The sequence below is a fragment of the Acinetobacter sp. Tr-809 genome, from assembly GCF_011753255.1.
In the GTDB taxonomy this organism is placed as follows: domain Bacteria; phylum Pseudomonadota; class Gammaproteobacteria; order Pseudomonadales; family Moraxellaceae; genus Acinetobacter.
Genome location: NZ_VWVZ01000011.1, coordinates 1 through 57671, shown reverse-complemented (window position 1 = coordinate 57671; position 57671 = coordinate 1). Strand labels below are relative to the sequence as shown.

55 protein-coding genes (1 of these 55 running past the window's edge) are annotated in these 57671 nt (G+C 40.6%); 28 read left to right on the top strand and 27 right to left on the bottom strand.

All coding sequences use genetic code 11. The features are described from left to right. On the top strand, positions 1 to 690 hold the 3' portion of the coding sequence (locus F3J02_RS18300) for an anhydro-N-acetylmuramic acid kinase (protein ID WP_167251604.1). It extends 444 nt beyond the left edge of the window; the window shows 690 of its 1134 coding nt (coding positions 445-1134); its start codon lies beyond the left edge, outside the window; its stop codon occupies positions 688 to 690. 58 nt (positions 691 to 748) lie between these two features. On the opposite strand, the gene erpA is transcribed toward F3J02_RS18300, so the two are convergent. The 5 genes from erpA to F3J02_RS18275 all read right to left on the bottom strand — a co-directional run bounded on the left by erpA (position 749) and on the right by F3J02_RS18275 (position 5921). Beyond that, complete coding sequence (erpA, locus tag F3J02_RS18295) at positions 749 to 1084, bottom strand: iron-sulfur cluster insertion protein ErpA (protein WP_130163104.1); 336 nt, start codon at positions 1082 to 1084, stop codon at positions 749 to 751. A 121-nt stretch (positions 1085 to 1205) separates the two neighbouring features. Continuing rightward, entirely contained in the window at positions 1206 to 2210 is a 1005-nt protein-coding gene (locus F3J02_RS18290; protein ID WP_167251602.1) for a putative solute-binding protein, read from the bottom strand. Positions 2211 to 2499: 289 nt separating this feature from the next. Next, entirely contained in the window at positions 2500 to 3507 is a 1008-nt protein-coding gene (locus tag F3J02_RS18285) for a putative solute-binding protein (RefSeq protein ID WP_167251600.1), read from the bottom strand. A gap of 216 nt (positions 3508 to 3723) precedes the next feature. Further along, entirely contained in the window at positions 3724 to 4725 is a 1002-nt protein-coding gene (locus F3J02_RS18280) for a putative solute-binding protein (RefSeq protein ID WP_167251599.1), read from the bottom strand. Between the two features lie 188 nt (positions 4726 to 4913). After that, complete coding sequence (locus tag F3J02_RS18275; RefSeq protein WP_167251597.1) at positions 4914 to 5921, bottom strand: putative solute-binding protein; 1008 nt, start codon at positions 5919 to 5921, stop codon at positions 4914 to 4916. Positions 5922 to 6134: 213 nt separating this feature from the next. Here F3J02_RS18275 and F3J02_RS18270 point away from each other — a divergent pair, with 213 nt between their 5' ends. From F3J02_RS18270 to F3J02_RS18255, 4 genes are all read left to right on the top strand, one after another. Then, on the top strand, positions 6135 to 8063 hold the full coding sequence (locus F3J02_RS18270) for an ATP-binding cassette domain-containing protein (RefSeq protein WP_167251610.1): 1929 nt from the start codon (positions 6135 to 6137) through the stop codon (positions 8061 to 8063). A 326-nt stretch (positions 8064 to 8389) separates the two neighbouring features. After that, the gene (locus tag F3J02_RS18265; RefSeq protein WP_167251595.1) at positions 8390 to 8947 is read left to right on the top strand and encodes a VTT domain-containing protein; all 558 of its coding nucleotides are present in this window, start codon (positions 8390 to 8392) and stop codon (positions 8945 to 8947) included. A 205-nt stretch (positions 8948 to 9152) separates the two neighbouring features. Next, entirely contained in the window at positions 9153 to 10310 is a 1158-nt protein-coding gene (locus tag F3J02_RS18260; protein ID WP_167251593.1) for a PepSY-associated TM helix domain-containing protein, read from the top strand. Then, entirely contained in the window at positions 10294 to 10470 is a 177-nt protein-coding gene (locus F3J02_RS18255) for a hypothetical protein (protein ID WP_167251591.1), read from the top strand. Before F3J02_RS18260 ends, F3J02_RS18255 begins: the two co-directional genes overlap by 17 nt. Positions 10471 to 10505: 35 nt before the next feature. Here F3J02_RS18255 and gyrB read toward each other — a convergent pair whose 3' ends face one another. The 4 genes from gyrB to dnaA form a co-directional block, all read right to left on the bottom strand. Further along, on the bottom strand, positions 10506 to 12974 hold the full coding sequence (gene gyrB, locus F3J02_RS18250; protein WP_167251589.1) for a DNA topoisomerase (ATP-hydrolyzing) subunit B: 2469 nt from the start codon (positions 12972 to 12974) through the stop codon (positions 10506 to 10508). Positions 12975 to 13022: 48 nt separating this feature from the next. Next, positions 13023 to 14105 carry a DNA replication/repair protein RecF gene (recF, locus tag F3J02_RS18245; protein WP_167251587.1) on the bottom strand — a complete coding sequence of 361 codons (1083 nt, stop codon included), beginning with the start codon at positions 14103 to 14105 and terminating at the stop codon, positions 13023 to 13025. 28 nt (positions 14106 to 14133) lie between these two features. Beyond that, entirely contained in the window at positions 14134 to 15282 is a 1149-nt protein-coding gene (gene dnaN, locus F3J02_RS18240; protein WP_167251585.1) for a DNA polymerase III subunit beta, read from the bottom strand. Positions 15283 to 15372: 90 nt separating this feature from the next. Then, positions 15373 to 16779 carry a chromosomal replication initiator protein DnaA gene (gene dnaA / locus F3J02_RS18235; protein ID WP_167251583.1) on the bottom strand — a complete coding sequence of 469 codons (1407 nt, stop codon included), beginning with the start codon at positions 16777 to 16779 and terminating at the stop codon, positions 15373 to 15375. 669 nt (positions 16780 to 17448) lie between these two features. Here dnaA and rpmH point away from each other — a divergent pair. The 5 genes from rpmH to mnmE all read left to right on the top strand — a co-directional run bounded on the left by rpmH (position 17449) and on the right by mnmE (position 21571). Next, complete coding sequence (rpmH, locus tag F3J02_RS18230; RefSeq protein WP_000831329.1) at positions 17449 to 17583, top strand: 50S ribosomal protein L34; 135 nt, start codon at positions 17449 to 17451, stop codon at positions 17581 to 17583. A 27-nt stretch (positions 17584 to 17610) separates the two neighbouring features. Then, on the top strand, positions 17611 to 18006 hold the full coding sequence (gene rnpA, locus F3J02_RS18225; protein ID WP_004656857.1) for a ribonuclease P protein component: 396 nt from the start codon (positions 17611 to 17613) through the stop codon (positions 18004 to 18006). 9 nt (positions 18007 to 18015) lie between these two features. Next, positions 18016 to 18339, top strand: a complete 324-nt coding sequence (yidD, locus tag F3J02_RS18220; RefSeq protein WP_004803336.1) for a membrane protein insertion efficiency factor YidD — start codon at positions 18016 to 18018, stop codon at positions 18337 to 18339. 2 nt (positions 18340 to 18341) lie between these two features. Beyond that, positions 18342 to 20102, top strand: coding sequence for a membrane protein insertase YidC (gene yidC / locus F3J02_RS18215; RefSeq protein WP_167251581.1), 1761 nt, complete (start codon positions 18342 to 18344; stop codon positions 20100 to 20102). 113 nt (positions 20103 to 20215) lie between these two features. Next, positions 20216 to 21571 carry a tRNA uridine-5-carboxymethylaminomethyl(34) synthesis GTPase MnmE gene (mnmE, locus tag F3J02_RS18210; RefSeq protein WP_167251579.1) on the top strand — a complete coding sequence of 452 codons (1356 nt, stop codon included), beginning with the start codon at positions 20216 to 20218 and terminating at the stop codon, positions 21569 to 21571. A 58-nt stretch (positions 21572 to 21629) separates the two neighbouring features. Here mnmE and F3J02_RS18205 read toward each other — a convergent pair whose 3' ends face one another. Beyond that, a complete protein-coding gene (locus tag F3J02_RS18205; protein WP_167251577.1) occupies positions 21630 to 22817 on the bottom strand; it encodes a PilT/PilU family type 4a pilus ATPase in 1188 nt (395 codons plus the stop codon). Positions 22818 to 23234: 417 nt separating this feature from the next. On the opposite strand from F3J02_RS18205, the gene F3J02_RS18200 reads away from it, so the two are divergent. Continuing rightward, entirely contained in the window at positions 23235 to 23933 is a 699-nt protein-coding gene (locus tag F3J02_RS18200) for a DsbC family protein (RefSeq protein ID WP_167251575.1), read from the top strand. Between the two features lie 58 nt (positions 23934 to 23991). Here the strand turns inward: F3J02_RS18200 and F3J02_RS18195 are convergent, their stop codons facing one another. From F3J02_RS18195 to guaD, 3 genes are all read right to left on the bottom strand, one after another. Further along, a complete protein-coding gene (locus F3J02_RS18195; protein WP_167251573.1) occupies positions 23992 to 24243 on the bottom strand; it encodes a GlsB/YeaQ/YmgE family stress response membrane protein in 252 nt (83 codons plus the stop codon). Positions 24244 to 24475: 232 nt separating this feature from the next. Further along, entirely contained in the window at positions 24476 to 25006 is a 531-nt protein-coding gene (gene hpt, locus F3J02_RS18190; RefSeq protein ID WP_005146279.1) for a hypoxanthine phosphoribosyltransferase, read from the bottom strand. 226 nt (positions 25007 to 25232) lie between these two features. Further along, positions 25233 to 26549, bottom strand: a complete 1317-nt coding sequence (guaD, locus tag F3J02_RS18185; RefSeq protein WP_167251571.1) for a guanine deaminase — start codon at positions 26547 to 26549, stop codon at positions 25233 to 25235. Positions 26550 to 26736: 187 nt separating this feature from the next. On the opposite strand from guaD, the gene F3J02_RS18180 reads away from it, so the two are divergent. Further along, complete coding sequence (locus F3J02_RS18180; RefSeq protein WP_167251569.1) at positions 26737 to 27210, top strand: hypothetical protein; 474 nt, start codon at positions 26737 to 26739, stop codon at positions 27208 to 27210. A 93-nt stretch (positions 27211 to 27303) separates the two neighbouring features. Beyond that, on the top strand, positions 27304 to 27852 hold the full coding sequence (locus F3J02_RS18175) for a hypothetical protein (protein WP_167251567.1): 549 nt from the start codon (positions 27304 to 27306) through the stop codon (positions 27850 to 27852). A gap of 56 nt (positions 27853 to 27908) precedes the next feature. On the opposite strand, the gene F3J02_RS18170 is transcribed toward F3J02_RS18175, so the two are convergent. The 3 genes from F3J02_RS18170 to F3J02_RS18160 are packed head-to-tail and all read right to left on the bottom strand — an operon-like array spanning position 27909 to position 29733. Beyond that, a complete protein-coding gene (locus tag F3J02_RS18170) occupies positions 27909 to 28115 on the bottom strand; it encodes a hypothetical protein (protein WP_167251565.1) in 207 nt (68 codons plus the stop codon). A 46-nt stretch (positions 28116 to 28161) separates the two neighbouring features. After that, positions 28162 to 29322 carry a glutathionylspermidine synthase family protein gene (locus F3J02_RS18165; protein ID WP_167251563.1) on the bottom strand — a complete coding sequence of 387 codons (1161 nt, stop codon included), beginning with the start codon at positions 29320 to 29322 and terminating at the stop codon, positions 28162 to 28164. A 21-nt stretch (positions 29323 to 29343) separates the two neighbouring features. Further along, positions 29344 to 29733, bottom strand: coding sequence for a hypothetical protein (locus tag F3J02_RS18160; RefSeq protein WP_167251561.1), 390 nt, complete (start codon positions 29731 to 29733; stop codon positions 29344 to 29346). Between the two features lie 173 nt (positions 29734 to 29906). Here F3J02_RS18160 and F3J02_RS18155 point away from each other — a divergent pair, with 173 nt between their 5' ends. Then, positions 29907 to 30506, top strand: coding sequence for a nucleotidyltransferase family protein (locus F3J02_RS18155; RefSeq protein WP_167251559.1), 600 nt, complete (start codon positions 29907 to 29909; stop codon positions 30504 to 30506). A 55-nt stretch (positions 30507 to 30561) separates the two neighbouring features. On the opposite strand, the gene F3J02_RS18150 is transcribed toward F3J02_RS18155, so the two are convergent. Continuing rightward, positions 30562 to 31518 (bottom strand): TerC family protein, encoded by a 957-nt coding sequence (locus tag F3J02_RS18150; protein ID WP_167251557.1) that lies wholly within the window; start codon positions 31516 to 31518, stop codon positions 30562 to 30564. A gap of 376 nt (positions 31519 to 31894) precedes the next feature. Here F3J02_RS18150 and F3J02_RS18145 point away from each other — a divergent pair, with 376 nt between their 5' ends. After that, the gene (locus tag F3J02_RS18145; RefSeq protein WP_167251555.1) at positions 31895 to 33091 is read left to right on the top strand and encodes a low temperature requirement protein A; all 1197 of its coding nucleotides are present in this window, start codon (positions 31895 to 31897) and stop codon (positions 33089 to 33091) included. A 52-nt stretch (positions 33092 to 33143) separates the two neighbouring features. Here the strand turns inward: F3J02_RS18145 and F3J02_RS18140 are convergent, their stop codons facing one another. Next, on the bottom strand, positions 33144 to 34061 hold the full coding sequence (locus F3J02_RS18140) for a LysR family transcriptional regulator (RefSeq protein WP_167251553.1): 918 nt from the start codon (positions 34059 to 34061) through the stop codon (positions 33144 to 33146). Between the two features lie 105 nt (positions 34062 to 34166). On the opposite strand from F3J02_RS18140, the gene F3J02_RS18135 reads away from it, so the two are divergent. From F3J02_RS18135 to F3J02_RS18120, 4 genes are read left to right on the top strand one after another with little or no spacing between them, the layout of a single operon-like run. After that, positions 34167 to 35396 carry an acyl-CoA dehydrogenase family protein gene (locus tag F3J02_RS18135; protein WP_167251551.1) on the top strand — a complete coding sequence of 410 codons (1230 nt, stop codon included), beginning with the start codon at positions 34167 to 34169 and terminating at the stop codon, positions 35394 to 35396. A 15-nt stretch (positions 35397 to 35411) separates the two neighbouring features. Next, complete coding sequence (locus F3J02_RS18130) at positions 35412 to 36533, top strand: phosphotransferase family protein (RefSeq protein ID WP_167251549.1); 1122 nt, start codon at positions 35412 to 35414, stop codon at positions 36531 to 36533. Next, complete coding sequence (locus tag F3J02_RS18125) at positions 36530 to 37228, top strand: histidine phosphatase family protein (protein WP_167251547.1); 699 nt, start codon at positions 36530 to 36532, stop codon at positions 37226 to 37228. The genes F3J02_RS18130 and F3J02_RS18125 overlap by 4 nt, the downstream gene beginning before the upstream one ends. A 19-nt stretch (positions 37229 to 37247) precedes the next feature. Beyond that, positions 37248 to 37991, top strand: coding sequence for an SDR family oxidoreductase (locus F3J02_RS18120; RefSeq protein ID WP_167251545.1), 744 nt, complete (start codon positions 37248 to 37250; stop codon positions 37989 to 37991). Positions 37992 to 38501: 510 nt separating this feature from the next. Here F3J02_RS18120 and mpl read toward each other — a convergent pair. Beyond that, a complete protein-coding gene (gene mpl, locus F3J02_RS18115; protein WP_167251543.1) occupies positions 38502 to 39863 on the bottom strand; it encodes a UDP-N-acetylmuramate:L-alanyl-gamma-D-glutamyl-meso-diaminopimelate ligase in 1362 nt (453 codons plus the stop codon). A gap of 223 nt (positions 39864 to 40086) precedes the next feature. Here mpl and F3J02_RS18110 point away from each other — a divergent pair, with 223 nt between their 5' ends. From F3J02_RS18110 to F3J02_RS18095, 4 genes are all read left to right on the top strand, one after another. After that, complete coding sequence (locus tag F3J02_RS18110; protein ID WP_005186310.1) at positions 40087 to 40440, top strand: DMT family protein; 354 nt, start codon at positions 40087 to 40089, stop codon at positions 40438 to 40440. A 135-nt stretch (positions 40441 to 40575) separates the two neighbouring features. Next, positions 40576 to 41088 carry a 5-(carboxyamino)imidazole ribonucleotide mutase gene (gene purE, locus F3J02_RS18105; RefSeq protein ID WP_167251541.1) on the top strand — a complete coding sequence of 171 codons (513 nt, stop codon included), beginning with the start codon at positions 40576 to 40578 and terminating at the stop codon, positions 41086 to 41088. 172 nt (positions 41089 to 41260) lie between these two features. Beyond that, the gene (locus tag F3J02_RS18100) at positions 41261 to 42382 is read left to right on the top strand and encodes a 5-(carboxyamino)imidazole ribonucleotide synthase (RefSeq protein WP_167251539.1); all 1122 of its coding nucleotides are present in this window, start codon (positions 41261 to 41263) and stop codon (positions 42380 to 42382) included. Positions 42383 to 42979: 597 nt separating this feature from the next. After that, positions 42980 to 44278, top strand: a complete 1299-nt coding sequence (locus F3J02_RS18095; protein WP_167251537.1) for a lytic murein transglycosylase — start codon at positions 42980 to 42982, stop codon at positions 44276 to 44278. A 49-nt stretch (positions 44279 to 44327) separates the two neighbouring features. On the opposite strand, the gene F3J02_RS18090 is transcribed toward F3J02_RS18095, so the two are convergent. From F3J02_RS18090 to F3J02_RS18070, 5 genes are all read right to left on the bottom strand, one after another. Next, the gene (locus tag F3J02_RS18090; RefSeq protein WP_167251535.1) at positions 44328 to 44711 is read right to left on the bottom strand and encodes a hypothetical protein; all 384 of its coding nucleotides are present in this window, start codon (positions 44709 to 44711) and stop codon (positions 44328 to 44330) included. 120 nt (positions 44712 to 44831) lie between these two features. Beyond that, positions 44832 to 45740 carry a matrixin family metalloprotease gene (locus tag F3J02_RS18085; RefSeq protein WP_167251533.1) on the bottom strand — a complete coding sequence of 303 codons (909 nt, stop codon included), beginning with the start codon at positions 45738 to 45740 and terminating at the stop codon, positions 44832 to 44834. 387 nt (positions 45741 to 46127) lie between these two features. After that, positions 46128 to 47039 (bottom strand): matrixin family metalloprotease, encoded by a 912-nt coding sequence (locus F3J02_RS18080; protein WP_167251531.1) that lies wholly within the window; start codon positions 47037 to 47039, stop codon positions 46128 to 46130. A gap of 379 nt (positions 47040 to 47418) precedes the next feature. Next, positions 47419 to 48327 (bottom strand): matrixin family metalloprotease, encoded by a 909-nt coding sequence (locus F3J02_RS18075; RefSeq protein ID WP_167251529.1) that lies wholly within the window; start codon positions 48325 to 48327, stop codon positions 47419 to 47421. Beyond that, positions 48324 to 48740, bottom strand: coding sequence for a hypothetical protein (locus F3J02_RS18070; protein WP_167251527.1), 417 nt, complete (start codon positions 48738 to 48740; stop codon positions 48324 to 48326). Before F3J02_RS18070 ends, F3J02_RS18075 begins: the two co-directional genes overlap by 4 nt. 183 nt (positions 48741 to 48923) lie before the next feature. On the opposite strand from F3J02_RS18070, the gene F3J02_RS18065 reads away from it, so the two are divergent. Beyond that, positions 48924 to 49808 (top strand): MBL fold metallo-hydrolase, encoded by an 885-nt coding sequence (locus F3J02_RS18065; protein ID WP_167251525.1) that lies wholly within the window; start codon positions 48924 to 48926, stop codon positions 49806 to 49808. Positions 49809 to 49855: 47 nt separating this feature from the next. Here F3J02_RS18065 and dnaK read toward each other — a convergent pair whose 3' ends face one another. The 3 genes from dnaK to F3J02_RS18050 form a co-directional block, all read right to left on the bottom strand. After that, complete coding sequence (gene dnaK, locus F3J02_RS18060) at positions 49856 to 51799, bottom strand: molecular chaperone DnaK (RefSeq protein ID WP_167251523.1); 1944 nt, start codon at positions 51797 to 51799, stop codon at positions 49856 to 49858. Between the two features lie 188 nt (positions 51800 to 51987). After that, positions 51988 to 52533, bottom strand: a complete 546-nt coding sequence (grpE, locus tag F3J02_RS18055; protein WP_167251521.1) for a nucleotide exchange factor GrpE — start codon at positions 52531 to 52533, stop codon at positions 51988 to 51990. 159 nt (positions 52534 to 52692) lie between these two features. Next, entirely contained in the window at positions 52693 to 53586 is an 894-nt protein-coding gene (locus F3J02_RS18050; RefSeq protein WP_167251519.1) for a LysR family transcriptional regulator, read from the bottom strand. 107 nt (positions 53587 to 53693) lie between these two features. Here F3J02_RS18050 and F3J02_RS18045 point away from each other — a divergent pair, with 107 nt between their 5' ends. From F3J02_RS18045 to F3J02_RS18030, 4 genes are all read left to right on the top strand, one after another. After that, positions 53694 to 54548: an MBL fold metallo-hydrolase gene (locus F3J02_RS18045; RefSeq protein ID WP_167251517.1), complete on the top strand. Its 855-nt coding sequence runs from the start codon at positions 53694 to 53696 to the stop codon at positions 54546 to 54548. A gap of 381 nt (positions 54549 to 54929) precedes the next feature. Beyond that, the gene (locus F3J02_RS18040) at positions 54930 to 55166 is read left to right on the top strand and encodes a hypothetical protein (protein ID WP_167251515.1); all 237 of its coding nucleotides are present in this window, start codon (positions 54930 to 54932) and stop codon (positions 55164 to 55166) included. 360 nt (positions 55167 to 55526) lie between these two features. After that, positions 55527 to 56597, top strand: a complete 1071-nt coding sequence (locus F3J02_RS18035) for an alpha/beta hydrolase (protein ID WP_323127330.1) — start codon at positions 55527 to 55529, stop codon at positions 56595 to 56597. A 133-nt stretch (positions 56598 to 56730) separates the two neighbouring features. Beyond that, a complete protein-coding gene (locus F3J02_RS18030; RefSeq protein WP_216076290.1) occupies positions 56731 to 57288 on the top strand; it encodes a peptidylprolyl isomerase in 558 nt (185 codons plus the stop codon). Positions 57289 to 57671 lie beyond the last annotated feature (383 nt).

Genomic DNA, 57671 nt, shown 5'->3' with positions numbered 1-57671 from the left:
GCACTGTTTCAACATGACAGCATTCACCGCGTGATTTTAAATTTAGGTGGCATTGCCAATGTCAGTATGCTACCTGCAAATAATTTAGACGGCGTATATGGTTTTGATACCGGCCCTGCCAATATCTTGATGGATGCGTGGTGTCATCGCCACACAGGACATCCTTATGATGAGAATGGCGATTGGGCAGCATATGGCAATCCAATTCGTTCTTTATTGGATCGTTTGCAGAATCATGAATTTTTCGCTAAAGAGCCACCGAAGAGCACAGGTCGTGAAGACTTTAATTTAGAATGGCTCGATGAGCAGCTCAGCGATTGGCGCAATGATCTGGAATATGATGAACTGGAAGATACGCCAGAAAATATTCAATCCACGTTGATGAAGCTCACCACACGCGCCATCAAAAAAGCGATTTACCGTAGCAAAGAAACTATGCCGACTGGTGAAATCTATGTTTGTGGTGGGGGTGCCTATAATTCACATTTACTTGAGCAACTCCGTTGGCGCTTACGTAAGCATAATTGGTCGGTACAAACCACGGATGCACTTGATTTAGCTCCAACATGGGTAGAAGCGACCGCTTTTGCGTGGTTAGCCATGCGTTTTGTACAGCAACTCAGTGGCAACTTACCTGCGGTGACTGGTGCAGCTGGAGATCGTATTCTCGGCACCATCACCATGGTATAAAGCACGCAAAACAAAAAAGCTTCTCAATTGGAGAAGCTTTTTTTACATCAAAAATCGATTAAATCGAAAAAGATGATCCACAGCCACAAGTTGTGGTCGCATTCGGGTTTTGGATCACAAAACGTGAGCCTTCCAGTCCTTCAAGATAGTCTACAACTGAACCTACGAGATATTGATAACTGAGCGAGTCAACCAAGACTTTCACATCACCATTGCTGAATTCAGCATCATCTTCATTGACACTTTCAGCGAAGTTAAAGCCGTAAGAAAATCCTGAACAACCACCACCCGTTACATAAACACGTAACATAAGATCGTTATTGCCTTCACTTTCGCGTAGTTGGCGAACTTTTTTGGCAGCATTATCTGACAATTCTAGAGCTTGGGCGTTCATGATGGACTTTCCTCAACTTCACTTCGTCTTTAATAAATAAAAGACCCGATATTCAGTATAGCATACTCAATATCGGGTCTGTATTTGAAGTTTAAAGTGTGGTTAAAGACTTTTTATACGATTATTTGTAGTTCTCGTCTTGTAAGCCACATTCAAAATTCTTCGCGTCTTCACGGCAACGGAATTGCCATAACAATTTCATCATGCGCTTGTCATAGATTCCTTTAGCGGTCAGATTAATGCGTGCTTCACGCATTAACTTTTGGTAGCCAGGTTTATCCGCAGCTGGCACTTCCATCCAGTATTTTTGTGGAATATCGGCTTTCATTTTCCCCAAAATACCAAAGGCACGTGGTAACTGTGCTTTTACCCATTCTCGTGATTTTTGACCAAAACCAGCTGGAAATTTATCAGGATGGATAATTAAATTACCCGTGACTTGCAGAATTGGATAATTGACAATTGCCCCTTTGGTTCCCAAACCTTTATGTAGTTCTAAAGGCTTAAATGCTGCAGCTGGTGCACCAATAATATCGACCTGACCATTATTGAACTTAGCGCCAAAGTTCGTAATATCTGAGCTTACCGCTTGTGCACCAACTTGTGATGCCATAATTTTTTGTGCTTCATCGTAATCTAAAACAGCGATTTTCTTACCTGCAGCTTTGGCCACCGTATTAATATTACGGTCATTCACAAGTAAGTAAGCATCCCCCACTGGTATTACACCTACGACTTCATACTTGCCATTGACCATCGCTTTGGCAAAAGCTGGACTGGCTAAGCCCTGCATAACTTTCACAGCAAGCTTGAGATCAGTAATTGCACCAATCGCATCTAACGAGCCGGTAAATTGATTAAACTGACGACCACGCATTCCCGTGATACTCACACCATCACATTTTCCTGCTTTAAAATCTTCTGCAATCACCGCTTCATTCGTTCCAACTTTAAGCTCAATATCAGCACCCCAAGTTTTTGCAGCAAGCTGATAATCCTTCATCAATGCATAGACATCGCCACTTTTACCCACGATATCGAATACACAAATTGTCTGTTTTGCCTGAGCACCTGCAGATACGGCTGCAACCCCTGTGGCAAGTAATAGTGTTTTAAACCATTGCATTTTATTCTTCCTTTGCATCTATGCTGATTGTTGTTAAATCCCAATCAAAATCAAAAGACTGGCACATATCTTGTGATACGGATTAACCAATAAATATATGTTTTTATACAGCCATGTTTAATCATCCTGATTCAAACATATTTTTAAATCTCACGATTTCATTTAATTTTTTATATCTTTGTATGATTACGGTCTTTGCAAATCAAGACAATGGCTGAAATGACATCTTATAAAAAACAAAAAGCCTAGATTAATCTAGGCTTTAAGTCTTGGTTATGGCGATTATGGATTATTCACCTGGTAATGCACATTCAAAGTTCGCTTTATCTACTGAACAGCGCGCTTTCTTCAATACAGACATCATACTTGCATCGTAAATACCACGTTTGGTTAAGTCTAGACGACCGTCACGCAATAACTTTTGGTATTTCAAGTTATCTTCAGCACTTAAATTCATTTTGTACTTCGCTGGAATCTCAGCTTCATAACGCTTGATCATAGCGAATGCTTTTGGAAGTTGCTTCACAAAGTAATCACGAGATTTTTGACCAAAGCCAGCTGGGAATTTCTCTGGACGAAGAACAAGATCCGCAGTCACTTGTAGTACAGGGAAGTTAAACATTGCACCATTTGAACCTAAGCCTTTGCTTAACTCTAATGGTTTGTAAGCATACGCAGGCGCACCCACCATATCTACTTGGCCGTTATTAAATTTAGCAGCAAAGTTAGAAATATCAGAAAGTACCGCTTGCGCGCCTACACGTTGAACCATGATTTTTTGCGCATCGTCATAACCCAATACAGCGAATTTTTTACCCGCTGCTTTTTCAATTGAGTTAATGCTCTTGTCACGTACAAAAATGTAAGCAGCACCTAATGGTGCAATACCACCGATTTCATACTTGTTACCACCCAAATTGGTGGTCATTTTCGCTGCATTACGAGCATCCAATACATAAGTAATTGCACGTTGTGCAACTTCATTGCTTGGTGCACCGCCCAATGAATCGACTGAACCTGCAAATTTGTTATATGGACGAGCACGCATTGCTGTCATCGCAACAGCCGCACATTTACCCGCTTTGAAGTTATTGTCTGCAACCTGTTCATCCGTGATTGCAAGTAGGTTGACATCAGCGCCCCAGCCTTTCGCTGCGAGTGCCCAGTCTTGCATCATTTTGTATGATTCACCTGACTTTCCTAATAAGTCGAATACACACACATCTATTGCTGCTTGAGTAGAAGCAGATACACCAAAGATCGAAGTTGCTGCAAGAGCAAGTGCAATTTTTTTCATATTTTTCATCCTTTCACAAACTTTATGTTTGTCTCCTTGTTCGAAGCAAATATTAATCATGTTTTTTGAAAAAAAATAGAGCTTATACTCTATTTTTATGACTAGATTGTTTACTTTTTACCCTCTTTTATCTATTTCTATTATTTTCATAGGCAATTTTGTTATATATACCTAATTTTATGTATAGATTTAGATCTACGCAGTTATTCTCCTTTTTTATTCACCACTCAAAGTACACTCAAAGTTGGTCCGTTCAACCGTACAACGGGCACGCTTCAGCACATTCATCATACTCGCATCGTACACGCCTTGCTTGGTTAAATTCATACGCCCATCCCGTAACATTTTCTGGTAACGAGTTTTATCTTCATTGGTCAAAGTAATCTTTTTGGCATTCATGCCTGCTTCTAAACGTTGCACCATGGCAAAGTTGCTCGGCAGTTTATTCACAAACCATTGACGTGACTGAGTACCAAAACCATTTGGAAATTGTGTAGGGCGAATAATTAAGTCACCCGTGATATTCACCACTGGGAAATTAAACAATGCACCATTGACCAGACCTTTACTGATTTCTAAAGGTTTATACGCATAAGCAGGTGCGGCAATCACATCCACTTGCCCACTATTAAATTTTTTCACAAAATCAGAAATATCCGAGGGCACAGCGACCAGATCGATACTTTCAACAATGGCCTTTTGCGCTTGATCATAATGCAGATAGGCAAATTTTTTGCCTTTGGCTTTTTCAATGGTGTCGATCTTTTTGTCTCGAACGAAAATATAAGCCAGCCCAACTTGGATAATTCCTGCAACTTCAAATTTATCACCATTCACCGTTGCAGTTAAACGATGCTGATTACGTTTATCTAGCACGTAGGTAATCGCCTTTTGCGCAATCGCATTACTGGTGACTGCTCCAACGGCATCAACCGAGCCTGCAAATTTATTATATTTACGCGCTCGCATCGAGGTCATATAGACCCCATCACATTTACCTGCATCAAAATCTTTTTCTGCTTTTTCTTCATCTTGATAAGGAATAAGCTCAACATCCCCCTGCCAAGTTTTAGAAGCCAGCTTCCATTCTTCAATCAGTTTATAAGACTCCCCAGCCTTACCCAATAAATCAAAAACACAAATTTGTTGTTTTGCCTGTACAGGAGTGGTCATGACAAATAGAGCTGCAGTGCTCAATGCCCAAAGTCCTTTTTTCATCTTGTTTTCCCTTTATTGCTTTATTGCACAATTTTCCATCAGCGCTCACCCAATATAGTCAGATTTCGACCAAAAGAATAGCGCTTTTATATACATGCGTCGGGTTTCCATCAGTTTTAACAATCTCGATCACAGTATTCACAACTAAGACCTAGACCGACTAATTAAAAGAAGAATAAACCCGCCCACTATTCCCCACCTAAGGTGCATTCAAAATTGGTGCGATCTACAGTACAGCGGGCACGTTTAAGCACACTCATCATACTGGCATCGTAAATACCGCGTTTGGTCAATCCCATTCGCGCTTCACGCAAGATTTGCTGATAACGGGTTTTATCTTCAGTACTCAGATTCATTTTGTATTTGGCTGGTAATTCTGATTCAAGACGTTGGATCAGAGCAAAATTGGTATTGAGACGACCTAAAAACCATGCTCGGGAGCTTTGCCCAAAATTACTGGAGAATTTTTCAGGACGAATGATTAAATCCATGGTCATATTCACCGCAGGGAAAGTAATAATCGCCCCATCATTACCCAATCCTTTATGCAGTTCTAAGGGCTTATAAGCATAGGCAGGCGCAGCCATAATATCGGCCTGACCATTGTTAAACTTTTTGGCAATGTCAGATACATCAGACAGTACTGCTTGCCCGCCCAAGCTTTTAACTACAATTTTTTGTGCTTCATCATAGCCAAGAACCGCAAATTTTTTTCCTTTGATTTGCTCAATGGTATTCATTTTCTTGTCTTTGACAAAAATATAAGCCAGCCCGATTTGTGAAATGCCTGCGACCTCATAGCTTTCATTATCAACCGTGCTAATCAAACGGCGTTGATTGCGTTTGTCTAAAGCAAAACTAATTGCTTTTTGGGCAATGGCATAACTTGGAACAGCGCCAATCGCATCAATGGAGCCTGCAAACTTGTTATAACGGCGTGCACGCATTGAGGTCATATAGACCCCATCACATCTGCCTTGCTCAAAATCATTTTCAGCCAGTGCTTCGTTTTGATAACTCACCAAAAATATATCACCGCGCCATGCTTTGGCAGCTAATGCCCACTCCTCCATGGCCTTATAGGCTTCACCCGATTTACCTAATAGATCAAAAACACAAATCTTGGTCGCTGCATGTGTTTCTGTATAGCTCCACAAAACCAGCATTGCCCCCAATGCAAGAATTCCCTTCTTCATCCTTAAATCCTATGACTCTACTTTTAATCTTGTTGCTTATTTTTTCATATTATTTAAATAATAATCTGATTCGCATCACAAAAATAGAGCTTTTACTCTATTTATTCATTAGTTGATTAACTCAATTCGAATAACTTGATCTTAAATATAAAAATTTGCATTCATGGGCGATCACCTTAAAATGCAGCTATCTATTTGCTACTTTGCATGCTCATGATCCAATTTGACCAAGTTTCATTACGCCGTGGTGGGCGAGTTCTATTCCAAAAAGCATCAATGCAGCTTCATCCAGGCTGGAAAATTGGTCTTACTGGGGTGAATGGTGCAGGTAAATCGACCCTATTCGCTGCATTTTTAGGAGACTTGGTTGCAGATGAAGGTAATCTGACGCGCCCTGCGGTGTGGACTGTGGCGCATATGGCGCAAGAAATTAAAGCCTTGGAAATGCCAGCGATTGATTTTGTGCTGTCAGGCGATGAAGAATATTGGGATATTCAAGAAAAATTAGCGCATCCAGATCAACTCAGTAATGATGACTTGGCCCGACTGCATGGTCGTTTTGACGAGATTCATGGCTATGCGGCACCAGCCAAAGCAGCACAATTGATGGCAGGTCTCGGCTTTCTCGATCATCAATTAAAATTAAATGTCGCGAGCTTCTCAGGCGGTTGGCGGATGCGTTTAAACTTGGCACGTACTTTGATGAGTCGTTCAGACCTGTTGTTACTGGATGAGCCAACCAACCACTTGGACTTAGATGCAATCCTGTGGTTAGAAGACTGGCTCAAAGCTTATGAAGGCACACTGGTGCTGATTTCACATGACCGTGATTTTCTTGATGCCATTACCGATCATATTCTACATATTGAAAATCAAGAACTGACCTTATATACAGGTAATTATTCCACTTTTGAAACCACTCGTAGTGAACGCTTAGCGCAACAACAGCAAGCGTTTGAAAAGCAGCAAGAAACGCGTGCCCATCTGCAAAAGTTTATTGACCGCTTTAAAGCCAAGGCCACCAAAGCCCGCCAAGCACAAAGTCGAATTAAACAGTTAGAGCGCATGCAGCAACTCGCACCAGCACATATCGATACACCATTTACCTTTAGTTTCCGTGAACCTACTAAGATGAGTTCACCGCTGCTGAGTCTGGATGCTGCTACGATTGGTTACGGCGATAAAATCATTGCTGAAAAAATTCGTCTGCAAATCACGCCAAGCTCACGTATTGGTTTACTCGGGATGAACGGTGCGGGTAAATCAACCTTAATCAAAACCCTTGTTGGTGATTTACCGCTACTTGCAGGGGAACGTAAGGCCTCTGAACTGCTCAATATTGGTTATTTTGCCCAGCATCAAATGGATGCGTTGGATGCCAATGCCAGCCCAATGCTGCAATTGGCACGTATTGCCGACAAACACATCAGTGAAGCTGCTTTACGCGCCTTTTTAGGTAGTTTTGGCTTTAGTGGCGAACGTATGGACACCCCATGTGAGAGCTTCTCTGGTGGTGAACGTGCACGTCTTGCTTTGGCACTCATCGTATGGCAGCGTCCAAACGTATTAATTCTAGATGAACCAACCAACCATTTAGACTTGGATATGCGCCTTGCACTAACCATGGCACTGCAAGACTTTGACGGTGCGGTGGTCTTGGTTTCCCATGAACGTCAATTGATTGCCAGTGTCTGTGATGATCTGCTGTTGGTTCATGCAGGGAAATGCACTGAATTTGAGGGTGACTTACAAGACTACGCCAAGTGGTTACGTGAAGCGCGCCAGCAACAGATCAATGCACAGAATGCATCACAGCAACAAAGTACAACGACCCAATCCCCTGCCGCAAAAGTAGATAAGGAAGCTCAGCGTAAAGAAGCGGCCCGTCGCCGTGAAATAACCCGTCCAATTCGCAAAAATATCGAAAAAATCGAAGCTCAAATTGAAAAAGTTCAGCCACGTTTAGCCGATATTGAAAATGCCTTAGCGGATAGCGGCCTGTATGAGGCGAATCGTAAAGATGATTTGATCAAACTAATAAATGAACAAAATGAGCTCAAAGCGAAATTGGAACAGCATGAAGAGCAACTATTAGAGCTAATGATGCAATTGGAGGAGTTGGAAAGCTCTTTTGCAGATTAACTTGAATATTAATCCATACACGTCGTGATTTAGCGTGTATGGATTCATCTTACTGGGTTATTTATTTAATTTTCTTGTCCTAAAAAATGCTCAGATACTTAAAAACACAATGAATATCATTAAAAGTGTCATGAATTTGTCGAGAATTTAAGATAAGGTAAAAATTAGAATTTTCTCAGAAAATTGAGCTTTAGCCTCAGGCTCGATATACTCAGCCCCCATTGTTGTAAATTTATAAGTGACCAATGAATCCTGAGGGTTAAATTCATTTCACATTTTTTGTACTTTAATTTGGTGAGTACTCTATTTTGGATCATACAAACTGAATGAATTCTTTAGATTTTATTTTTAATTTTGAACATATTCTGCCGGTCTTGGTTCAAGAGTACGGCTTATGGATCTATGCCATCCTTTTTCTGATTATTTTTTCAGAAACCGCTTTTGTTTTTATGTTCTTCTTACCTGGTGACAGTCTGTTACTCACCGTTGGTGCATTATGCTCTGTGGTTGAAATCATGCATCTTGGTTATATGATCAGCTTACTGTTCTTTGCAGCAGCATTGGGCTATATGGTGAACTACCATATTGGTCGTCATTTTGGTGATCGTATTTTTAATATGAAATCACGCTTTATTAAGCAAGAATATCTACAAAAGACCAATGTATTCTTTCTGAAACATGGCGGAAAAACCATTCTACTCGCCCGTTTTATTCCTTTTGCACGTTCATTTGCACCCTTGGCCGCGGGCTCAAGCAATATGAATTATAGCCATTTCGTTGTTTATAACATCTTGGGGGCTTTATTGTGGATCAGTGTACTGGTGACTGCTGGCTATTTATTTGGTCATGCATTAATTCAAGTGAGTGACTTTGTAGAAAGCTAACTCTCAGACTATATTGTTTGTTCTTATTCAGCAGGAAATATCTCTTTCCTGCTTTTTTTAATCAATTTATTCCCTACTAAGTTTCACGTGGAACGTAAAAAACAATAGTAAATAGTAATGAAAATAATTATCAATAAAAATAGAATCACTGCATAAAAAATCTAATCTCAGGGACCAATGTACAAAACGGCATTGGAAGTTAGTTATGAAGCAAACCATATCTTCAGTTAAAAAAACCAATTCCCGTTGGTTCCGTATTAATTTATGGATTCACCGTTGGGTGAGTTTGGTGATCGCGATCCCTTTTGCGATTTTATCCATTACAGGGGTGATTCTGATCTTCCATGAAGAAATAGATCATGCCCTTGGTGTCGAACCTACAGCCCTACATTCTTCTTTACAACAGCAACGGCCGCTAGCTGATTCAATTGCGACTGCGCAGAAGACTTACCCCAATGAGCACATTATCAGCACAGGCTATGATCCCGAACATCATCCTGGTGTACTCCTCATCGGGATGGCAAAACCTGAGCAAAGTTTTGAACAAGCACGTTGGCTATTTGCAGATATTGGTTCTGCAACGCTGATTGATCGACCAAACGAACGAGATACCTTAACGGGATTTTTACTGGAATTACATGCCAATTGGTTTTTAGGTTTTATTGGACAATTGATTGGTGCACTGATTGCATTTTTAGTGTTCTTATCACTGGTTTCAGGTTTAGTGGTATACGCACCTTATGTGAAAAAATTCTTTTTTGGGATTATTCGTTTTAGAAAGGGTCAACGCCTTTTACAACTGGATCTGCATAATTTGATTGGTTCAGCTGTACTCGGTTGGGCATTGGTGGTGACGCTAACAGGCTTTTTACTGGGTTTTGGTACAGTTGCAATTGGAGTTTGGCAGATCACCGAACTGAAAGCACTCCAAGATAAATATCAGCATGCCCAAGTGATTCACCCTCATTTAACCATTGATCAGGTCTATGCCTCGGCTCAAAAAGGTGAAACAGATTGGCACCCCACTACTGTGTTCTATCCTAAAACCGAATACGCCACCCAAGGTCACTATATGGTGTTACTACAAGGCAATGAGGGCTTAAAAGAAAAGATGCTAAAAGTGGCATTGGTCAATGCAGAAACAGGACAAGTTGATACTGTTGAAGAATTACCAACCTATCTGAAAGCCATTTTACTGTCTCAGCCATTACATTTTGGCAATTACGGTGGTATGCCATTAAAGATTTTATGGAGTCTCTGCACGCTATTGACCCTATTTATCACCTTAAATGGTGCATGGTTATGGTGGGCAAAACGCCAACAAAAAGGCTTAAAAGGAGGCAACAATGCTACTGTGGAATAAGTTGAGTACTTTATGGCTACTCGCACTCTGTAGTATTTCAGGAATTGTTGGAATGCTATTGATGGACGGAATTGCGGATTATATTTTTCTCATTATCACCCTACTCCCAATCTTGATTGCAGGGTGGAGAGCTTATCTCCTACATGATCGTAAAAGATAAGCCATTATATTGAGTGCTATTGATGCCTAATTCGATTAAGCATCAATATCTGCATTTAACGCATTTTCTTCAATGAAGGCACGACGTGGTTCTACATCATCCCCCATTAAGCATGAGAACATGCGATCTGCTTCAATTGCATCATCAATGGTTACTTGCAACATATTACGGTTCTCAGGATCCATCGTGGTTTCCCAAAGTTGCTCAGCGTTCATCTCACCCAAACCTTTATAGCGTTGGATCATCATACCGCGACGAGAGTCTTGTAAAATGTGCTGCCACACTTGATGGAAGCTAGTGACCTGAATACGGCGATCACCTTTTTGTAGATAAGCCCCTTCTTCAAGCAATTTAAACCAGCTTTTCGAGTTCTTTAGTAAACGCGCATATTCAGCAGAATTTAACAGACCTGCATCCAATAAATATGAATGCGGCAAGTTATGTACATAAACGGTGACTCGTGGCCAATAATGTGCTGATTTCTCACCTTGCGCATTTTCACGCTCAAACGCTTCTAAACTAATCTCAGGACGTAAGCTTGGTTGTAACTTTTCAATCGCAACACGTAATTGCTCAGCCCACGTTTCAACATAGTCACGTTCATGGTTGTGATCTGCTTTAAACGACTCAATCTCAAGCAAACCATCCAATAAACTTGCAGGATAACGTTGAGTTAAACGCTGTAAGCTCTTTTGCGAAACTTGATAGTCCGCAATAACCTTGGCTAATGCTTCACCTGTAATCGCTGGTGCATCCGCACTGATATGCAATGAAAGCTCATCAATGGCATTGGAAATCAAGAAGGTTTCCAGTGCATCATTGTCTTTCATATACTGCTCATGCTTACCTTTCTTCAGCTTATACAAAGGTGGCTGTGCAATATAGATATAGCCACGCTCAACCAATTCAGGCATTTGACGGAAGAAGAAGGTCAGTAACAATGTACGAATGTGTGAACCATCCACGTCCGCATCGGTCATGATGATGATTTTGTGATAACGCAACTTGTCTGGATTATATTCTTCCCGACCAATACCACAGCCCAAAGCGGTAATTAAAGTACCGACTTCTTGGCTTGAAATCATCTTGTCAAAACGCGCACGCTCAACGTTCAGAATTTTACCTTTCAACGGTAAAATTGCCTGCATCTTACGGTTACGACCTTGCTTGGCACTACCACCCGCAGAGTCACCCTCGACTAGATACAATTCAGACAATGCTGGATCTTTTTCCTGACAGTCTGCCAACTTACCTGGTAAGCCCGCAATATCCAAAGCACTCTTACGACGGGTCATTTCACGTGCTTTACGTGCTGCGTCACGCGCACGTGCTGCATCAATAATCTTGCCCGCAATCGATTTCGCCGCTTGAGGGTTTTCGAGCAAATATGCAGAAAACTCTTTGTTCATGGCTTGTTCAACCGCTGGCTTTACTTCACTCGAAACCAATTTCTCTTTGGTCTGTGAAGAGAATTTAGGATCAGGCACTTTCACTGAAATAATAGCGGTTAAGCCTTCACGCGCATCGTCACCTGTGACAGCAACTTTTTCTTTCTTCAATAAACTTTCATTTTCCATGTAGCTATTTAAGCCACGGGTCAATGCTGCACGGAAGCCTGCAAGGTGCGTACCACCATCTTTCTGTGGAATGTTGTTGGTAAAGCAACGAACATTTTCTTGATAGCTATCGTTCCACTGCAATGCAACTTCAACCCCGATGCCATTGTCTGCATCCATCGTGAAGTGGAAGATTTCATTGAGATGGGTTTTACCTTCGTTAATATATTTAACGAACTCAGATAAACCACCTTCATAATCGTAGACATGCTCAAGATTGACACGCTCATCACGCAGTACGATACGTACTCCTGCGTTAAGGAACGAAAGCTCACGTAAACGACGTGCCAAAATATCTACACTAAAAATGGTTTGGCTAAATGTCAGTTCACTTGGCCAGAAACGAACAGTTGTCCCCGATGTATCGGTTTCACCCACAACTTTTAATGAATATTGCGGATCGCCATGCGCGTATTCTTGCTCATGAATTTGGCCAGCACGGTGAATGGTCAAATGCAATTTTTTAGATAAGGCATTTACAACCGATACACCTACACCGTGTAAACCACCCGAAACTTTATAGCTGTTGTCATCGAATTTACCACCCGCATGCAGGATGGTCAGAATCACTTCTGCCGCAGACACCCCTTCTTCAGGATGAATATCGGTTGGAATTCCACGACCGTTATCCGAAACGCTCACCGACTCATCTTCGTGAATGGTTACGATGATCTCGTCACAGTGTCCTGCTAAAGCTTCATCGATGGCGTTATCCACCACCTCAAACACCATATGGTGTAAACCTGTACCGTCATCAGTGTCACCGATGTACATGCCAGGACGTTTACGAACCGCGTCTAATCCACGTAATACTTTAATACTAGAGGAATCATAAGCCTTTTCATTTGTTTGTTCTGTTTGAGAGACTGATTGAGACTCTGAACTCATGGTTACTCCCTAGTAAATTCTAATCTATCCAAAAAAGAGGAAATAAAATTATGGCGCAGCGAGATGAACTTGGCCGTGAACAACGTGGAATAATTGAAAAGGAATCGACAAATCATGTAAGTGTTTTAATACCGACGTATGGTCTAAAGTGGTCATAAAAACTTGACTCCCCAATTGACTCAGTCGCTCAATTAAACGTTGTTGTGCAGCTAAATCTAACTCTGCTGTCAGATCATCTAATAATACCACAGTTTCCTTGTTACTCGCATGCAGCATTGCAATTTGTGACAGTTTTAATGCCATGATTAACAACTTTTTTTGTCCACGAGATAACACATCATCTGCATTACCAAACGGTGTTTTTAAGCGTAAATCTGCACGGTGGGGGCCATATTCGGTATAGCGACGATCAATATCTCTTTGATGCTGTTGTATCAGGTCCTGCAACAAGCCTTGCTCAGTATGAAAACCAGCATTGTATTCCAGCTCAATCTCAAGATTTGGTAATAATTGGCGTAAATCTTCATGAAAGAACTGATTCCATTGCTCCACAATTCCAACACGTTGCGAGTGCAAAATTTCGCCATAATCACTGAGCATTTTGTTCCACGGCTCTAAATCAGCCAGACTGAGATTACGCCGTGTTTTGAGTAAACTATTGCGCTGTTTTAATGCCCGAGAATAATACTGCCAAGCGAAATAAAACTCAGGTTCCACGTGGAACATCAACCAATCCAACAATTGTCGTCTGGGTTTAGCGCCATGATCAATAATATCGGTACTTTGCGGATCAATATGCTGTAGAGGCAGTAATTTCGCCAATTGACCTTGTGTCGCAATGGTATCGCCATTGACTTTGATTAACTGCTCACCTGAAGCCAATTTCTGCATACCAATACGTTCACTAGCGGATTGTGCAAACACAATCGCATCACCAGCATCATATTGAATGTAATGTTTCGGAATATGGGTACGGAATGAACGCCCTGTAGCCAATAAATGGATCGATTCAAGAATTGAGGTTTTTCCAGAACCGTTGGCTCCGTAAAAAATATTAAACGGTTGCAACTCATTGAGTGCAACCGCCTTTAAATTACGTACACGTTCGATATTTAAACGCGTGATTTGCATGATTTTAAACTCAAATAATCAATGCCCGTTAAACACGCATTGGCATGACAACATAAGTTTGATCAGGATGTGCAGGATCTTGGACAAGTACAGATTGATTGGCTTCGCTCATGCTCATTTTCACATCATCACCATCTAACACACTCAATACATCCAGGATATATTGCGCATTAAATGACATTTCTAGAGGTGCATCTTGATATTGAATTGCAATATCTTCGACCGCCTCATCCTGTTCTGGGTTATTGGCACGCAACTGCAATGAATCTTGATTAAAATTCAAGAAAACGCCACGGAGTTTCTCATTACTTAAAATCGCAACACGCTGTAAAGATTGCTTAAACACATCATGTGCAATAAAGACATGCTTATCACCATTTTTTGGAATGACACGGCGATAATCAGGGAACTTTCCATCAATTAATTTAGTCGTAAAACGAACCGTAATATCACCCTGCTCTTTATCGCGGCTTGGTGTGTTAATGGTGACATTCAATAATTCACGCCCAATCAACAGCGTCAATTGTTCATCTTCAATACTTAGCAGACGTTGTAATTCACCTACAGCCTTACGCGGAACAATAGCCTGCATCGGTGATGCTGCCGTTGATGAAGCCAACACTTCACACAAAGCTAAACGATGTCCATCAGTAGTGACTGTACGTAATTGATTTTGATCAATTTCTAGCAAGGTTCCCGTCAAGTAAAAACGTACATCTTGAACTGCCATTGCAAAGGCAGTTTTTTCAAATAATCGCTTCAATTCACGCTGCGTTACCTGAACTTGTGTCCCTTGGCTATTTTCAGTGGTGAGTAATGGATAATCTTCAGCTGGAAGTGTACCCAATACGAAACGGCTATTACCTGATTTTAAAATACAGCGCTGATCTTCAGTAATTTGTAGGTCAATTAATGCCGCTGTAGGAAGAGATTTACAAATTTCAACTAATTTACGCGCAGGAACTGTGGTTTCACCCGCTTCTAAGCATGCACCTTCAGCTAACGTTGTGCTTGCAACCAATTCAACTTCTAAGTCAGAGCCAGTAATGGTTAAGGCTTGTTGTGTAGTTTGAATTTTAACGTTTGAAAGAATATTCAAAGTATGGCGACGTTCTACAGCCCCCACCACATGTGATAAAACATTGACTAAACTTTCTTTAGCGATTTTCAAACGCACGATTTTATTCCTCTTACAACAGAAGCCGATATGAATGTTAGCAGTGTACTATGCTGCACTTAAAAGCAGTTTGCAACTCTGAAAAATAGATTAACTTTGTAACAAGCGAAGTAAATTTTTATAGTCTTCATTAAAAATTGGATCTTCTTCCCGTAGACTGACCACTTTTTCGCAGGCATGCATCACGGTGCTGTGGTCACGACCACCAAAAGCCATACCAATTTCCGGGAAACTATCCCCAGTTAATTCACGTGCAAGCCCCATTGCCAACTGACGTGGGCGTGCATAAATACGAGTACGTTTTGGCCCAATCAGTTCTTTTAATGGGATTCGGAAGTATTCACTGACCACGCGCTGGATATTTTCCACACTAATGGTTCGTGCACGAATCGCCAACACATCTTTTAGAGACTCTCTGACGACATCTAAATCAATCGCGGTGCCTTTAAAACGTGAAATCGCCACGACTTTGTTCAATGCACCTTCAAGCTCACGTACATTCGCGACCACTTGCTGTGCAATAAATAAAGCACAATTTCGCGGTAATTCCACGCCACTATTTTCCGCTTTTTTCAACAAAATTTCGATACGGGTTTCAATATCTGGTGGTTCAACCCCCACTGACAACCCCCACGAAAAGCGAGAAACTAAACGTGGATCAAGCTCGGTGAGTTCTTTTGGATAACGATCCGATGTTAAAATAATTTGTTTAGATTCATCAAGTAAAGCATTGAAAGTATAGAAAAATTCAACCAGACTCGCTTCTTTACCAGCCAATAAATGAATATCGTCGACCAATAACAAATCTAAAGAGCGGCAATTTTTCTTAAACTCTTCTACCTTGCCTTTTTGTAATGAACTGACAAAGTCTTGTACAAAACTTTCCGAGGTCATATACATCACTCTTGCATTTGGTTTGGCTTGTAACAGTGCATTGCCGACCGCTTGCATTAAGTGAGTTTTACCTAGACCTGTAGGACCATACAAGAATAAAGGGTTGTGTTGAGAAGCACCTAACTGCGTTAAAACCTTACGACAAGTTTCAGCCGCCATCTGGTTAGAACGACCTTCCACAAATAAAGAGAACGTAAATAGAGGATTTAGCTGTCTTTTTTTCGGTATTTTAGTGACATTCTGACTTGGCTGTACCAAATCAGATTCTTTCTTAACTTTTACTGGAGCTGAAATAGGGATATTTGAGCTACTAGTTAAAGCAGCAGTCGTGGTAGCAGGTTGCTCATGAGACGACAAAATCGTCCCAGGACGAGAATCAACCAGAATCTCAACCTGACGCACACGGCCTTCAGACAATTGTTCCGCAAGAATTGAAATCAGTTCTAAATGATTATCTTGAATATAACGAGTCCAATAAGGGTTAGGTGCATATAAACGCATCACACCATCAACCTCTTCAGCAACCAAAGGACGAATCCACATCGCAAAGACGTTATCAGATAGCTCTTGTCGCAAGCGAGTTAAGCAGTCTGTCCAGAGCATGTGCATCCCCTATATATCCATTTTTTAAATTCAAAAATAAAAAACCGTCACCCCTCATCTTTCAAAGGGGTCGCCATTCTAACCAAGTTATCCACATCTGTCAGGACAATTTATGGGACTTTTGCTGAAAAAGACAGCATCCGTTTATAAATTTAAATTCAAAACCACATGTGCATAACTTTTTGCACAAACTGTGGATAGTTTTAAGCTTAAAGTTATCCACAAACTATAAAATTGATAAAAACATGCTTATCCACAACATAACATTATGTTTATTCATAAAAAAACATCACTTTCCACAGAATTAATCCACCCTAATAAGAATAAATTTAAATTTTAAAATTTGAATTTACTTATAGGGTTCACTCAAATTGTGGATAACTGAGCATATCGAAATTTAAATTCAAAATCCAAGAATTAAATTTAAATCAGAAGGTGAATTGTTGATAAGCTTGTTTGTAAGCTGTGAATATAGACGAATACTGATATTATTTAAATAGATAGCTTGTGTATATTTTTTGTTTTCAATAAAAGCCTATAACGGTGAGCAGCTTTATTGCTTCAAAACAGAACAAACAAAATGTAAAGTTTTTGATTTTTCATTGACAGCGTAAACATTGCGCAATAAAATCGCGGACCTTTATAGAAAGATCATTTTGGAGTTTCGAAATGAAACGTACTTTCCAACCATCTGAATTAAAGCGTAAACGCGTTCATGGTTTCCGCGCTCGTATGGCTACTAAAGCAGGTCGTCAAGTTTTAGCTCGTCGTCGTGCAAAAGGTCGTCATAGCTTAACTGTTTAATACTGTTAAGCTGACCAGACTTGGGTGATGACACTTTACAGTTTCGGCACTGAATCTCGTATTCGTTGTGCCGCTGATTATAAAAGTGTATTTGATGGTGCGCTTTTTAAAGTGCATCAGCCCCATTTCCTTTTTTTAGCAAAATTAACCGAACAGCCGAAAAGCCGTTTGGGTATTGTCGTTGCTAAAAAAAAGGTGCGTCGTGCACATGAACGAAATCGAATAAAACGTCTTGCTCGGGAGAGCTTTCGTTTACATCAAGCGCAATTTAATGCTGATATCGATATTGTGGTGATGCCTAAAGTAGGTATAGAAGCAATCGCAAATCAAGAATTACATCAACAATTAGATTTTGCTTGGCAAAAATTACAACGCTTAGCAAAGAAACATTCCAAAGTCGTTGTGACATCCCTCCAAAATTAGAGATCTCCAATGGTACGTTTACTGCATTGGTTGATAAGATGTTACCAAATCGCAATTAGTCCATTATTGGGTCCTCGTTGTCGCTATATTCCCACTTGTTCGCAATATGCAATCGAAGCGTTGCAGACACATGGCGCGGTCAAAGGTGTATGGCTATCGACTAAGCGAATTTGCCGTTGTCATCCTTGGGGTGGATCAGGCTATGATCCTGTGCCTCGTAAAGCACTTCGTTTTATTTCGTTTCATCAAATAGATTCTCAAATGCATCACGTTGCTGTACCCTTTCGTGATCGTTTATTCAAGCAAAATCTCTCTAACCATTTGGGATTATAGATATGCAACAATGGGCCAGATTTGCAATTCTTGGAGCCATGTTTGTTACCGCATATTTGCTTATTTTGGCTTGGCAAAAAGATTATGGTCATGCTGCACCAGCACCGCAACAACAAGCGGCTGCTGTGACTGCACATGAAGTATCTGCAGATTTGCCAAATGCTCAAAATGCAACAGCGGCTTCAGACGTGCCACAAGCAAATGTGACTGCATCACAAGCCACAGAACATAATACATCTGTGAGTCAGCAACTGATTTCAGTACAAACTGATCTTTATCATCTTTGGATCAATCCAAAAGGTGGTGATATCGTCCGTATTGAATTGTTAAGCCATGATGAAAGCAAAGACAGTGATAAACCGTTTGTCATGCTGGAAAGTGATGCGAAACGTACCTACGTCGCTCAATCTGGTTTAATTGGTTTAAATGGACCGGATAGCAGCCGTGGCGGTCGTCCAATGTATGATGTTGAAAAAACAGCATATACCTTGGCAGATGCGAAAAGCGTTGCGTCGAAAGATGGTAAAACACAGCAAGTGTTGACTGTGCCGTTGGTATTTAAAACACCTGAAGGTGTGGAAGTGATCAAATCGTTCACCTTCACGCAAGGCGATTATCCAATTACCGTTAAACACCAAGTCGTTAACCGTAGTCAGCAAAACTGGCAAGGTCAAATGTTTGGTCAGTTAAAGCGTGATAATTCGGATGACCCAGGCAAGTCTTCACAAGGTATTTTCACCTTGGGAACCTATCTTGGTGGTGCTTGGGGTACACCAGAAGCACATTATAACAAGTTGAAGTTCGCCAATTTTAATGATGAAAAATTAAATGTTGAAGCCAAAGGCGGCTGGGTTGCCATGGTTCAGCATTATTTTGTGAGCGCATGGATTCCTGGGAACTTAAAACTTACTCAGGCCGATGGTCAGCCATATAATGCAAAATTAGAGTCACGTCAGTCTACGGACGGCATGAATATCATGGGCTTCACCTCTCCAGTGATCAATGTACCTGCAGGTACGTCAATGGAAGTGGATGCTAAACTGTATTCAGGTCCAAAAATCCAATCTGAACTCAAAGACTTAGCTGCTGGTTTAAACCAAACTGTGGATTATGGTTGGTTATGGCCAATTGCTAAATTATTGTTCTTGGGCTTGCAATTTTTCCATAACATTATCGGTAACTGGGGCTGGTCAATTATCTTATTGACGATCTTAGTGAAGTTGATTTTATGGCCACTTTCTTCAAAAAGTTATCGTTCGATGGCGAAAATGCGTGTGATTGCACCAGAAATGCAACGCATGAAAGAAGAATTTGGCGAAGACCGCATGCGTTTCTCTCAAGAAATGATGGCACTTTATAAGCGTGAACAAGTTAACCCATTGTCTGGTTGCTTGCCATTGCTATTACAAATGCCAATTTTCTTAGCGTTGTACTGGGTATTGATGGAATCTGTTGAACTCCGTCATGCACCATGGTTAGGTTGGATTCAAGACTTATCTGCGATGGATCCATGGTTCATCCTGCCGTTGATCATGGGTGTGACTATGTTTGTTCAGCAAATGTTGAACCCACAGCCAACTGATCCTATGCAGGCAAAAGTATTCCGTATCATGCCAATCATGTTTACGGTATTCATGTTGTTCTTCCCAGCAGGCTTAGTACTTTACTGGATCGTCAACAACAGTATTACCATTTTGCAGCAATGGTTTATTAACAAAGGTGTCGAAAAAGACCGTCTCAACAAGGTTGAGCCGAGCGCTTAAGTTCGAACTTTTACTGAATAAATCCGCTTAAGATGGTAATCTTAGGCGGATTTTTCTTTGGCTGTATTTAGGGTTAGCAATTCCATAACCCGCTCGTTTTAGGTGAATTTAACATGCAACATCAAACCACTATTGCTGCGATTGCTACCCCATTAGGTCGTGGTGGTGTGGGGGTGATTCGACTCTCTGGACCGAAAGCCTATGCAATAGCGGAGCAACTGACCCAGAAAAAACTTCCTGCTGCACGCATGGCTGGTTTTCGTCAGTTTTGTGATGCTGATGGCTCTGTGATGGATGAAGGCATTGTATTATGTTTTCCAAATCCTCACTCGTTTACTGGTGAAGATGTGGTGGAATTACAGGGACATGGTGGTCCAGTCATTCAAAATGCTTTGCTGGCACGCTTACTTGATTTAGGCGCTACTGCTGCAAAAGCGGGTGAATTTTCCATGCGTGCTTTTGAAAATGGCAAAATGGATCTGGTTCAGGCCGAAGCGATTGCCGATTTGATTGATGCGACATCACAAGCTGCTGCTCGTTCGGCAGTTCGTTCTTTACAAGGTGCTTTTTCCACCAAGATTAATACCGTTTTAGAAAAGTTGATTCACTTACGTCTGCATGTTGAAGCCGCGATTGATTTTCCAGAAGAAGAAATTGATTTTCTTGCCGATGGTAAAATTTTAGCCTTGCTGGATGATGTACAAGACTCCGTTCAAGCGGTACAGCAGTCTGCACGTCAAGGCCAATTGCTACGCGAAGGGTTACAGGTGGTGATTGCTGGTAAGCCGAATGCCGGTAAATCTAGCCTATTAAACGCGCTTGCAGGTCATGAGCGTGCCATTGTGACCGATATTGCGGGGACTACCCGTGATGTGTTGCATGAAAAGATCAGCCTCAATGGCTTGCCGATCACCTTAACTGATACCGCTGGTTTGCGTGAAACTGGGGATATCGTGGAGCAAGAAGGGATTCGTCGTGCGATCAAGGAAATTGAACAGGCAGATTTATTGCTGTTGGTCTATGACTTAAATCAAGGTGATGAACCTTTGCAATTGGCACATGAATATTTTGCAGAGCATCTTGAGCCAAAACGTTTGTTATTGATTGGCAATAAATGCGATTTAACGGGTCAAGATGCTACGTTAAGCGATTATCAGGGCTTCCGTCATATCAGTGTTTCTGCAAAACAGGATATGGGGGTTCAAGCGCTCATAGAGGCGATTACAGCGCATGCTGGCTTCCAACCCGAAGAAGATACCTTTATTGCCCGAACGCGTCATTTAGACGCAATGAAGCGCACTCAGCGCTATCTAGCAGAAGCACGTGAGCAACTCGTTGTGTTTAATGCGGGTGAATTGGTGGCTGAATCACTGCGTCTGGCTCAGAATGCACTGGGTGAAATTACTGGTGATTTTAGTGCCGATGACTTGCTTGGTAAGATTTTTGGTTCATTCTGTATTGGAAAATAATGAATTAAATCAAATATTAATGGCTTGGATTGTATTTTAATCCAAGCCATTTTTTCTATCACTGATCTTCAGTTTGTTGTTCGTCTTCTGGCTTTTCTTCTTGTACCACATTTAACGCAGTCATCATCGCAACGGGCGCGCCTTCTTGGCGAGTACTTTTTAGCTTGATCTGTAAGCGCAATTCATTGACTGAATCTGCATTGCGTAAAGCCTCATCGTAGCTAATCGCGCCTTCGTTATACAGCTCAAATAAAGCTTGGTCGAAGGTCTGCATGCCGAGTTCGCGCGATTTGCTCATAAGCTCTTTCAGTGCATGGAACTGCCCTTTAAGAATGTTGTCTGCAACTAATGGAGTATTTAACAAAATTTCAATTGCGGCACGACGTCCTTTACCATCTTGGGTGCGTACCAAACGCTGCGAAATAATCGCTTTCATATTGGATGAAAGATCCATCAGTAACTGATTGCGACGCTCTTCTGGGAAAAAGTTAATAATTCGATCCAAGGCTTGGTTGGCATTGTTGGCGTGTAATGTGCCTAAGCAAAGATGACCTGTTTCGGCAAAGGCAATCGCGTGTTCCATGGTTTCAGTATCACGGATTTCACCAATCAGAATCACATCAGGCGCCTGACGTAGCGTGTTTTTCAAGGCATGTTGCCATGAATGGCAATCAACCCCCACTTCACGATGGGTAATCATCGATTTTTTATGTTTATGCACATATTCCACTGGATCTTCAACGGTAATGATATGCCCTGCTGAGTTTTCATTACGATGGTCAATCATGGCAGCTAATGAGGTCGATTTACCTGAACCCGTTCCTCCAACAACCAAAACCAAGCCACGCTTTTCCATAATCACATTTTTTAATGATTCTGGTAGTTTTAATTTTTGAAAGGTTGGAATTTCTGAGGTAATGGTACGAATAACCATGCCAATTTGCAGCTGTTGTTTAAATACATTAACCCGAAAACGGGAAACATTGGGCACATTAATCGCAAAATTGCATTCCCATTCTGTTTCAAATTCTTGGCGTTGTTTTTCATTCATTAAACTATAGGCAAATAGCTTGGTTTTGTCTGCGGTTAAGGTTTGTTGCCCTAAAGGTCGCATTAGGCCTTGTAGCTTAATGCTTGGTGGGAAATCTGCTGTGATAAATAAATCTGATCCCTCATATTCCACTACTTTGCTGAGCATATGGAACATAAAGGTTTTAGCTTCTTCTAATAATTCCGCATTATACATTGATTTACCTAACCTTTTTAAATGAAACGGTGTTCAGTACTGACTCAGATAATCCAAGAAGATAAACATAGACCTATTGCTTTAAAATGAAAACAGCAATGGACCATCTGCTATGCAATCAAGTCTAATGATCACGACTTAGTCAGTGGGCTGAATTATTCCAAAAAGCCATGTATTGATCTATATACTTGTTAAAATTATTAAATAATTATCAATATGATGTGTGAAAATTGTCTTGTTTTTACGCAATAGATCATCGGCTCAGTGATTTTTAACGTAATTTGACAGCATTAATCGATGTTCCACGTGAAACATCGCTAGTGTTGGTTGGGTTTTGGTTGTTGCTGAGTAAGCTAAGCTGTTTGTAATGATTCGACTGATTACAATAGCCGCTGATTTTAAAGTTGAGTGTCTGTCATGTTAAAAAAAATTGGGATGTTCTCATTACTCAGTTGCATTTCTGCAATGAGTTTTGCCAACGTAGAAAGCTTAAAAAGCAATTTAAATAAGCAATATCCCAATATTCAAGTGACCAATATCCAAGCCACAGAGATGGCTGGTCTGTACAGCGCTAGTTTAGATAATCAGATTATTTACTTGGATGAAAACGCACAACACATGTTTGTGGGTTCAATGGTCCGTCTAAAAGATCAAAAGAATCTCACCAAGGACTTAGTCCTCAAGCAAAACTCAATTGAATGGAAACAGCTACCTTTTAAAGATGCGATTAAAACCGTCAAAGGCACTGGAAAGCGTGAACTAGCAGTATTTTCAGACCCCAATTGTCCATATTGTAAAAAACTAGAAGAGGAACTGGATAAGCTGAATGATGTCACGATTTATACCTTTATGTATCCTTTAAAAGCACAATCGATCGCGGTTTCAAAGTCCGTTTGGTGTGATACCAACCAAGCTTATGCCTGGAAAAATTTGTTGCAGAAAAATGTGCAGCCTAAAGAAAAAAGCTGTGCCAATCCAATTGAACGTAACCTTGAGTTAGGACGTAAACTTGGGGTTGACGGGACGCCTACTTTGATCTTTGGAAATGGTTTAAAAATGGTGGGCGGACGTAGTGCTGAAGAAATTCAAATGATTTGGAAAGAATTAGGCCTATAGATTTATGAAGAACAACTCCCAATTCATTGCTAAAAATGAATTGGGAGCCTTGAACGGTTTAGCTTTTTTTAGTGACCAATTTATAAATAAATAAAATAATCACAGCACCAAGTACGGAAGCAATAAAACCTGCTGCCGAATTCTCAGCATATAAGCCCAGTAAGCGACCGCCATAAGTAGCGAGTAATGAACCTGCGATACCTAATAAGGTCGTTACAATAAAACCAGCTTTGTCATCGCCCGGGTGTAATGCCCGTGCAATTAAACCAGCAAAAAAACCAACAACAATCGCTACAATTAGAGACCACATTATCTTTTCTCCTTGTTTTATCAGCAGTATTTCTTAATATCCTGCTTGATTTAGGCTTACTTTGTCTGTAGTGGATTGCCTAGTTATGTCGTATTTTTGTGCATTCTTTAGCAGGGTTTGTTTAATATTAGCCAATAAAAAAGGTGCCCGAAAGCACCTAAAGTAAGAGCGATATTCAGCCCATTACATACGTTATAAGCAGCGAAGAAATATCAACGATGTTGTTTATAAATTAAAGACCAATCTCACCGATAAAAGGCAGATGGCGATACTTTTGATCAAAATCTAAACCATAACCTACAATAAAACGGTCTTCGACTTCAAAACCTAAGAATTTTACTTCTAAAGGAATTTCACGGCGTGATGGTTTGCTTACTAATGTACAGAGTTCAATTGAGTTTGGATTACGGGTTTTAAGCATCTCTACCACTTTGCTTAAAGTGTTACCTGAGTCGATAATATCTTCAACCACAAGTACATCTTTACCGTGAATTTCACCATCAAGATCTTTGAGGATTTTGACGTCACGTGATGAAATAGTCGTGCCATTGACGTAACTAGAAACAGTCATAAAATCGAGTTCGTGTGGCTTTTCAATTGCACGGCATAAGTCTGCCATAAAAATAACTGACCCACGCAATAAGCCAATCAATACCAGTTCTTTATCACTTTGAGCATAGTGTGCATTGATTTTTTCGCCAAGTTCTTTCACTTTAGCTTGAATCTCTTCACTTGAAATCATAATGCGCATTGCAATGGTCATCGGTAGATTCCTAACACTTTAAAAATTGGAAAAATAAAAAAGGTGTTGACCTGCAACACCTCGAAAACTTGAGCTAATGTGGGAATTTTAAAACAAAATCACATTTCATGCACCTTTTGATGATGAAGAATATGTATCATTTTGAGATAAGCGACTGTCACGTTTTAACAGAACAGCGCAACCGATGGCCAATATGATCCACCCAAGTCTTTGTTTGTTTAAAGGTTTAGCTTTGGCTATAGGCTTTTTGTCCATAAATATAAGTTGCCTCAATATTTCGATCATCACCCATAGTGAATAAGGCGAATAGGCTGTCATCAATCGACTTTGAGCGTGACTGACGTAGTTGCTGCAACGCCGTAGCTTTCAGATTCAATACGACAAAATCAGCTTCTTTACCGACGTTGAAGTTACCGAGTTTATCATCGAGATCCAAGGCTTTTGCTCCACCCAATGTCGCATGGTAAAGCGATTCAAAAGCAGAGAGCTTATCACCTTGTAACTGTTGTACTTTGTAGGCTTCATTGACGGTTTGTAACAGGCTAAACGAGGTCCCTGCCCCAACATCTGTGCCCAAGCCGACTTTAACTTGCTGTTCCCAAGTTTTGTTCAATGGAAATAAACCACTACCCAAGAATAGGTTTGAGGTTGGACAGAAAGCAATCGCAGAGTCTGTGTCATGCATACATTTCCATTCAGCATCTTCCAAATGTACACAGTGTGCGAACACCGAGCGTTGGCCAGTTAAACCATAATGATGATAAACATCTAAATAACCCTTTTGCTCAGGGAATAAGTCTTTAGCCCATGCAATTTCATCTTTGTTTTCGCTTAAATGGGTATGTACATACACATCTGGGAATTGTGCTTTGAGCTGTCCTGCTTTTTCGAGTTGTTCAGGTGTAGATGTCGGAGCAAAACGTGGCGTAATCGCATATAACGCACGACCTTGACCATGCCATTTCTCAATCAGTGCTTTAGAGTTATCATAAGCGCTCTCTGCGGTATCACACAGTGCTTCTGGAGCATGACGATCCATCATCACTTTACCTGCAATTAAGCGCATCTGGTGCTGTTCTGCAGCTTCAAATAGGGCATCAACAGACTCTGGATGCACGGTGCAAAATACCAGTGCCGTGGTGGTCCCATTTTTCAGTAGTTCATTGACAAAAAACTTGGCAATTTCTTGCGCGTAAGCTTTGTCTTTGAATTGGATTTCAGTTGGGAAGGTATAGGTATTTAACCAGCTGAGCAATTGTTCGCCGTAGGCACCCACCATCTCGGTTTGTGGAAAGTGAATATGCGTATCAATCATTCCTGGAATGATCAATTGCTCTGGATAATGCTGAATTTCAACGTTTGTAGGCAGATAGGCTTGAGCATCGTTCCAAGTGCCAAACCAGCGAATTTTACCTTGTTCAGTGATGAGCACACCATCTTCGATATAGCGAACTTGGTCGGCAATTTCTGCAGCCTGAGAAACGGTTTTTTGAATATCTAAGAAGCGACCACGAATCACCGTGATTGGAGTAGCCAAAGTCATAACAACCTACAATTTTACTTTTTTCGATTGATTGTACCCGATTTTGTCGAACTTACTGGATTAATCGCCTAATTAAAGCCACTAAAGCGTGTATAAATGTGAGTAATGGATTGAATCAATTCACTTTACTTTTGAGTGGAAATGAGTAAATTGTCAGCAATAATGATACTTCTTGAGAAAAATACACATGTATTATTGGAATACCAAAGCTTTGGCACATGAGTTGGCTGAAGATACTTTAAGTAAACAACATTATAAGAATTATTATCTTGCGGCGGCATTGGTGGTCAGTGTGGTGTACTACTACGGTATGTATTCGCCTTATTATGATGTCCGTGTGATTGGTATTGAAGCTGCTTTAACCCTTGTGATTATGGTTCTTGGGATCCAACGTACGTATCAGGCCAATGGTGGTGATCAAGGTATTCATTTCTTGAATCGGATCACAGCGTTATCCTTTCCGATTTTAATGCAGACGACGGTGGCGGGCATTGTATTTGGTGTTGTGCTGTTGGCGATTTATCAATATTTTGCTTTAGCACAGACTGCATTTGAGATGTGGTATGAGTGGTGTATTTCGGCTTTTACGATTTTTCTGCAAATCTTGTTTTTTACTCGCTTGGCTGCGTATATGAAACGTGTGGCAGCACATACGATTTAAGTTATAGGTCAATATTTAAACCAGCATTTGATGCTATCAATAACATTGAAACTACATCAGATATTCGTTGCAGACTGCCGTTAATAGATCAATATGTCCAAGGTTCAACTCGCATTCAAGCATGGATTTAACGTTTTTCACAATACTGCTGTTTTACTGGAAGAAATGAAACAGCAATTTGCAACTGCATGGATATTATTTGAATATATCGATGCTGAGGGCAAGCTAAGGCAAAGCTTCGCGCTGATAGAGTGTATTGTGGATGACATCAATGCCGCTAAAAATGAGACTTTTCTGAGCTATCATTCCAAAGATGTTTTATCAGAAGAACTTGTGGCTTTTGATGAGGATGAGCATCAAATTCTCTGTTATAAAATTCTTGCAAAAGAACAGTTTGATGTTGATGAACTAGCATTTTTCCAATGGGAAAATGATGTACAGCTTGATGGCAAGCTCTTGTATTTTTATCTTCCCAAAGAAAATTCTACTGATAAAAAGGGTCGTGTTTTTTTAGGTTGGGCTGATTTTGAACATCGTCCAGCTCATTTAGAGGTATATACCAGTTACTGTACTCAACTGGTTGATATAAATGAATATCAAGGAGATATATATTGGGGGTATGTTCCTTTTTTGGACGTTTAATTGGAGCGACAAATTTCCAAGGATTTACATTTTAGTAAATCCTTGTGAAAAAAGAATCAAGATTTCTGTTTACCTAGCATATTGTACATCGCTGCTCCCCAAGCCAAGCCTAGTAGGATGCTGATGACAAGCAAAGCTGTGATAGAACCGAATGGAACCGTATTATTTCTAATATGTACTTGTAAGAAATAATAAAGAAAAGCAAAAGAAGGTCCAAAGCCTAAACCACCTTTCAGTAGTATCCATTTATATTTTTCGTTCACCTGATGACTCAACTGTAATAATCTAAGTTACTGTGAAATAAATATTTTATTCCACAAAATAATGTGCGGCAAAATGGGCATCATTGCCAATGATGTCATAGCAGTCTTCTCGAATTGACATCCCCGCACATTGGTGTCCAACCATCCATAAGCCTAGCGTCGGTAATTGACCCGAAAATGATGGTGTATCTACCCATTTTTGCACCACATAGCCGTATTTATCATAGTCTTCAAAATAAAAGCTTCCCGAAGCAGCACCTTGATCTTGGCCATCTTGCAACACCCGAATATTTGCCCCTTCCCTTGCTAAAATTGGCTTTTTCACCCATTTACCAGACAAGGTTTGCTGTGGGTCAAACTGGTGTGTCTCGACCAATAACGGATGATTTGGATAGCGTTTCCAGAGTTCGACTAAAATCGCTTTATTGGAGAGCAACATTTTCCAGCAGGGTTCAATCCATTGTGTGTGAGGGTTGAGGTATTGGGAGAAAGATTCTTCCCAAATCCATTCCCATGGATAAAGCTTAAATAGGTTGTGAATAGGATGGTTGTTTAAATCAACAAAACCTTGCCCATTCCATCCAATATTCTCCATTGAAAGTTCAGAGACCTGTAAATGGGCTTGAAAGGCAGTATCCATTAAATATTCTAGATTGCCCCAATCCTCACGGCCTGCTTCCTGACATGCAGCAAAATGGACGTGGCTGCCACGTGGCAGAATGGTTTTCCAACGTTTGATCAGGTCTTCATGGATACTATTAAACTGATCTCGATTGGGAATACCTGAAACTTGTTCGATCCAAAGCCATTGCGCTACAGAGGCTTCGAGTAAACCCGTTGGGGTATCGGCATTGTATTCCAGCATTTTGATGTTGCGGCCATCATAAGCGAAGTCAAAACGTCCATAGAGCATGGGTGCATTTTGCTGCCATGATTGTTCAATATGTGCGATTGCTGCATGTGGAATCTGAAAATAATCGGGATAATTACCGCGCTGAATCAGATCGCCTACAACCGATAAGCACATTTGATGTAATTCATTGGCAGCATCTTCAAGCTGTTCAATTTGCTTTAAGCTAAATTCATAAGCAATGCCTTCAGACCAATAGATCGAACCATCGAGCGAAGGTAAATTAAAATAATCAAAGCCAATATTTTGGTGTTCAATCTGCCAGTCTGTGCGTGGAGTCAGTATTTTTCTTTTCATCTTGTATATCAGTTTTTGGAGTTAACCACCAAAGGAAAAGCCACCGCGACCAAAGCCGCCACGAATTGGGGAAGAAGCTGAAGAACTTTTGGCTGTGGTAGAAATGGAAGGTTGTCCCACACTGAGATTGGTACGTGGGCGTAAGTTATTGCCACGGAAAGAAACTTCGCGGTTATTTTGATAGTATTGTGGTCCTAGATAGCGACCTGAACCAAAGCCACCATAATAACGAACACCAGCACTTGAACCTCCACTCCCTGAGCTATTTTCTTCCTCGCAGGTTTCGGTATTCCAGTCTGTAGCGCAGTCGTATTGGTTGTTATAAACATCTTGTACCAATGGTCCATCATTATGGCTACATGCTGTTAATAATAATGGTACGACGACTAGGTTAATTTTTTTAGAACGCATGAGACCCCACTCATTTTAATGGACATGTTCGATAGCAATGTGCGAACAGCCCTTGTCTTATTATGTTTCTGATTAGGAAAGCCGACATATCATATTGATCTACGGTTTCAAAGTACAGAGTACTCAGGCATGATTATGTGTGGATTCAATAAATATATGCAGCTGATCGAAGCATGAAAAATACACATGAGTATTATCAATCGATCCTTTTCGAGTTGATTACTCACACCTCTGTACTGTTTACAATATTGCAGACATTATCTCATTCACATCCGCAAGCCTATTTAAGCGCGGGTGTGCTTCGAAATATGGTGTGGACCTATTTACATGGTCAATCTTTTGAACTGAACAATAGCGATATTGATGTGATTTACCATCATGCATTGGAAATAAATCACAACAGACAAAGCACATTACAGCAAGAATTAGCAAGGCTTTTTCCTGAACAACAATGGGATGTGGTCAATCAAGCTTTGGTACACACATGGTATTGCAAAGAAAATGGTGAAAGGATTCAGCCTTTAGCATCGATTGAACACGCCTTATTGCTATGGCCCGATACAGCAACAGCTATTGCGGTACGCTTAAATGTATCAGGAGAGCTGGAATTGATTGCACCGTTTGGTTTGCAGGATTTATTTGAATTAAAACTGCGCTGGAATCCAGCACTGGTGAGTTATGCGACTTTTAAAGATCGTGTTGCGGCTAAACAATGGTTACAGCAATGGCCAAAATTGCAATTGGTTGATCCTCCAATCAAGCCCAAAATCTGAACTGGTCTGCATAAAAAAGGGTCTTCAATTGAAGACCCTTTTTATATTAAGTTGCTTATTGAACTTGATTTTTATTATGACGTAAAGATAGATAAGCGGTAATGCTTAATACCAGTACGATAAAGCCTAATGAGATCCAGATTGGCATATGGAATACATCGAGCAATAACATTTTCGCACCAATGAACAATAAGATAATGCCTAAGCCATATGGTAAGTAATGCATTTTACTTGCAGCACCTGCCAACAAGAAGAACATTGCACGTAAGCCTAAAATTGCCATTAAGTTTGCAGTTAAGACAATGAACGGATCACTGGTAACAGCGAAAATCGCAGGAATAGAATCTACCGCGAAAATAACATCAGATGCTTCAACCAATATCAAGACTAAGAATAATGGCGTTGCCCACAACACACCGTTCTGACGAACGAAGAAGTTATTACCATGCAGTTGTGGTGTGATACGCATGTGTTTGCGTAACCATTTCAACAGCTTGATATCTTCAATATTGGTGTCTTCTTCATCTTGTCCTTTCAGGAACTTAAAGCCCGTGTAGACCAAGAACGCACCGAAGATATACAGCACCCAAGAGAACTCTTGTACGAACCAAGCACCAATAAAGATAAAGATGGTTCTTAGGATGATCGCGCCCAATACACCATAAAGCAGGATTTTACGTTGAAATGCAGGTGGAATCGCAAACGCTGCGAAAATCATCAGCCAGACAAAGACGTTATCAATTGCCAGCGATTTTTCCAGTAGATAACCTGCAAAGTATTCCATGGTTTTTTGGTTCGCAATGGTTGCTCCTACGGTTTGTTGTAGGTAGAACCATAAACCACCACCAAAGATCGTTGCGACTGTCACCCACGCAATGCTCCAGTAAGCTGCTTGTCGAATAGGAACATCTTGGTCTTGTTTTTGTTTAAAGCCTAAAAAGTCGATCAGCAGCATGACTGTGACGAGGCCGAAGAACACGACATATAGCCATAAATTACCGATAGTTTCCATCACAACTCCCTATCTGGCAAATGGACATAAAAAAACCTTGACCAGTTGCCAGATGAATTAATACACCTGTTTCAACATGATCAAGGTCTTGCCTACATCACGATTGATCGTGATGCTCAGAGTCCGACTTTTTGCAAAGTGTAATGACGAAACTCTGACACCTAAGCTGTTTGTGACTTAGGTTTGGAGGAGGCTACTCCCCTTGTCAAATTCTGTATGGATAATGCTATCCAAAGATGAGCATAGAATTACATAAATAATCGATTTAAGCAAATTTTCAATGCATAAATTTTAAGCATTTTTATGATCGAGGTGATAGGTAAATTCATGAAGATCGATTAAGTTAACCTTTAAGGTATTATTCCGAGAATAAGAGATGAGTGCTGAAAAAAATCAAAATAAAACACGAAAATTATTTGTTCCCCGTGATCCTGAAGAAGCCCATCGTGCGGCTACACCTTTAGAACTGTTATTTGACCTGATTTTTGTAGTGGCAATTGCAACCGCAGGACAGCAACTTCATCACGCAATCATTGAAGGTCATTTATGGCACGCTATGCCGACCTATTTTATGGTGTTTTTTGCCTTGTGGTGGGCGTGGATGAATTTCACATGGTTTGCTTCAGCCTATGACAATGATGACACACTGTATCGCTGTTTGACCTTTGTGCAAATTGTTGGATCATTGGTGATGGCGGCAGGTATCCCCGCGGTTTTCCAAGAACATAATTTCGATGTGATTATCATTGGTTATGTGATTATGCGTTTGGCTTTAGTGACACAATGGATACGTGTCGCAAAACATGATCCCGTACGAAAGGTGACAGCGTATCGATATGCAATCGGGATTGTCATGGTGCAGCTGGGATGGTTGATTGGAAATTTCAGCGCCATTCATATGACCCCTTTGCTGTTCCTCATTTTAGTTGTTGCTGAGTTAGTAGTGCCCCTGTATGCCGAAAAACATGCAGTAACGCCTTGGCATCCACATCATATTGTTGAGCGTTATGCATTACTCACCATCATCGTATTGGGCGAATCCATCATTGGCAGTTTTGCGGCAACGCAGGAAGCTTTTTCCAATCATGACGTGAATTTTAAGGAAATCTTTTTAGTCATTGGTGGTCTTTTGATGATGTTTGCAATGTGGTGGGTCTACTTTGACCGCAGCCATCATCACCATCAACGTCGTGGGGTGCAGCCTTTTTTATGGGGCTATGGTCATTTTTTTATCTTTATTAGTATTGCGGTATTAGGTGCAGCATTAGCCGCCGCTGTCGATGTTTCAACCCAACATGCCCATATTTCCAGTCAAATGATGGGATGGCTGATTGCTGCCTGTTTGGCGATTTATAGTACCTATATTTGGTTGTTTTATGAGGCATTTTATTTATCAGGATGGCGACGTTGGCTTTATCCAGTCACAGTTCTGATCCTCTTCTTGATTCCATTGTTGTTTGCCGATATTGGTTATATCGTTTTTGCGATGGCAGTGATTTATATCCTTCGTCTTCTCATTTCCAAAGTGTATTTGATGAAATGGAGTGATGAGCAGATGGCATCCAGTAAATAATCAAAGCACGGGATTGCGAGAACAAGCGAGAAACAAGATAAACTCGCTTGTTTTAAGCAAAAATCTTTAGAATTTCAGCACGTAAAAATTGATGGCGAGGATTGTGTTTGACGTGTTCATGCCAATACATGCCCATATTGATTTTTGGTAATTCGATGGGCAATGCGTGAATATTCAGATTTTCAGCATAGTGTAGGTGTTTGAGGATACTTTGCGGAATGGTCAATATCGCATTTGGATATTGAGCCAAAACTTGTAATGCAGTTGAATAATGCTGGCAACGTAGGAAAATTTGTCGAGACAGTTGTTGTCGATTGAGATAAATATCTTCTAATAATAGACCTGTACGCCGTGATGACACCCCAATATGGGGTGATGATAAATACAGCGATAAATCCATGTCTTGTTGTTGGGTACAGACCACAAAATGGTCTTCAATCAGATTTTCAAACTGTAAATGATCTTGATGTGGTTGTACCAGATCAATCACAAAATCAATTTGCTGCGCAGAGAGATCTGCCAGCATATTTTTACGATCCAATTTAGAACTCAAAAACTGGATATTTAGGTTCAGCTGGGCAAAATGATTGACCAATTCAGGAAAAATAATCGGCTCAATTTCATCGTGAATAGCAATTTTCAGATTTTGCAGCATATTCGGAACAAAATCGTGCTGAGGGACTGCAATTCGCTGAATCGTTAGTAATGCAGTTTGAATCGGCTGATAAATCTGTTCAGCATAAGGTGTGGGTAACATCTTTTGTCCGCTGCGGACAAATAGCTCATCGCCTAATTGAGTTCTTAAGCGCTGTAAGGCATGGCTGACAGCAGATTGGCTGATACAGAGTAATTGAGCTGCTTTTGAAATACTGTTTTGCTCAAAAATGGCAATAAAAAGCGGATACAGATTAATATCAATGCGATGGAAATTACCCACTTCGAGTGGATTGGTATTATGAATCTGATTCATAGTTTTGAATAAAATAAAATCATTTCATTCATAATAAATTTTCACTTATGGTGATGTAAAGCTGCGAATCAATATTCGCCATATTTTACATTGAGGGAACTGATGATGTTTGCATTATCTGAGCGCGCACAGGATTTTATTACACGAACAAAAGCCTTTATCCAACAAGAAATTGAGCCGATTGAAAAAGCATTTTGGGATGAAGTGCATCATCTCAATGTTGATGGTGACTGGACCAAATGGCAATGGCCTGAACAATTACAACAATTGAAAGATAAGGCAAAAGCGGCTGGCTTATGGAACATGTTCTTGCCTGATGCTGAGCTTGGTGCAGGTTTATCGGTTCAGGAATATGCACATATTGCCGAGCTCACCGGACGTAGCTTACTTGCACCCACCGTATTTAACTGTAATGCACCAGATAGCGGCAATATGGAAGTATTGTGGCGCTATGGCAGTGAGGCGCAAAAACAGCAATGGCTACAGCCCCTACTCGCTGGTGAAATCCGTTCAGTATTCTGTATGACGGAGCCTGCAGTGGCGTCCAGTGATGCCACCAATATGCAAGCCACTGCCGTGATTGAGGGTGATGAGATCGTCTTGAATGGCCGTAAATGGTGGTCATCAGGCTTAGGTGATCCGAATGCCAAAGTGATTATTTTCATGGCCTATACCCCTGACCCTAACAAAGACCGTCATCATCAACATTCAATGGTACTGGTTCCGATTGAAACGCAAGGTTTGACGATAGAAAGAATGTTGCCTGTGTTTGGCGATTACGATGCGCCGCATGGGCATGGACAGGTCAGTTTTGACAATGTACGTGTCCCAGTCAGCAATTTTATTGGTGGTGCTGGACAGGGTTTTGAAATTGCTCAAGGTCGTTTAGGGCCTGGACGTATTCATCATTGCATGCGTTGTATCGGTGCTGCTGAAAAAGCCTTGGAGCTGATGATTGATCGTGGCATGTCACGCAAAGCTTTTGGTAAAGAAATTCTTAAACTGGGCGGTAATTTAGAACGTGTGGCTGATGCACGTGTGCAGATCGATCAAGCTCGCTTATTAACGCTATATGCCGCTTATAAGATGGATACCTTAGGCAATATGGCTGCACTCACAGAGATTTCTGCAATTAAAGTGGTTGCACCGACGGTATTACAAAACGTGGTGGATATGGCGATTCAGATTCATGGTGGTGAAGGTGTTTCACGGGATACGCCACTGACTGCATTTTTCAATCAAGCGCGTAGTTTACGTTTGGCCGATGGACCAGATGAGGTTCACAAAGGCATGATTGCCAAATTAGAACTGAAAAAACGTGGCTATGGCCGTTAATAAGGATAAAAGCAAATGGCAGTAATTGATATTGGTGGTCAGGTTCGTCACGGTGAAGAACTGGATATTGCAGCGGTTGAAACTTGGTTAAAAAAACAAGGTGTGGATCTGCAAGGACAGGCACAAGTGACCCAATATTCAGGGGGTGCATCGAATTGGACCTATCGTTTGCGGTATGACAATACAGACCTTATCTTGCGTCGTCCACCCAAAGGTACCAAAGCCAAATCAGCGCATGATATGGCGCGTGAATACAATGTGCAGAAGCATCTTGCACCGTTCTACCCGGTCCTGCCTGAAATGATTGCGCTGTGTCAGGACGAGAGTGTGATTGGTTGTGATTTCTATGTGATGAAGCGGATCGAAGGGATTATTCCGCGTGCCAATTTACCCAAAGAATTACAACTGGATGAGCAGCAAGTACAGCAACTGTGTCTAAATGTTTTGGATAAATTGATAGAACTACATCAGGTGCCTTATCAAGGTACAGCAATGGAAAAGTTGGGCAAAGGCGACGGCTACTGCCGCCGTCAGGTTGAGGGCTGGGATGCGCGCTACACTAAAGCACTGACGCCAAATGTGCCTGATTTTGCTTTTGTGCGTGAATGGTTGCTGCAACATATCCCTGCCGATGCTAAAACTTGCGTGATTCATAATGACTGGCGTTTTGATAATGTCATTTTAGATCCACAACAACCGACTAAAGTGATTGGGGTGCTGGATTGGGAAATGGCAACACTCGGTGATCCATTGATGGATCTAGGTAGTGCACTCGCCTATTGGATTCAAGAGGATGATGATGCTTTGATGAAATCCAGCCGTCGTCAACCGACCAATTTAAAAGGTATGCTGACGCGGCAACAGGTGGTCGATTATTATCTGGAAAAAACAGGTCTAAAGCCTGACAACTGGGCATTTTATGAAGTGTTTGGTTTGTTCCGCTTAGCGGTGATTGCGCAACAGATCTATTATCGTTATTACCATCAACAAACCGATAATCCAGCCTTTAAAGATTTTTGGATCATGATTCATGCCTTACATATTCGGGCTTTAAAACTGATTGCACAAAACAATCCACAAGCACGACAATTGATTGCTGAATATGGGGCAAAACTACAGGATATTTTAAAACGATGACCACAATTTATTTGGTACGGCATGGGCAAGCCTCATTTGGTGCTGCAAGTTATGATCAGCTTTCAGCCAAAGGTGAACAGCAGGCACAGGCCGTCGGTGATTTTTTTAAAAAAACTCTGAAGCAAGTGCCACTGATTGTGGCGGGTTCTATGCAGCGTCATCAGCAAACGGCACAACTGGCCTTAGCGCAAAGTTTTCAGGATGCATCGATTCAAACAGAGTCAGCATGGAATGAGTTTGATCATCAACAGGTGTTTGCTCAATACGAACCACGCTTTAATCAACCTGAACTATTGAAGCAGGATGCTGAATTGATGGCTAATCCACGTGCTTATCTCGCCAAAATCTTTGATGGCGCGATTGATCGCTGGATTGGAGAGCAATATGACCATGAATATCATGAAACATGGTTAGGCTTTCAATCGCGTGTAGAAAGTGCTTTGCACGGTTTATGTCAGCACATTGATGCCACACAACCACGTCAGGCGGTAGTATTTAGTTCAGGTGGAGTCATCTCGGTGGCGGTCGGTCAGGTTTTGGGACTGAATCCCAAACAGATTTTTGCACTGAATTGGTCGATTGCCAATGCCAGTATTACCACGTTGCGTTGGACGGATGGTCGTTTGCAACTACTCAGTTTCAATGAGCATCATTATTTAAAAGCGCGTGATGCTGAACTTTTAACATGGATTTAAAAAATTATAGGTGGCAGGCATGGCAAAGACGATTTTAATTACAGGTGCAAGTTCGGGTTTGGGCGCAGGTATGGCGCGTGAATTTGCCGCTAAAGGCTACAATCTTGCACTGTGTGCAAGACGTCTAGAGCGTCTAGAAGGCTTACAACAAGAGTTGCAAGGTCAGTTTTCGATTCAGGTGGGTATTAAGACGCTGGATGTGACCCATTACGATGATGTGTTTACGGTTTTTAAAGCCTTCCAGCAAGAGTTTGGGACAATTGACCGTATTATTGTCAATGCGGGTGTCGGTGAAGGCCGCCGTATTGGTAAGGGGCATTTTGAAGTGAACCGCGCTACTGCTGAAACTAACTTTATTTCTGCGCTGGCGCAGTGTGAAGCAGCGGTTGAAATCTTTAGAGCACAGAATAAAGGCCATTTGGTGGTGATTTCTTCCATGAGTGCAATGCGTGGTTTACCTAAGCATTTGTCGACCTATGCTGCCAGTAAAGCAGCAGTGGCGCATTTGGCGGAAGGTATTCGTGCAGAATTATTGGATACGCCAATTAAAGTCTCAACGATTTTCCCTGGTTATATTCGTACCGAGTTGAATGAGGGTGCCAAGAAATTACCATTTGAAGTGGATGAGAAAACGGGAAGTAAGGCTCTGGTGAAGGCGATTGAGAAGGAACCCGTGAAGGCGTATGTGCCGCAGTGGCCGTGGTTGCCAATGGGGATTGCAATGAAGATTCTGCCGTTGAAAATTGTGAATAAACTGAGTTGATTTAAATGGTTATAGCGGAGTCTTACTATGGTCTCATTTTTAATTTTAGACTAAGCCACTACGTCTTGCACTTCAGTTGAAATATATTTCAACTTCGTTCAGGCTCGACCTACTTTTCTTTCGGGAAAAGTAGGCAAAACCTGAGGTACGAATAGTAAAGATTAATAATCTTTGCCGTACCGCAAGGTAAAAGCTCTGCTTGAGCAATAAACTACGCTCTTTGTTTGTCTTGCACTAGCCCAAAGCTTTAAGCGCTTTGGTTAGCTCAGGTTGTGGATGACGTTTACGCGTATCATCTTTCTTGTCGAACTCAGATTAAATTAATTTCTTGCTGATATTTACTATTGTGACGGCGGCATGGATGCCGCCAGTTTGGCAGGGGTCACATGGATGTACCCTCTGCCAAACAAAGGATTTTTGCTTACTTTTCATCCCTGAAAAGTGAGATATGCCTATACAAAGGGTATAGGTTTTTTCCTAATAAATGAGGCCGTGCAATACCTGTATTTACTAAGACAAAGCCCTAATCAACTTTTGGTGTAAACCACCAAAACCACCATTGGACATGATCACCACAGCATCGCCCTCACCTGCTTCATTCACCACACGGGCAATGATGTCATCTAAAGAACGGCTGACTTCTGCCTTGTTTGATGATGCCGAGATTACAGGTTGTAGATCCCAATCCAAGCCTTCTGGCTGATACCAAATCACTTCATCTGCTAAACGAGCTGAATGCGCTAAACCATCTTTATGGCTGCCCATACGCATGGTGTTAGAGCGTGGTTCAATGATTGCCCATAACTTGCGCTCACCTAAACGTTTACGTGCGCCGTCGAGTGTGGTTTCAATCGCAGTTGGGTGGTGGGCAAAGTCATCATAGACTTCGATGCCACGCACCGTGCCTAACAGCTCCATACGGCGTTTAACACCACCAAAGTTAGATAAAGCTTCACAGGCTTGTACAAGGCTGACACCAACGTGTTGTGCAGCAGCAATGGTTGCTAACGCATTGGCAACACTATGTTGTCCAGTCATGTTCCATTTCACTTCACCAACTACTTCGCCGTGTTCAAGCACTTTAAAGTGGCTACCATCAGCACTGATTAACTCAGCAGATAAAGCTGCTTGATCACTCGGCTCTAGGCTGGTACGAACCACGGGTGTCCAGCAGCCTTGTTGCAACACTTCATCAATATTGGTTTCAGTAATTGGCGCAATAATACGACCTTCGCTTGGAATGGTACGGACTAAATGATGGAATTGTTTTTGAATCGCGGCAAGGTCATCAAAGATGTCTGCATGGTCAAATTCAAGGTTGTTTAAAATCGCTGTTTTAGGGTGATAGTGAACGAACTTAGAACGCTTATCGAAGAATGCAGAATCATACTCATCCGCTTCAACACAGAAATATTTTCCGCCACCTAATCGCGCGCTTTCGCTAAAACCAAGTGGTACACCACCAATCAAGAAACCTGGATTTAAACCTGCTTGATCAAGAACCCAAGCCAGCATAGTGGTGGTGGTGGTTTTACCGTGTGTACCTGCGACACCTAGTACATGTTTGCCTTGGAGTACATGATCTGCCAAGAATTGTGGACCAGAAATATAAGGAAGGCCTTCATTCAGCATATATTCAATCGCATCAATACCACGTTTCATGGCATTGCCGACAATCACAAGATCAGGATGCGGTTGCAAGTGGCTACGGTCATAGCCCTGCATCAATTCAATACCTGCATTTTCAAGTTGAGTCGACATTGGTGGATAAACATTGGCATCTGAACCTGTGACTTTATGTCCTAAATCTCGTGCGAGTAGAGCCAATGACCCCATAAATGTGCCACAAATACCCAAAATATGCAGATGCATAACGCGCCTTCTCCACTGCTTTTCATACAGCACTGATATCGTATGTATGATTGTCGTTATCAATAAAAATCAAACGCAACGATAGCAAGGCTTGCATGGAAAAGATAGTCAAAATTCGTTGTTGTTGTTTACTTAAAATGATGCAGATAGATGCTAATATTTCAACGGTTTTACTGGCATGCTATTCCCTATTGTTCAACCCTGATTTGGATAAAAGAACACGATGTTGAGCCCGACACTTTTAGCGCTATGTTTGTTGATTATTTCCAACTGTTTTATGACCTTGGCATGGTATGGGCATCTCAAAATTTTACATGATGCGCCAATCTGGCAAGCGATCTTATTTAGCTGGTGCATTGCCCTGCTGGAATACAGTTTTATGATTCCTGCCACCAAACTGCTTAACCAACATGGCTGGAGTCTGGGTGAAATGAAAATTACTCAGGAAGTAGTTACGTTGATGGTATTTGTGCCATTTATGATTTTTGTATTTAAACAGCCCTTCAAACTCGATTATATCTGGGCGATGTTGTGTTTAATGGGCTGTGTCTACTTTGTTTTTAGAAATCAAAGCTAATTTTCGAAGTGTCAGATAACGCGTTCTTTTGTTGGGGATGCTTGAAAAAACCGCTATAATATTTGCCAATTTATTCCCCTGTGCTTGGCGTAAGTCGAGATACTTGTCTATTTTTATCATGTTTTGGAAAAGCCAATGAATGCGGTCGCAACAGATAGCCAACCTTTAGTCGGAATTATCATGGGTTCTCAATCAGATTGGGCAACACTTGAACATACCGCTAACATGCTCAAACAGTTGGGTGTTCCTTTTGAAGCTGAAGTGGTTTCTGCGCATCGTACGCCAGATCGTTTATTTGAATATGCTGAAACAGCACGTGATCGCGGTATCCAAGTGATTATTGCGGGCGCTGGTGGCGCTGCACATTTACCAGGTATGTGTGCTGCTAAAACTGATTTACCTGTATTGGGTGTACCGGTTAAATCATCAATTTTGAATGGTGTTGATTCATTGCTTTCGATTGTACAAATGCCAGCAGGTATCGCAGTCGGTACTTTGGCAATTGGTCCGGCAGGTGCAACCAATGCTGCAATTATGGCGGCACAGATTTTAGGTTTAACCCGTCCAGACATCGCTAAAAATGTGGCTGACTTCCGTACCGCACAAACAGAAAAAGTATCGAGTAATAACATTCCTGGTCATGAATGAGGACAAGCAAAGCAACGCTTAACCTGAATGCAAGACGAGGACTTTGTCCGAGTGAGAGGATAAGCAAACTTAAAGCATTGCTTTAAGGCTTTGCCCTGAGGAGCGTAAGCTCCGCAAGAAGACGAGTAAGAATGTTGCTTTAAGGATTTGCCCGAGCAAAAGAGTTACAGATATGAATAAAACGATTGGCATTTTTGGTGGTGGGCAGCTAGGCCGGATGATGGCGCAAGCAGCGTTACCACTTAATATTCAATGCACCTTCTTTGAAGCAGAAACAGATTGTCCTGCTGCGATTTTGGGTCCAGTCTTTTCGAGTCAAGCGGCACAGGGCTTACAAGATTTTATTGCAAGTGCAGATGTATTTAGTCTTGAATTTGAAAATACGCCTGTTACAGATGTTGATGTTTTGACGCAAAGCAAAACTTTGCACCCTCCTCGCCTTGCTTTGGCGACTGCACAAAATCGTTTAGCTGAAAAACGTTTGTTCGATGAGTTAAGTATTCCTGTTGCGCCGTATCGTGCTGTGGATAGCTTAGAGAGCTTAAAACAAGCGGTATCTGATCTTGGATTACCCATCGTCTTAAAAACCGTAACTGGTGGCTATGATGGTAAGGGTCAATTCGTTTTACGTTCTGAAGATCAAATTGAAAAAGCTTGGGCTGAATTAGGTCCTGCAAAAAGTTTGGTCGCAGAAAGTTTTGTCAAATTCAGCCGTGAAGTATCGATCATCGCGGTACGTGGACAAAATCGTGATGTGAAAACTTGGGCTTTGGCCGAGAATCACCATCATAATGGCATCTTGTCACACTCAATCGTACCTGCACCAAATAGCGCTGATTTACAGCCTGTTGCGCAAGACTATATTACCCGTTTGTTGAAGCACTTAGATTACGTGGGTGTTCTCACACTTGAACTATTTGTCACAGAACAAGGTTTATGCGCCAATGAAATGGCGTGTCGTGTGCATAATTCAGGACATTGGTCAATTGAAGGCGCGATTTGCTCGCAATTTGAAAACCATATTCGTGCGGTTGCAGGTTTACCATTGGGTGCAACTGAAGTGATTCGCCCAAGTGTGATGATCAATATTATTGGTCAGCATCCCAAGTCAGAAGATGTTTTGGCACTAAATGGCGCGCATTTACATCTCTATAATAAGTCTGAACGTACGGGTCGTAAGCTAGGACATATTACTTTGATGCCAAATCATTCAGATGATTTAACAAGTTTATGCCGTCAATTGGCGAAAATATTACCTGTTCCATTGGCATTAACCGATGATATGAGCATCTAAACTTATCCACAACACCTAAAAAAGCGATCTTTGGATCGCTTTTTTTATTTCATATGCTTTTTAAATTTAAAAATAGAGAAAGGATTTATTGTGGATAACTTGTTTTTGATATTTTGAATTTAAAATAGTGGGGGTTGTTTGAATTTAAATGACAGTGGATAAGTGTCTATGGGTTTTAAATTCAAAACGAGGGTATTGTTTTAAATTTGAAACTGAGGGGATGATTAGCTTTTAAATTTAAATTGCTGGGTTGTGGATATCTGTTTTTCCTATAATAACTTCATAAAAAATATGGGTTTGTTATCCTTGTGGGGTCCTGTTTGAAACAATCACTCGTTTATATGGAAAAATGAATTTAAAAGTGGATAAGTTTTAAATTTAAAACCGACTTGTTGTCCAGTGGTGATATTTTTGAATTTAAACAAACCTTGTTGATAACTTTTAAATTTAAAATAAAGCCTGAATTATGAATTTAAAAACAGGGTTTTAAATTTAAAAACCGCCAAATGAATTTAAAGTTACGTTTCCAAACTATACATCTTCATAGAGCGTGTTAAGGTGGAGAGGAAATTTAAATTCAAAAGTTTTGGTTCAGACATGAAACGTCATTTTTCTTTTTTTCTAGGCACTGCCTTATTTACTTTTTTCAATCAGGCGCATGCCGAGCTTGTGATTAACGGTGCAACAGTTTCGACACCGACCACAACAGCAGCTGTTACCAGCAGTAATTATACGCCAAATTCCAATTTTCAGGGTTGTATTGCCAATTTACGTTCACAGGCGATTGCATCGGGTGTATCAGGTGCAACGTATGATCGCTATACGCAAAATTTGACGCCTGATTATTCTGTAATTGATAAATTAAATTATCAGCCTGAATTTTCAACACCAATTTGGGATTATTTGTCGGGCCTTGTGGATAACGAGCGCGTACAAGCTGGACAGCAAAAATTAAATCAACATCGTGCAGTATTGAACCGAGTTGAGCAGGCTTATGGAGTACCTGCTGAAACGGTCGTAGCAGTGTGGGGTGTCGAAAGTAACTATGGTGATATTTCGGGTAAATATCCTTTATTACAGGCATTGGGTACTTTGAGCTGTGAAGGTCGTCGTCAAAGTTATTTCCGTGGTGAGTTTTTTGCCACCATGCGTATTTTACAACGTGGCGATTTAACCCAAGACCAACTTTATGGTTCATGGGCTGGTGCGTTTGGCCATACTCAATTTATGCCATCAACTTATGAACGTTTAGCCGTCGATTTCGATGGAGATGGCCGCCGTGATTTGGTTTCAAGTACCACCGATGCACTGGCTTCGACAGCTAATTTCTTAAAACGAGCAGGGTGGCAAACTGGCATGCCGTGGGGTTTTGAAGTCAAAATTCCACAAGGGATGTCGATCTCTGGTGAAAGTCGTCGTAATAAGAAAGCACTGAATAGCTGGATTGCGCAAGGGGTCACCCGCGCTGATGGTACTGCATTGATTCAAGGTAATTTATCGGGCAGTACACCAGCTGGTTTGATTTCACCAGCGGGTGCCAATGGCCCATTATTCCTAGTATTTAAAAATTTCGATGCAATTTATAGTTATAACGCGGCTGAAAGCTATGGTTTAGCCATTGCGCATTTATCCGATCGTTTACGTGGGGGTACCCCATTTTTAACTGCTTGGCCAACCGATGATGCTGGGACATCCCGTGCAGAACGTCGTGAAATTCAACAGTTTTTAGTGCAACGTGGCTATGATATTGGTGCAGTCGATGGTTTGATTGGTGATAAAAGCCGACAAGCAATTCGCCAAGAACAAACCCGCTTAGGTTTGAACCCGACTGGACGCGCAGGGCAGCAGATTCTTCGTGCGTTCCGTCAAGAACAAGCGAAGCAAATGATGCGGTAAATTTATATCAGATAAAATAAAAAGGTCTGCCAAGTGCAGACCTTTTTAATTAAGGCGCAGTATCTAGTTTAACTGCTTCTAAAATATCAAAAATCACAGCGGTGACATCTTGGCTTAAATCACGATCATTAAAGATTTCGTAAGCTGTGATGGTAACATCGGTATCACTAGGTAATTGTTTTTGTTCTTCTTCAATCAAGTGTTCGATCGGTAATAGTGTTTGTTTGATCTCAAGGTGCAATACTTCATCATAAGCAAGATTTTCATCTTCAAGCTCTAACTCTTGCTCATTGAAATAGGGAATTAAGATGGCATGGAGATAAGGGCTAATATCTTGAATATTCAAGAGTTCGATATCACGAGTTTGTTCAATCGTACTGATGTGGTCGTTCACTTCAATTAAGATATGATAATAACTCATGCTGATCTCCATTAAGGCTAAGATGATGTTTTATCATCACAATAACATGAATAAATCAAAAGAATCGACCCATTCTTGTTATTGCTTAGCAGATCATCTTATATCTACCTATTATGTTTTATTGATCTGTTTTTAATCAGCTAAACCTAGTAGCTTTAGATCAGTATCAGTCAGTTGAAAATCTTTCGCATCTTGATCTTTAATACGTGGATACATCAAAGATCTTGGATCACGAGTATGCTTTAGACCCAAAGCATGACCAAATTCGTGTGCTAAGGTTAAACGTAAGTCATCAGTTGATGAAAATTCATAAATAAAAATCTGTTTTCCATCAAATTGACCTTTGTGTAGCACTTCAGGTTTAAATGTCTCATTAAAATCATTTACTGAAGCACTTAACTGTTGATGGACTTGTTTTGATTTTTCAGCTTTTGCCTGACTTTGCTGGACTTTTTGGTTGTATTCCGTAATTTTTGCCTGCAACTTTTGGGCTTGTTGCTGCAATTGTTGTTGCTGTTTTTGCAGTGCAGTGAACAATGCTTTATTGTTACTGTCTGCTTTATATTGTGCTAAGCCTTGCTGATACTGTTGCGCCTGAGTTTCATAAGCTTTCTTTTGTAGCTCAAGTTGTGCATTGCTTTCTACTAAATCAGCATTGGTTTTCTGCAACTTCTCATTTCTATTCAACCAATTCTGTTGTTCTTGCTCAAGTTGGCTCAAACTTTCAGCACGTTTCATGCTGCGAATTTGTCGTTGGTCAAAAACGAGATTAATCACGAAATCTGCATCAGGATCATAAACAAAATATTTTTGACCGGTATTCTTTTCCCAAATTGCAGCTGCTTGTTTACTTAAGTCGATCATTTGCTGTGGATTGATGTTCAAGCGAGGGTCAAGTTCAGCAATGCGATAGCGCAACGGTTGTTCTGTGCTGTAGCGAACTTGTGACTGTGCTGGAGCAGTCGCGCTAATTTTAGCAAAAGTCGAGACTGGGGCTAGCACGGTAAAACATGCAGCCAAAACGAGAGATAAAAGACGCATAATAGGAGATAAAGCTTGAAAGAGGTCACATTTTAGTCAAAAAAAATCAGTAGTCAAATTGATGGAAGAAGGTTCAACTTATGAGTTTTAACGATATTTCTGGAAAATGAATAAAAATACATTTGTAGACATATTGGTAAAAAAACGAGATAAAAAAACAGAGTTTGTTTATTAAATGATCTAAAACCAATGCCAGAACAACTGTTTATTTTTTATTTTTAATGTATTCAATCTTTAAGAGATGATCAAAGTGTGTTGCAAAAACATTTTTTTACATCTCTAAAAATACATTCCATTTCACATAAAATATTTATTTATTTGTACAAAAACTATACTTAAAGTCTATTGGTTGTTAATTCTTGTAAAGTATTCATGCTGTATGGGTCATTAATAAATGGCTTTTACCAAATCTTTATCTGAGTCGGTTAGCGCAAACTGTTGGAAATTTTGCTTTTGGATCACAGGGTACATCAGTGAGCTTGGGTCATTGGTATGCTCTAAACCAAGCGCATGACCAAATTCATGTGCTAAGGTCAAACGCAAATCATTGGTAGAAGAAAATTCATAAATCAGGATTTGTTTGCCGTTAAAGTGACCTTTATGGAATAAATGTGGTTGAAATACCTGATTAAATTGGCTTGCTGATGCAACCAGTTGTTGATTGGTTTGATTTAGATTCTGAATGCGCTGATTGAGCTGCTGTGTACGCTGGTTATGTTCTTGAACTTCGCGTTGTAACATTAAAGACTGTTGTTCTAAGGCCCTTTGTCTTTGTGAAAATTGTTGAGCCAAATCTTTAGAACTTGAACGTGTTTGGTTGAAACGCAAAACTTCGGTATTGTATTGCTGGAATTGGAGATTGAGCTGTGCCTGTTTACTGGTGATTAAAGCCGTTGTTCTTTGAATTTCCGCTTTAAGTTGTTGTAATTGTAGATTTTGATTTTCCCACTGTTTTTGTTGTTGTTTCAGTTGATCTAGACCTTGTAGGCGATCCGTGCTGCGTTGTTGACGCTCGTCAAAGATTAAATTGATGCTGAATTCGGCTTGTGGATCATAAATAAAGTTTTGCTGTCCTGTTTCTTGTTCCCAAAGTTTGGCTGCTTGTTGGGTGAGTTCGAGGACTTGTTGTTGGCTTAAATTAAAGCGTGGATCAATATCAGCTATACGATAATGCACTATTTTTTTTGTGGTTTGGTGTCGATGAGCATCCATATGATTGATGTTTGCTTGTGCGTTGCCTAACTGAGGTATGCTGACACTTAAACAAGCAATAAAGAATGCTAGATAATGAAATCGCATTGTGAAATCCCCCAAATAAAACTTATTTTTCATCATTATTTTGTGGGCGTCAAAATGCTATGTATTTAATAAATAAAACTAAAAAATGTGATTTTGTTCTAATAAATAAAAAATTGGATCGAGTGATTTGCACAATAAAAAAATCAATAAAATGTTTGTTTTTTGATCGTAAGTTAAAAAATATCAAGGGATTAAATTGATAAAAGCACAAATTAGGTTGGTGGAGTGCAAAAAATCAGCCAATTGTTAACTTTTGTAAAATTAATGCGAAGTTGAAAAGTTTTTTACTTTTTAGTTAAAAATTGCTGGATTGTGACATTTATAGTCCATCCAATTTGAATCATTTTTAGGGGGATTAGACCATAACAATTTACTGTGATTATCTTGCGAGTAAAAGAGAGAGGTCTGCTTGGGTCAAACGGAAATGCGTTGTATTTTGATCTCTCATAATGGGATACATCAGTGCTTGAGGATCATCACTATGCTCTAAACCCAAAGCATGACCTAGCTCATGTGCGATGGTTAAACGTAAATCATCTGGAGATTCAAACTCATAAATTAATATTTGTTTGCCATTAAATAGACCTTTATGAAATAAATGTGGCTTAAAGCGTTGTTTGTATTGGCTGACCGAAGCATTGAGCTGCTGGTCTAAACTATTCAACTCATCAACTTGCTGATTTAACTGAATGATTCTCTGATTATATTGATCAATTTCTTGCTGTAGTAACTGCACATTTTGAGATAAGGCATGTTGCTGTTGTTGGAAATATTCAAGATTGGCAAAAGAGCTGGGATGCCGTTGTGCATTTTGCTGTTCTAGATTGTAGCGTTGGATTTGCTGATTTAGTTGCTGTTGTTTTGAGTCGAGAAGCTGCTTACTACGTAGGATTTCCTGTTCAATCTGATCAAGCTGCTGCTTTTTCTCTACCCAGTGTTGTTGATTCGATTTAAGCTGGCTAAGGTGTTCGCGACGTTGTTCGCTTTCCATTTGACGCTCATCATAGATCAGGTGAATCGCGAGCTGAGCATTGGGGTCATAGACAAAATAATCTTGCCCTGTGCCATCTTTCCAGATTTGGGTTGCTTGTTGGCTAATGGCTTGTACTTGCTCGATACTGAGTTTAAAACGAGGATCGACTTCGGCAATACGATAGCGTAGGCGTGTATCAAGTGGGCTGCTAATTCGATCAGTGAGCGAATTAAATTTAAGTTGTGGGTGTTGGCGGGTTTGATAACCCGACCAGAGTATAAAGAGGAGCAACGCAATAATGAAGGCGAGTTTCATTCAGTATTTTTTTTAAATAAAGGTTGGTACAGACTGGGTATGACTAAAATTCCCCAGATGAGTGTAGAGAGAATGTTGCCTAGCTCATAAAAAATAGCACCTAGACCAGACATAAATGTCCATGAATAGCTCGGTAAAAGATAAATAAGTAACAGTGGGAAAAAACTATAGACATAAATCTTTCTTGCCCATTCTTTAAATAGTAGCAAGCCAATCAATACAATAATAAAACCAACCGAAATTATGCCTGAGATGAAAAGTTCCCATTGTTGAGGGTCTTTTGTTAATAGTTCATTAATTGCAATTGAGGTTTCATCGTATGCATCAAATATGACACTTATCAAAATACTAAGTAGGGAAAAGATAAGCATTAATCTAAATTTGGTTTTGCTCAGTACGGGATCTGTTTTCATCTTCTATCTAGGTATCATTCTTTTAGTGCTTTGGATTATACAGAAAAAAGTTTAGCTTATTTAAACTGCTTTGCTGATGATGCGATTAGTTTGGAAGTGTTGTTCAATTACTTGTTATTCATTGGAACAGCTGCCATATTGAATTTTATTGCTGAATATCAATAAAAATGCAAAGGAATATGCATGCTGAAATATCTACTCAAAGCGCCTGAGGCTGCATGGGCTGCGGCTTCACCCGCAGCAGCAAAAGCAGAAAATCTAAAAATCAAATATTTGGGGACAGCAGGGTTTATCTTGTCTGATTCCAATCGAACTCTGGTGCTCGATCCTTTTATCAGCCGTCCAAATCTCTGGCAGACTTTGACCCAGCCGTTATGTAGCGATCCCGCTTTGGTCAAACACTATATTCCATATGCAGATGAGGTACTGATTGGGCATGCGCATTATGACCATATTTTGGATGCACCAGAGCTTTGCAAACAAACAGGGGCTCGTTTGATCGGTTCGGAAGCGAGTTTAATGTATGGGCGTTCCGCAGGCTTGCTTGAGCAACAGATGCAAGCCACGCAGGGAAGGGAGGTGATTCACTGTGGCGAGTGGCAAGTGGTCGGTTTACCTTCAATTCACGGTAAAGCACTGTTTGGTCGTATTCCATTACCAGGAGATATGACCACACCACCGCCTTTTCCACCGAAGTTTCATCAGTTGCGACATGGCTTAGTCTTGAACTGGTGGATTGATACAGGGCAACTGCGAGTTGTTCACATTGATTCTGCGGATTTTATTGAGCAAGAGCTGCAGGGCAGACAGGCAGATATCGTGTGTCTTTGCACGATAGGGCGTAAATATCGTCCAAACTATGTCAAAGATGTGGTGCGGTTATTGAAACCGAAATACATTATTCCATGCCACTGGGATACGATGGTGACGCCGATTGATGCGCCACCGCAGTTGTTGCCAGGGGTAAATATTCCTGAGTTTATTGAAGAAATAAAAGCTTGTGGTGTCGTGCCTTTGTTTATGCCGATTTTGGGTGAGCTATATTTTGACCAATCTGTAAAAGTTTAAGGCATAAAAAAACCGCGCTTGCGCGCGGTCTTTTTTAAAGAGACAAATTATTTTTTGTCATCTTTTACTTCTGTGAACTCAGCATCTACAACGCCATCGTCCGCTTTCTGTTGTTGACCAGCATCACCACCTTGGAATGCATTTGGATCAAAACCTTCTGCACCGCCAGCACCTTGCGCTTGTTCATAAGCACGTTGAGTGATTGGCATCAAGATGTTTTGTAAAGCTTCAGTTTTCGCTTTGATGTCTTCAACATCATTTTCTTTGGTAGCTGCTTCAAGCTCAGAAACCGCAGTCGCGATCGCAGTTTTTTCATCTTCAGTAACTTTATCACCAAGATCTTTTACTGCTTTGTTTGAGCTAGAAACTAAAGCATCCGCTTCGTTGCGTGCTTTTGCTAACTCTTCAAACTTACGGTCTTCTTCTGCATTCGCTTCAGCATCTTTGATCATTGCTTCGATTTCAGCATCAGACAAACCTGAGTTTGCTTTGATCTGGATCGATTGCTCTTTACCAGTGCTCTTATCTTTCGCAGATACTTTTAAGATACCGTCAGCATTGATGTCGAACGATACTTCAATTTGCGGTACACCACGTGGAGCAGGTGGGATATCGCCTAATTGGAAGTTACCCAACAATTTGTTTTGTTGAGCCATTTTACGTTCACCTTGGAACACTGAAATGTCTACAGCAGGCTGGTTATCAGCAGCAGTCGAGAACACTTGAGATTTCTTCGCAGGAATCGTGGTGTTTTTCTCAATGATCGCTGTTAATACGCCACCCATGGTTTCGATACCAAGTGTTAACGGTGTTACATCTAATAAAAGCACGTCAGTTTTGTCACCAGACAATACCGCACCTTGAATCGCTGCACCAATCGCAACTGCTTCATCAGGGTTCACGTCTTTACGTGGCTCTTTGCCAAAGAATTCTTGTACTTTTTGTTGTACAAGTGGCATACGAGACTGACCGCCCACCAAGATCACGTCAGAGATGTCAGAAGTCGAAAGACCAGCATCTTTAAGTGCAATACGGCAAGGCTCAATTGTACGAGCAACTAAGTCAGCCACTAAACCTTCAAGTTTTGCACGTGTTACGTTGATCACTAAGTGTTTAGGACCAGTCGCATCAGCCGTGATGTATGGAAGGTTGATTTCAGTTGCATTTGACGAAGAAAGCTCGATTTTTGCTTTTTCAGCAGCTTCTTTCAAACGTTGTAACGCAAGTGGATCATTTTTCAAGTTCACACTTTGTTCTTTCTTGAATTCTTCAACCAAGAATTCAATTAACGCGTTATCAAAGTCTTCACCACCAAGGAAAGTATCACCGTTTGTTGATAACACTTCGATTTGTTGGTCGCCATCAAGGTCAGCGATTTCAATGATTGATACGTCGAATGTACCGCCACCTAAGTCATAAACCGCGATTTTACGATCGCCTTCTTTTTTGTCCATACCGAACGCAAGTGCCGCAGCAGTTGGTTCGTTGATGATACGTTTAACATCAAGACCTGCAATTTTACCTGCATCTTTAGTTGCTTGACGTTGTGCATCGTTAAAGTAAGCAGGAACAGTAATCACTGCTTCAGTAACGGTTTCACCTAAATAGTCTTCTGCTGTTTTTTTCATCTTTTTCAAGATTTCAGCAGAGATTTGTTGAGGTGCTAATTTTTTATCGTTTACTTCAACCCAAGCATCGCCATTGTCAGCTTTGATGATTTTGTAAGGTACAAGACCGATGTCTTTTTGTACCGCTTGATCTTCATAACGACGACCAATTAAACGCTTGATTGCGAATAATGTGTTTTTTGGGTTAGTTACAGCCTGACGCTTTGCACTTTGACCAACTAAGATCTCGCCATCTTTGTATGCAATGATTGATGGAGTTGTGCGTGCGCCTTCTGCATTTTCAATTACTTTTACTTTATCGCCTTCAAGTACAGCAACACATGAGTTGGTAGTACCTAAGTCAATACCAATAATTTTTGCCATTGTTTGTGTTCCTCTAAAATTTTGTGAATCCTCAGATTTCCTCCCTTGTTACAGGGACGTTGAAAGAGGATTTTCTTGTTATTCGATATGAGAGTTAATCGGTTTTTTTCAAGCATTTTTATGAAAAAAAATCAAAAAACTCTCAAATTTTTGCAATTTTGAGCAAATAAATACGTTGCTCGCCTGAATTATTGACCCACCATTACCATTGCTGGTCGGAGTAGACGACCATTTAAGGTATAGCCTTTCTGTAAAACAGCACCAATTAGATTGGCTTGAGCCGTTGGATCGATGCCAACAGCTTGGTGTAAATCCGCATTGAAGCCATTTTGTGTATCAGCTTCGACCACACCAAATTTTTCAAGCGTCGTTAATAGTGATTTCAAAGTGAGCTTAATCCCTTCAAGCACAGGGGTTTGCTCTTCACCAGCAGCTTGAATCGCACGTTCTAGGTTGTCGACAGAATCCAATAATTCTTTCGCAAATTTTTCCAGCACAGTCTCTTTATGCTTTTCAGATTCACGTTGAATACGTTCAACGCTTTTTTGTGCTTCATAAACAGCATTGGCTGTACGTGCTTTTTCTAGTTTCAAGCTTTCTTCGAGTTTAGTGATTTGCGCTTGTAAATCTTCAACGCTAAGCTCGTTTGCTTGCTCTACACCTTCAGCTTGAGTTTGTTCAGCCTGTTGCTCATTTTGAATGTCTTGAGCTTGCTCATTGTGCTCATTAGCCATTGATGATCTCCGTTGAAAAAAGTTCTTAAACATGTACAGTCCTTTTAGCGTGAATGCTCATAGGGTTAAACCCGAACTGCCACATCTTGGTCATTCATAGATAGGGATGAAGTATGGGCAAGGCGACAAAATTCAAGCGTTCAGGTCGATTTAAATCTTTTAATTTTGTTGATTTAGGTAAAAACTTAAGTTTTCGATCACAAAAGCAATAAATTCTTGAGTTATTTTCGGCAAATGCTGTCTTGATGCATAGACTAAAGACAAGGTCAGGTCTGGTGCGGAAAAATCAGAAAATACCTGTTGTAAACGTTGATGAGCAATATCTTTGCGTACCAATAAAGTTGGCAACATGGCAATGCCTTGTGCCTTGAGACACATTTGATAAAGCGCGATCACGTCATTGCTTTTAAACGTAACATTTAAAGGATAGTTCTGGGGTTGCTGATCTGTATCAAACAATGTCCAGTATTGATTATGGGTATGATGAGCAATACATTCATGTTGAATGAGTTGACTAGGATGCAACAGGGGAGTGTGATCCTGTAAATAGTGGGGATGCGCGCAAAAGATAGATTCAATCTGACAGACTGGACGAGCAATCAGCCCATCCGCGACTTTCTGGGTAATGCGTAGAGCAAGATCAACATGCGCATCCATTAAGTCGACGGTATTTTCAGTTAAATACACATCAAAATGAATCTGCGGATAGCGTTTCTTAAACTGTTTAATACATTCATTGACCCCCAATTGAAACAGAAACAAGCCACAGGTAAAGCGAATCGTCCCACTATGTTGTTCAGGGGCGGCCAATCCTTCGAGCAAGTGTTGCTGCTGTAAAATATTTTCACAATAGACCAGTGCTTTTTCACCTGCTGGGGTCAGTGAAACTTTACGGGTATTGCGTTGAAACAGACGAGTTGAAAAGGTTTGTTCAAGGTGTTCTAAATAGCGAGACACCATGGCTTTAGAGTAATCTAAATGTTCGGCTGCTTTGCTGAGATTGCCCTGATGGGCAATACATACGAAGACTTGAATGGCTTTTAAGGTATCCATGTTTATTATCATTGTTGCAAGATATGCAACATTTTATCTTAATTTAGAGTGTTTATTCAGCAATAATTGCAATTTAAAGTGTTCCTTATCAGATTGGAGACGATAAGATGAACACCAAACCTTATATCATTGCTTTATCCACTTTAGCGGCAACATCTGCGGCTTTTGCACAAGACTTAAAAATTCAAAACTTTTTGGCTCAGCCTGAGCACTTCGGTGTGACCTCAACCCTAATTGAAGGTGACAAAGAAGTCTTATTGGTGAATGCCCAATTTTCTAAATCAGAAGCATTGCGTATCGCTGCTGACATTCTAGATAGTGGTAAAACCTTAAAAACGATTTTTGTCAGCTATGGCGATCCAGACTTCTATTTTGGTTTAGATGTGTTTAAGCAATACTTTCCGAATGTGCAGGTGATTGCGACCCCTGAAACAGTGAAGCATATTCAGGATACACAAGCGCTGAAAGTACAGTATTGGGGACCAAAAATGGGTGCCAATGCACCGAGCAAGATTATTGTTCCACAAGCGTATACGGCTAAAACCTTAAAATTAGAAAATGAAAATATCGAAATCAAAGGTAACAAAGAACTGACTTATTTATGGATTCCGAGTGCCAAAGCCGTTGTCGGTGGCATTCCGGTGTCATCTGGTATTCATCTGTGGACAGCTGATACCCCAACAGCTAAAGATCGTGCAGAAGTGGTACAGACTTTAGAAAGTATTAAGGCCTTAAATCCACAAGTAGTTGTACCTGCTCATATGAAAGCGGGTTCAGCGGAAGGATTGGATGCGGTGAATTTCTCAATTGACTATTTAAAGCAATATGAGAAAGCAGTCAAAGTAACCAAGAACTCAGCTGAATTAATCCAAATGATGCAAAAACAGTATCCTGCTTTAGGTGAATCAAGCAGCTTAGAGTTAGGTGCTAAAGTGGTTAAAGGCGAGATGAAATGGCCTTAATGCCGGGTAGATAAGATGAAGAACCGTGATGAGCAGTCACGGTTTTTTTATGGGTGCTACATTTATTTTTAATTAAAATTACCCAATTGTAATCTTTTGAGAAGCTTATGCAGTGTTTCTATGAATTATCAAAAAATAAGATAAACGCTTTTTTACAGGCAAAATAAAAATGAAATTACTTAGACCAGAACAGCTTAGCCATTTTGTTTGATTTAAAAAATATGTGAAACATCAACATGGTTGGTTTAAGAAAAGTTTCAAAACAATGCAGCTTACATAACAAACTGCAACTAATCCGCATCACGTCCAAGAAAAAAATTGTGAATTATAGGCAACGCAAAGACAACTTTGCTTTTTGTCATAAATGAAAGGAAATACACAATGAAAAAGTTAGCATTGATCTCTATGGTTGTATCTGGTGTTGCATTAACAGCTGTAGGTTGCTCGACTCAAGGTGGTTTGGATGCTTCAGGCTCTGCTCAAACTAGTGCAAGCCCAACAGGCGTACAAGGCGGTGTTGGTGTACAAGCAGGTTCATCAGTTGATGTTCAACCTGGTGGCGTTTCTGCTGATGTTTCTGGTTCGGCATCCGGTTCAGCTGGTACGACTGCGCAATAATTTTTTAGGTTTAAGTTGGCTTCGTATAAGATTGAACATTAGATGCCGCATGCAATCTTACGAATGTACTGCTATACATTGCGCGAAGTTGACTTAATTCATAAAACTGACACTTTTGAAGTGCTATAAAACTAGAACGAATTCATTGGTTCTAGTTTTATTGATTTAACAAAAAATGTTAAAACATCATTTAATTGACATAAAAAGTGGATATGAATAAGCACTATGGTTAATGACTTTTTGATAATAGCCCTTTAGCGTACGACATATTTTTCAAATCTTGAACTTGATCTAAGACTTTAGAAAAGCATATAGTCGAAGACAACAAGAATTATGGACAGAGCGAAGAAGGGGACAGAAGTGACAGCATTACCTCAAAGAATTCAAACAATTTTAGATAAAGGACAAGGTCCTGCTGCACGAGCACTTGATAAGCTCCCCAAAATTGTACAAGAGTCTCTCGCTAAGCTTTTGGCTTATCCATACCAATATCCAGATTTAGACTCATTTACCAAATGCCTGATGGCAGTTCAAATTAAACAAGGCCGTATTGGTTTTATTGGTGATGATCCGATAGAGTCTCGTCGTCAGTTTGATGCACAAATGTTGGCAATTATTAATAAGCCGACATCGATTGAATCGGTTGAAGATATTCGTCTTCCTTTGCAAAGCGGGACAGTCTTTGCTAGACATTATCATCCTGCGCCCAATAAGAAATTGCCGATCATCGTGTTTTATCATGGTGGTGGTTTTGTGGTGGGCGGTTTGGATACCCATGACGAAGCTTGTCGTATAATTGCCAAGTACGCAAAAGTACAAGTACTCAGTATTGATTATCCACTAGCACCAGAAGCATCACCACAACTGTTGATCAAATCATGTGAAGATGCATTGGCATGGGTTTATCAAAATCGCCGTCAGTTAAAAATCTATAAAAATCGTATCGCAGTTGCAGGGGATAGTGCTGGTGGTAATATTAGTACTGTGGTTGCACAGCATTCTGTAGGCAAAGCCTATGCACCACAAGCACAGCTATTGATTTATCCAGTCGTTGATTTCAAAAGCCGCCATCCATCGTTTTATGCTTATGGTGAGGGCTTGGTGTTGACCAGTAAAGATGTGGATTATGTGACTGACTATTATGCGACACGGCATGATGTTGCATTAGATGACCCTTTAATCTCACCAACCTATGGAAGTCTCAGAAAGTTGGCACCTGCTTATGTGATTACTGCAGGACATGACTTGCTGCATGATGAGGGAGCGATCTATAGTCATAAACTTAGACAAAATGGTGTCAAAGTCCAATATGTTGATTACCCAGATCAGACACATGGCTTTATCAACCTCACACCCGTCTCAAGTAAGGCAAAACGCAATACCATTGAAGTTGCCAAAAGCTTTAGAAAGTTTTGGGATAAACATAGTTAATAATGTCTGAGCCGATGTTTCACGTGAAACATCGGTTTTTTGTTTTAACGATAACAAATAGAAATAGCAAAAAAGAATGAGCAAAACTAAGATGAGCATTCACAACAAATCTATGTTCAAGCCGAGAAAAGCAATGATGAAAAAGTTGTTCATGACAACAGGTTTAATTCTGGCAAGCAGCCATTTATTTGCAAATACCATGGTTGATATGAAAACCAGTATGGGGAACATTGAAATTGAACTTTTTGATGATAAAGCACCTGTATCTGCAAAGAACTTTGAAAGCTATGTAAAAAGCAACTTTTATACAGGCACAATTTTCCATCGTGTTATTCCAGGTTTTATGGTGCAGGGTGGTGGTCTAGATGCAAATATGATTGAGAAGACAACTAAAGCTCCAATTGTAAATGAAGCAAGCAATGGCTTGAAAAATACTCGCGGTACTTTGGCGATGGCACGTACGCAAAACCCAAACTCTGCAAGTAGTCAATTCTTTATTAATGTTGCTGACAATAACTTTTTAAATAAGTCACCAATGGATGCGGGTTACGCTGTATTTGGTAAAGTGACTAAAGGTATGGATATTGTCGATAAGATCGTAAATGTACCAACGGCAAACTACGGAATGCATCAAAATGTACCGAAACAGCCGATTAAAATTATCAGCGTACAGATAAAGAACAGTAAGTAAAAAACAAAGCAGAAATATGTTTAAAATATTTCTGCTTTAATTTTATGTGCTTACGACAATTATGCTGATTTGTTAAACAGATTGGTGTGTAAAAAAAGAACACTCAATAAAACAAGGGTTTAAAAAGACTTGCGTACCAAAAAAAATCTCCTATAATGCACACATCCCGACGCGATGAAGCAAAAATAACTTAGCTTTACTGGTTAAGTTGTTAAATATTTATTGCGTTGATTTGCCACCGACGAGGTGGTGAAATGATCATTAAGAGAATAGAAGAACAACTTGTGTGGATTTTTACTGATTGATCGATCGAAAATATTTCATTGATTGAATGGTAAAAATTTCTCGAAGTTTATTTGAGCGAATTTTTAGTCAGAAAATTG

Coding starts and splice junctions, on each gene's coding strand:
- mnmE (WP_167251579.1), top strand. CDS start 20,216: ATGCAACATCAAACCACTATTGCTGCGATTGCTACCCCATTAGGTCGT.
- F3J02_RS18045 (WP_167251517.1), top strand. CDS start 53,694: ATGAACACCAAACCTTATATCATTGCTTTATCCACTTTAGCGGCAACA.
- F3J02_RS18195 (WP_167251573.1), bottom strand. CDS start 24,243: ATGTGGTCTCTAATTGTAGCGATTGTTGTTGGTTTTTTTGCTGGTTTA.
- F3J02_RS18080 (WP_167251531.1), bottom strand. CDS start 47,039: ATGCGATTTCATTATCTAGCATTCTTTATTGCTTGTTTAAGTGTCAGC.
- F3J02_RS18180 (WP_167251569.1), top strand. CDS start 26,737: ATGTATTATTGGAATACCAAAGCTTTGGCACATGAGTTGGCTGAAGAT.
- F3J02_RS18065 (WP_167251525.1), top strand. CDS start 48,924: ATGCTGAAATATCTACTCAAAGCGCCTGAGGCTGCATGGGCTGCGGCT.
- F3J02_RS18090 (WP_167251535.1), bottom strand. CDS start 44,711: ATGGAGATCAGCATGAGTTATTATCATATCTTAATTGAAGTGAACGAC.
- F3J02_RS18030 (WP_216076290.1), top strand. CDS start 56,731: ATGATGAAAAAGTTGTTCATGACAACAGGTTTAATTCTGGCAAGCAGC.
- F3J02_RS18095 (WP_167251537.1), top strand. CDS start 42,980: ATGAAACGTCATTTTTCTTTTTTTCTAGGCACTGCCTTATTTACTTTT.
- gyrB (WP_167251589.1), bottom strand. CDS start 12,974: ATGAGTTCAGAGTCTCAATCAGTCTCTCAAACAGAACAAACAAATGAA.
- yidD (WP_004803336.1), top strand. CDS start 18,016: ATGGTACGTTTACTGCATTGGTTGATAAGATGTTACCAAATCGCAATT.
- F3J02_RS18265 (WP_167251595.1), top strand. CDS start 8,390: ATGAATTCTTTAGATTTTATTTTTAATTTTGAACATATTCTGCCGGTC.
- rpmH (WP_000831329.1), top strand. CDS start 17,449: ATGAAACGTACTTTCCAACCATCTGAATTAAAGCGTAAACGCGTTCAT.
- F3J02_RS18100 (WP_167251539.1), top strand. CDS start 41,261: ATGAATAAAACGATTGGCATTTTTGGTGGTGGGCAGCTAGGCCGGATG.
- purE (WP_167251541.1), top strand. CDS start 40,576: ATGAATGCGGTCGCAACAGATAGCCAACCTTTAGTCGGAATTATCATG.
- F3J02_RS18255 (WP_167251591.1), top strand. CDS start 10,294: ATGCTACTGTGGAATAAGTTGAGTACTTTATGGCTACTCGCACTCTGT.
- F3J02_RS18085 (WP_167251533.1), bottom strand. CDS start 45,740: ATGCGTCTTTTATCTCTCGTTTTGGCTGCATGTTTTACCGTGCTAGCC.
- F3J02_RS18175 (WP_167251567.1), top strand. CDS start 27,304: ATGTCCAAGGTTCAACTCGCATTCAAGCATGGATTTAACGTTTTTCAC.
- mpl (WP_167251543.1), bottom strand. CDS start 39,863: ATGCATCTGCATATTTTGGGTATTTGTGGCACATTTATGGGGTCATTG.
- recF (WP_167251587.1), bottom strand. CDS start 14,105: ATGCAAATCACGCGTTTAAATATCGAACGTGTACGTAATTTAAAGGCG.
- F3J02_RS18280 (WP_167251599.1), bottom strand. CDS start 4,725: ATGAAAAAAGGACTTTGGGCATTGAGCACTGCAGCTCTATTTGTCATG.
- F3J02_RS18145 (WP_167251555.1), top strand. CDS start 31,895: ATGAGTGCTGAAAAAAATCAAAATAAAACACGAAAATTATTTGTTCCC.
- F3J02_RS18270 (WP_167251610.1), top strand. CDS start 6,135: ATGATCCAATTTGACCAAGTTTCATTACGCCGTGGTGGGCGAGTTCTA.
- F3J02_RS18075 (WP_167251529.1), bottom strand. CDS start 48,327: ATGAAACTCGCCTTCATTATTGCGTTGCTCCTCTTTATACTCTGGTCG.
- F3J02_RS18150 (WP_167251557.1), bottom strand. CDS start 31,518: ATGGAAACTATCGGTAATTTATGGCTATATGTCGTGTTCTTCGGCCTC.
- F3J02_RS18285 (WP_167251600.1), bottom strand. CDS start 3,507: ATGAAAAAAATTGCACTTGCTCTTGCAGCAACTTCGATCTTTGGTGTA.
- F3J02_RS18070 (WP_167251527.1), bottom strand. CDS start 48,740: ATGAAAACAGATCCCGTACTGAGCAAAACCAAATTTAGATTAATGCTT.
- F3J02_RS18275 (WP_167251597.1), bottom strand. CDS start 5,921: ATGAAGAAGGGAATTCTTGCATTGGGGGCAATGCTGGTTTTGTGGAGC.
- F3J02_RS18165 (WP_167251563.1), bottom strand. CDS start 29,322: ATGAAAAGAAAAATACTGACTCCACGCACAGACTGGCAGATTGAACAC.
- yidC (WP_167251581.1), top strand. CDS start 18,342: ATGCAACAATGGGCCAGATTTGCAATTCTTGGAGCCATGTTTGTTACC.
- dnaK (WP_167251523.1), bottom strand. CDS start 51,799: ATGGCAAAAATTATTGGTATTGACTTAGGTACTACCAACTCATGTGTT.
- F3J02_RS18290 (WP_167251602.1), bottom strand. CDS start 2,210: ATGCAATGGTTTAAAACACTATTACTTGCCACAGGGGTTGCAGCCGTA.
- F3J02_RS18205 (WP_167251577.1), bottom strand. CDS start 22,817: ATGTATAATGCGGAATTATTAGAAGAAGCTAAAACCTTTATGTTCCAT.
- dnaA (WP_167251583.1), bottom strand. CDS start 16,779: ATGCTCTGGACAGACTGCTTAACTCGCTTGCGACAAGAGCTATCTGAT.
- F3J02_RS18050 (WP_167251519.1), bottom strand. CDS start 53,586: ATGGATACCTTAAAAGCCATTCAAGTCTTCGTATGTATTGCCCATCAG.
- F3J02_RS18160 (WP_167251561.1), bottom strand. CDS start 29,733: ATGCGTTCTAAAAAAATTAACCTAGTCGTCGTACCATTATTATTAACA.
- F3J02_RS18140 (WP_167251553.1), bottom strand. CDS start 34,061: ATGAATCAGATTCATAATACCAATCCACTCGAAGTGGGTAATTTCCAT.
- F3J02_RS18040 (WP_167251515.1), top strand. CDS start 54,930: ATGAAAAAGTTAGCATTGATCTCTATGGTTGTATCTGGTGTTGCATTA.
- erpA (WP_130163104.1), bottom strand. CDS start 1,084: ATGAACGCCCAAGCTCTAGAATTGTCAGATAATGCTGCCAAAAAAGTT.
- F3J02_RS18125 (WP_167251547.1), top strand. CDS start 36,530: ATGACCACAATTTATTTGGTACGGCATGGGCAAGCCTCATTTGGTGCT.
- F3J02_RS18260 (WP_167251593.1), top strand. CDS start 9,153: ATGAAGCAAACCATATCTTCAGTTAAAAAAACCAATTCCCGTTGGTTC.
- guaD (WP_167251571.1), bottom strand. CDS start 26,549: ATGACTTTGGCTACTCCAATCACGGTGATTCGTGGTCGCTTCTTAGAT.
- rnpA (WP_004656857.1), top strand. CDS start 17,611: ATGACACTTTACAGTTTCGGCACTGAATCTCGTATTCGTTGTGCCGCT.
- grpE (WP_167251521.1), bottom strand. CDS start 52,533: ATGGCTAATGAGCACAATGAGCAAGCTCAAGACATTCAAAATGAGCAA.
- F3J02_RS18130 (WP_167251549.1), top strand. CDS start 35,412: ATGGCAGTAATTGATATTGGTGGTCAGGTTCGTCACGGTGAAGAACTG.
- F3J02_RS18110 (WP_005186310.1), top strand. CDS start 40,087: ATGTTGAGCCCGACACTTTTAGCGCTATGTTTGTTGATTATTTCCAAC.
- F3J02_RS18135 (WP_167251551.1), top strand. CDS start 34,167: ATGTTTGCATTATCTGAGCGCGCACAGGATTTTATTACACGAACAAAA.
- hpt (WP_005146279.1), bottom strand. CDS start 25,006: ATGACCATTGCAATGCGCATTATGATTTCAAGTGAAGAGATTCAAGCT.
- F3J02_RS18155 (WP_167251559.1), top strand. CDS start 29,907: ATGAAAAATACACATGAGTATTATCAATCGATCCTTTTCGAGTTGATT.
- F3J02_RS18120 (WP_167251545.1), top strand. CDS start 37,248: ATGGCAAAGACGATTTTAATTACAGGTGCAAGTTCGGGTTTGGGCGCA.
- F3J02_RS18200 (WP_167251575.1), top strand. CDS start 23,235: ATGTTAAAAAAAATTGGGATGTTCTCATTACTCAGTTGCATTTCTGCA.